Raw genomic sequence first — 56976 nt, 5'->3', positions numbered from 1 at the left:
CTGGCCTGGGGGGCCGCTGCGTGGTACGGCGCAGGTGCCCGCTTCTAAAAGTGAAAGCAACCGCGCCCTCATTATTCAGGCCCTGGCCGAGGGCGGCCAGCTTGCTAACCTGTCTGATGCCAACGACACCCAACTGATGCAGCGCCTGCTGCAGGAAAAGGGCGCCGCTACGTTTGACGCCGAGGATGCGGGCACGGTCATGCGCTTTCTGACGGCCTACCTGGCCATGACGGGCCGGCAGACCGAACTGCGCGGCACGGCCCGCATGCACGAGCGGCCTATTGCGGTGCTGGTGGATGCTCTCCGGCAGCTGGGCGCCCGCATAGAGTATCTGGGGGAGGAAGGCTATCCGCCGCTACGTCTGCAGGGCCGCACGCCTCAACCTGCCACTGAGGAAGCGGACTTTACGGAGCTGACGGTACGCGGCGACATTAGCAGCCAATATATTTCGGCATTGCTGATGGTGGGGCCCACGCTGCCGCACGGCCTGCGCATCTGGCTCACGGGCAAAGTGGGCTCCCGACCCTATATCCGCATGACGCTGGCGCTGATGCGGCATTTCGGAGCCCAATGCCGCGACTTGGGCGAGGTGCTGGAGGTACGACCGGAGCCCTATCAGCCCACCGACTACACCGTGGAGGGCGACTGGTCGGCGGCCAGCTACTGGTATGCTATGGTGGCCCTGGCACCGGCCGGCTCTCACCTCACGCTGCCCACGTTGCGCCGCTATTCCTGGCAGGGTGACCAAGCTATTGTGGGCATTATGGAAAAGCTGGGTGTGCAGACGGAGTTTCTGGCTGATGAAACCGTCCGGCTCACCCAGATTGCTCCGGCTGCTAGCCTCACTCAGGACTTTACCGACTGCCCCGACCTGGCCCAGACCGTGGCCGTAGTAGCTGCCGCGCTCGGTGTGCCCGCTGAAATGACAGGTTTGGAAAGCCTGCGCATCAAGGAAACCGACCGGATTGCGGCCCTGCAAAACGAGTTGGCCAAATTTGGCGGGGCACTAACTGATGCGGGCGAAGGCGTGTTCTGGGTATCGGCGGAAAACTTCCGCGTGGCTGGGCAAACTGTAGCCACCTACCACGACCACCGCATGGCTATGGCATTTGCCCCTCTGGCCCTGCGCGGCCCGCTCACCATCGAAGCGCCACAGGTGGTGCGCAAGTCTTACCCGCAGTTCTGGCGCGAACTCGAAAAAACCGGCTTCGCCACGGACTCTGCACCGACTCCGATATTTTAGGTAAAGGTAGGTGTCTTCCGAGAGCGTCTAATTCCGAGCGTAGCTGAGAAATAGTAGATTACAAACACCCTTATCTGGCCCGCAACTGGCGGAAATAGCCGGCTGAATGCTGCAGCCGACTGCCATACCAGCTGAACAGTTCCCCGTCTACAATGCGGATTTCAGCCTCGGGGCAGATGGCTTGAAACTCGGCCACATGCTTTTCACCGAAAGGGTAGGGCTCAGAGGACAGCAGAATCTGACGGGGTGCGGCGGCCTGCAGCCGTTCCGGCGTAATTTCGGGGTAGCGGGTGAGGCCACCGAACACGTTCTGGTAGCCCGCCCGCGTCAGCATGTCATCAATGAACGTACCGGCGGCGGCCACCATGTAGGGCTTGCGCCAGATGAAATACGCGGCTGATAGTGGCTCCTTCGGCAGTGGCAGGGCGTCGAAAGAGGTCTGAATACTGGCGGCCAGTGTAGCCGCGGCCTCCTCGCGCTCCACCAGTTGGCCAATGCGCCGAATCATGTCCAACGCATCAGGCAGGGAGTTGATGTCGCTCATCCACACGGGGTATTGCGCAGCCAGCTCTTCGATACCGGTCTGGTAGTTCTCTTCCTTGTTGCCAATAATCAAATCGGGCTTAAGGACAGCAATGGCTTCAAAGTGGAAGTTCTTGGTGCCGCCAATGACTTTGGCCTGCTTGCGGGCCTCGGCGGGGTGGAGGCAAAACTTCGTCACGCCAACTATCCGGTTGCCCAGGCCCAGGTCAAACAATAGCTCGGTCTGAGATGGGACCAAGGATACTATCCGCTGCGGAGGAAAAGGCAACTCCACGCGCCGGTTCATCTGGTCAACGACGGAACCACGAATTCGCCCGGATTGATCGGATTTTTTAGCCGGCTCGGCTCTGTTCGTCTCCATAGAAAAAATAGTTGCCAAACGAAAAGCCCCGCACCGGGCGAGGCTCTTCGTTTAAAAGGATTGGCGTGAAAACGTCTACGAAATCCGTGAAATCTACTGAATCCGTGGTTTAGCTGAAGTAGCGGAAATCGTGCTTGTCCTCAATGCGCAGGAGCGTCTCGTAAATAAGCTGGGTTACGCTCTCCACGTCGTCCTTGTGTACGGTCTCGACGGTGGTGTGCATGTACTTGAGGGGTAGCGAAATGAGGGCCGAGGCCACGCCGGCGCCGGAGTAAGCAAAAGCGTCGGTATCGGTGCCAGTGGCGCGGGTAGCGGCGGCGCGCTGGAAAGGAATTTCAGCCTTTTGGGCAGTTTCAATGATGAGGTCCCGCAGGTTGTTCTGGACGGCGGGGCCATAGGTAATTACCGGGCCTTTGCCGCAGAAAATGTCGCCGGAGGTCTTCTTCTCGTACATCGGCGACTGGGTATCGTGGGTCACGTCGGTTATAATAGCCACGTCGGGGTTGATGCGGTGGGCAATCATCTCGGCCCCACGCAGGCCAATTTCCTCCTGCACCGCATTCACGATGTAGAGGCCGAAGGGCAGTTTTTTGCCGTTTTCCTTGAGCATGCGGGCTACTTCGGCAATCATGAAGCCGCCTACGCGGTTGTCCAGCGCCCGGCCCACGTAGAATTTGTCGTTGAGCACCATGAATTCGTCCTCGAACGTGACGACGGAGCCCACATGAATGCCCATCTGCTCTACTTCCTCCTTGCTGGAAGCGCCGCAGTCCAGGAATACGGTTTCGATGGTAGGGGCTTTATCCTGCTCCGTTTTGCGCACGTGAATGGCCGGCCAGCCGAACACCGCCTTCACAATGCCCTTGTTGGTGTGGATGTTTACCCGCTTGCTGGGGGCCACCAGCGGGTCAGATCCGCCATTTCGCCGCAGATACAAAAAGCCGGACTCCGTAATGAAGTTCACAAAGTAGCTGATTTCGTCGGCGTGAGCCTCAATCACTACTTTGTACTCGGCCTCGGGATTGATAACGCCCACCACCGTGCCGTAAGTATCCACGAAGTAGTCGTCGATGTAGGGCTTGAGGTAATCGAGCCAGATTTTCTGGCCTTCTTTCTCGAAGCCGGTAGGAGAGGAGTTGTTCAGATATTTTTGAAGAAAATCGAAGCTTTCTGGACGCATATGACCTGCAAAAAATTAGGAAATCAGGGTTTTCATAAGCCTAACAGCAAAGAACACTGCCAAAACATTTACGGCAACTACTACTACCCAGAGTGCTACTTGCCAATCCCAGAAGCTGATAAATACTCCCAGTGCATTGATGCAAGCCGTAGAAAAAGCGAAGGCATAGCCGACTTTTCCTATTGAATAAGAACGTTCATCGGAAAACCCTATTATCCCAAGGATGGCAGGAATAAGTCGGGTATACCTAAAGAAAAGTCCTATTGCTAAGGTAAGAAGGACGCCAACTACAAAAATCAGGCTTGGGTTTATTTGCATACAGGCCTCCCTACAACGGAATGTTGCCGTGCTTCTTACGGGGCAGGGTGGCCACTTTGTTTTCCAGCATCTTAAACGCCCGGATCAGCTTCTGGCGTGTCTCGGAAGGCAGAATTACTTCGTCTATAAACCCGTGATGAGCGGCACGGTAAGGTGTAGCAAACTTTTGCTGGTAGTCGTCCACCTTCTCCTGCAGCTTGGCTTCGGGGTCTTCGGCCTGGGCAATTTCCCGTTTGAAGATGATTTCGGCCGCGCCTTTGGCTCCCATTACGGCAATTTCAGCCGTGGGCCAGGCATAGTTCATATCCGCCCCGATGTGCTTGCTGTTCATTACGGCATAGGCGCCGCCGTAGGCTTTGCGGGTAATGACGGTGATGCGCGGCACGGTAGCTTCGCAGAAGGCATACAGCAGCTTGGCGCCGTTGGTGATAATGCCGCGCCATTCCTGCTCAGTACCGGGCAGGAAGCCGGGCACGTCTTCCAGCACTAGCAGCGGAATGTTGAAGGAGTCGCAAAAGCGCACGAAACGTGCGGCTTTGGTGGAGGCATTGATATCGAGCACCCCGGCCAGTACCGCGGGCTGGTTGCCCACGATGCCGATGCTACGCCCACCCAGCCGGGCAAACCCAACGACAATATTCTCGGCAAAGTTTTCGTGCACTTCTAAAAAGGAGTCAGCGTCGATGATGCCCGCAATTACTTCGCGCATATCGTAGGGCTGATTGGGGTTTTCGGGCACGATGCTGTCCAGCAGAGGGCGCAGTTCATCCGCCGGCTCGTAGGGGAGGGCCGGGGCCGTTTCTTCGCAGTTCTGAGGCATATAGCTCAGTAGCTGCTTGAGCCGGGTAATGCAGGCAATTTCGTTGGCGCAGGCAAAGTGCGTAACGCCGCTACGGCTTGAGTGCGTGTTGGCCCCACCCAGCTCCTCGCTGGTAACGCTTTCGTGGGTTACCGTTTTCACTACGTTTGGCCCGGTCACGAACATATAGCTCGTATTTTCGACCATCAGGATAAAGTCGGTAATGGCAGGGGAGTAGGCCGCGCCGCCCGCGCACGGCCCCATAATGGCCGACAGCTGCGGTATCACACCCGAGGCCAGGGTATTCTTGTAGAATATGTCGGAATAACCCGCCAAACTTAGCACGCCTTCCTGGATACGTGCTCCACCAGAGTCGTTGAAGCCAAGGAGCGGCGCGCCGTTCTGGAGGGCCAGATCCATGATTTTAACAATCTTGTTGGCGTAGGTTTCGCTTAGTGAGCCGCCGAACACCGTGAAATCCTGCGAAAAAACGTATACCAGCCGGCCATTGACGGTGCCGTATCCCGTCACGACCCCGTCGCCCAAATAGTATTCCTTATCGAGGCCAAAGTCCTTGGTGCGATGCATTACGAATTTGCCAATTTCTTCAAAGGAGCCTTCATCCAGCAGCAAATCAATCCGCTCCCGGGCCGTGAGCTTGCCTCTTTTGTGCTGAGCATCAATGCGGTCCTGGCCGCCACCAAGCAGGGCTTCAGCGTTTTTACGGGCGAGAATTTCGGTTTTGCTTAGTTGGGCTTCAGCGTGTAGATCGGACATACGAGGTGGGGCAGATGTATTGAAAAGGGCAATTTAGTCAGGCACCAAAGGTAATGCCCGGCCATAGAAAAGCCGCACCTAAATTTGGGTGCGGCGGCTTTCTTCTCTGGCTGCTGAGCACGGCCCGTTAGCTAGGATCTGTTCCCGTAATCACCACTTTTCCCGTTTTACGATCTAGCTCAGCGTATGTCCGCTGGCCGACGAAAATGAACAGCATACCGGAGCTAAAAACAAGACGCCTAATAACCGGCGGGCCAGCTGCTCTGTTGCAGGCCTTTACTACATTGGTAGTCCACAATACCTGTTGCTCGTGATAGGCTGTAATAGACTCTTTGTCCGCCGACACCCAGTACACTACGCCATCTAGGCCTCGCACACCCTGTAGCCGGGCAGATGGCTCAAAAGCCGGGGCAACTCCGGTTGCTACTGCGGGCTCTTGCCACAACAAGCCAGGGTTATAAGGCAGAGAGCTGGAAATTGCCTGGCCGGCACATGCGCCAGCCAGTAGCATTGCGGTTACGAATAACAGGCATCCACGAAACGGTATCATAGCAGCGTAAAAATTTGAACAGCGGGATTAGCTCCAGCAAGTAAACAAAAACGGCCGGCTCCCTCGCGGAAACCGGCCGTTTTTACTTAACTCAATATTAACTTATTTCTTCGCGTCCGCATCGTCGCCCGACTCGGGCTTCTCGGCGGGCCGCTCGTCGCTGGCCAGATTAGGCGCCTCGCCACTCTTGCTGACAGAGAAGTTCAACTCATCCTTGCCGGCTTCGTAGTCGGCCGTGATAACGTCGCCCTGCACCACCTGGGCTTTGAGGATTTCCTCCGCAATCGGGTCTTCGATGTACTTCTGGATGGCCCGGTTGAGCGGACGCGCACCGTACTTGGGGTCGAAGCCTTTTTCGGCTACGAAGTCCTTGGCAGCTTCGGTCAGCTCTACACGGTAGCCCAGCGTCTGCACCCGCGAGAGGAGCTTGCTGAGGCTGATGTCGATGATCTTGTGAATATCCGACTTCTCCAGGGAGTTGAAGACGATAACATCATCCAAGCGGTTCAGGAACTCGGGCGAGAAGGTTTTGCGCAGGGCGTTGGTGATAGTGCCCTTCGTCAGCTCGTCCATGTTTTCCTGTCGCGCCTTGGTGCCGAAGCCGATGCCCGCGCCGAAGTCCGCCAGATCACGCGCCCCGATGTTGGAGGTCATGATGATGATGGTGTTGCGGAAGTCCACCTTGCGGCCCAGGCCGTCGGTCAGGATACCGTCGTCAAGCACCTGCAGCAGCAGGTTGTACACATCCGGGTGCGCCTTCTCGATTTCGTCGAGCAGAATAACCGAGTAAGGCTTGCGGCGGATTTTCTCCGTCAGCTGGCCGCCTTCTTCGTAACCCACGTAGCCGGGAGGTGCGCCCACCAGGCGCGAGACACTGAATTTCTCCATGTACTCCGACATGTCAATCCGCACCAGCGAATCTTCCTTGTCGAAGAGGTAGGTAGCCAGCACCTTGGCCAGCTCCGTTTTGCCTACGCCGGTCGGGCCCAGGAATACGAACGAGCCGATGGGCTTCTTGGGGTCTTTCAAGCCCACGCGGGTGCGCTGGATGGCTTTCACCAGTTGCTTGATGGCCTTGTCCTGCCCGATTACCTTGCCCTGCAGCTCTTCGCCCATTTTCAGGAGCTTGGAGCTTTCGTTCTGGGCTACGCGGCTCACGGGAATTCCGGTCATCATGGCAATAACCTCGGCCACGTTTTCCTCCTTCACGGTGTAGCGTTTCTTCTTGGTCTCCTCTTCCCAGTCCTTTTTGGCCTGGTCGAGCTGATCAATCAGCTTCTTCTCCGTGTCGCGCAGCTTGGCGGCTTCCTCGTATTTCTGCGACTTCACCACGCGGTTCTTCTCCACCTTGATGTTCTCAATCTGCTCTTCGAGCTTGAGAATATCCTCGGGCACCACAATGTTGTTGATGTGCACGCGGGCGCCGGCTTCATCGAGAATGTCGATGGCCTTGTCGGGCAGGAACCGGTCCGACATGTAGCGGTCCGACAGCTTCACGCAGGCCTCAATGGCCTTGTCGGTGTACACTACGTGGTGGTGGTCCTGGTACTTGTCCTTGATGTTGTGCAGGATTTCGATGGTTTCCTCGGGCGTGGTGGGGTCCACCATCACCATCTGGAAACGACGAGCCAGGGCGCCGTCCTTCTCGATATACTGCCGGTACTCGTCCAGCGTGGTAGCTCCGATGCATTGAATTTCGCCGCGGGCCAGGGCCGGCTTGAACATGTTCGAAGCATCGAGCGAGCCGCTGGCACCGCCGGCGCCCACGATGGTGTGCAGCTCGTCAATGAACAGAATCACGTCGGGCGACTTTTCCAGCTCGTTCATCACGGCCTTCATGCGCTCCTCAAACTGACCGCGGTACTTGGTGCCGGCTACCAGCGAGGCCAGATCCAGCGTAACGACGCGCTTGTTGAAGAGCACGCGCGACACTTTCTTCTGAATGATACGCAGGGCGAGGCCTTCGGCAATGGCCGTTTTACCTACGCCGGGCTCACCAATGAGGATGGGGTTGTTTTTCTTGCGGCGGCTCAGAATCTGGGCTACGCGCTCAATTTCCTTTTCGCGGCCCACAATGGGGTCGAGCTTGTCGTCTTCGGCCAGCTTGGTCAGGTCGCGGCCAAAGTTGTCGAGCACCGGAGTGCGCGACTTCTCGCCGGGCTTCTTGGCGGCCGCGCTGCTGCCCGACTTCGAAGAAGAACCAAAGAGTTTGTCGTTGTCGTCGTCGTCGGTGTCAGAAGGACCGGCGGAGGGACCGGCGGCGTTGCCGCGGTAGTCGAGGGAGTCGCGCACTGCTTCGTAGTTAACGTTGAACTTGGCCAGAATCTGGGAAGAGATGTTGTCCTCATCGCGCAGGATGGAAAGCAGCAAGTGCTCCGTGCCGATGATTTCGCTCTTAAAGATTTTGGCTTCCAGGTAAGTAATCTTGAGAACCTTCTCGGTCTGCTTTGTGAGCGGGATAGAGCCGGTGATGCTGGTGCCCTGGGTGGCCGTGTTGCGGGTAGCCTGCTCCAGCGCATACTTCAGCTCGTCCACGGAAATGCCCAGCTTTTTAAGCAAGCCGATGGCAGTGCCTTCGCCTTCGCGAATCATGCCCAGCAATAGGTGTTCGGTGCCAATATAGTCATGCCCGAGCCGGATGGCTTCCTCCCGGCTCAAGGATATAACCTCCTTGACTCGATTTGAGAATTTAGCTTCCATGCAGATAAGTAGTGAAGAAAAAGGGAAACCCGCAAGTGATACGCCGCGGCGGACGAAAAGCGGGCCGGGCCGCCGCTACCTGAAAACAGGCAAATACGGGCCAGGGTTCGGAAGGGGAAAAAGAGAACGGCAAAAACCCTACACGAGAAAACTGCCGGCGGCCGGACCCTGCATAAACAGCAGGTCCAGGATGCTCAGGCCAGATACAAACGGTGCGCCAAACGTTTGGGGATAGGGGCGTACCGACGTCCTGTCAGGTTCCGGGGAAATAGGAGCTTTGGGTGTCAGCCAGTCGCGCCGGTCGCGCACGGCAGTGGGGGAGTAGGTGGGGTGATAAGCGGCGGTGAATTCCACGGGAATCCGAAGCCGCAGGCAACGCAGATGCAGGTGCAGCAGCGCCAGGTTCAGGTCGAAAAGTAACGGTATTTTCTGTACGTAAATATCGTGCAGATAGTCGGCGTAGTAGGCAAAATACGGGCTACTGCCGTAGGCGGTTTGCAAGGTGCGCCAGTGGCGGTGCACCCAGTTCTGCCGATAGTCGATTTCCAGCGCGCTAATAAGGACTTTTTCGCTACGGTTGCCATCAACAACGGGCACGGTGAGCGGCTGCACGCCCTGGGCCGTGAGAATCAGGCAGCGGTTGCGGTAGGTTTGCTTGTGGTAGTGCTCGTGGCGTTCCAGCAGGAGCATATCATTGCCAGGCAGCTCGGCAAAAAATGCCGCGGGCGGATTATATTGGAGTTCAAACAAAACGGGCATGATGCTGGCTTGGCAGGCGGCAGATATTGGGGCCCGCACGCGGGAACCCAGGCCAAAGTACGGGCGTTAGCCGCATTGCCTACCGTAAAATTTCCTGACTCGTTTCCGCCATCCTGACATGAAGCATTATATACTTGTATTGCTGGCCCTGGTTCTGGCAGTTGTTGCCCAGGCGGCTCCTCCCAAACTGCAGCTGGACGTGGCCGCGTTCCGCAATCTGGACATCGGCCGGAAGGGCGGCGTGCTGGAGCTGTACGCCACCGTCGACGGCAACTCGCTTACGTACCAGCGCCGCGCACCCAAAGCATTTCAGGCTTCGGCCGTGCTTACGCTGGAAGTGCTGAAGGCCGATGGGCAGATTGTTTACAGCGAAGTTATCAAGCTGAAGCCGCCGGTGCTGAAGGACACCACGCAGGCCATCAAAAACCCGATGAGCTTTCAGAAGCGCGTGGTGCTGCCCGATGGCACCTATACCGTGCGCGGGCAGGTGCGCGACCAGTACAAAGCCGGTGGCAACCGCATTGTGGATGTTCCGCTGCTCATGCAGTTCGACCAGCCTGGGCTGCGCCTGAGCGACGTAGCGGTGCTGGCCAAAGCGCCCAGCCGTTCCCCCGCCGATACCAACTTCAACCGGGGCGGCTACCTGCTTATCCGCACGCCCGGCGGCCTCTACGGGCGCGGTGCCGACCAGCTTTTTGCCTATGCCGAGCTATACAACGCCCCCACTGAGCAGACGCTAACGACGAAATACCGGCTGCGCCTAGTAGGCGGCACCAAGGACGCGGCAGCGGGCACCGGCACGGCAAAAGGCGTGTCAGGTTCTCCGCATCTTATCCTCGTTGATATGGACATTGCGAAGTTGCCCGCTGGGGAATACGATTTAATTGTGGAAGTTCGCGGGGCCAAAAACAAGCTGTTGGCCAGCAAAACCACCCGGGTGCTGCGGCAGCCCGATACGTACGCCCCGGCTGCGGCCTCCCTTCGCTTATGAGTTCACCCGTTGCTGCGGCAACTTACCCGTGGTATTTCCGGCCCCTCGACTGGCTGTTACGCGCTACAGCTGCTCTGCCGCTGCCGCTGTTGTACGGCCTGGCCGAAGTGCTTTATTTTCTGATGGCTTACGTGCTGCGCTACCGGCAGCGGGTGGTACTGGAGAACCTGCGCAATTCTTTCCCGGAAAAAACTGAGGCGGAGCACCGGCAGCTGGCCCGGCGGTTTTACCGGCACTTTGCCCAGCTGATGGTGGAAATACTGTGGCTGCGCCAGGCTACCCCCGCCCAGCTTAACCGCCGGGTGGAGTATCCCAACAAGCACGTTATTACGGACCGGCTCAAGGAAGGCAAGTCACTGCTGGCCCTGGGCTCCCATGCCGGCAACTGGGAGTGGATTCTGACTTCCGGGCAGTTGCAGCTGGATGTACCGGCCGTGGGCGTGTACCAGCCGCTGAACAACGCGTTTTTCGACGAGTTCATGTACAAGCTGCGCACCCGCACCGGGGCCGAGCTGGTGACCATGCGCGAAACCATCCGCTACATGGCCGCTACCCGCAACCGGCAGAAGGTGCTCAGCATGCTCTCCGACCAGAGCCCCAGCAACCCCACCAACCGCTACTGGACAGAGCTGCTGCACCAGGATACGGCTTTCTACACTGGTGCCGACCGGCTAGCAGCGCATTTCCAGATGCCGGTGGTGTACGTGAGCATCCAGCGGGTGCGGCGCGGCTACTACCGCATTGTGCTGGAAGAGCTGTTCGATGGACAGTCCCCGCTAAACCCGGATCAGCACCAGATAACCGAAGCCTTTGCCCGCGCCCTGGAGCGCGACATCCAGCGCGCCCCAGCCGACTACCTCTGGTCGCACCGCCGCTGGAAACACAAGCGGTAAAATGGTGAAAGGTGAAGTTGCGAATAGACCAAGCTATCATTCACAACTTCACCTTTCACCATTTCACTACTTGCTACAGATACTGCTCAATGTCGCCGGCGCCCTGGCGGATGATGCTGAAGTCCTCGTCGGTACAGTCGATGACGGTGCTGGCTATGTTGTTGCCAAAGCCGCCGTCAATAACAAGGTCTACCAGGGGGCGGTATTTCTCGAAAATGAGGTCGGGGTCGGTGCTGTACTCCAGAATTTCGTCGTCGTCGTGCACGGAGGTGCTTACGATGGGGTTGCCCAACTCCCGCACCAAGGCCAGACAGATGTTGTGGTCGGGCACGCGGATGCCCACGGTTTTGCGCTTCACTCCGCCGTACTTGGGAGCTTTGGTGCTGGCCTCAAAAATAAACGTGAACGGGCCCGGCAGGGCTTTTTTCAGCACTTTATATACCGGCGTGGTAATGCCGTTGGCGTAGTCCGTGATGTGCGAAAGGTCGGAGCAGATAAACGACAGGTTGGCTTTGTCGGGCTTCACGCCTTTGATGCGGCAGAGCTTCTCCACGGCCCGGGCATTATGAATGTCGCACCCTAGCCCGTAAATAGTATCGGTGGGGTAGATGATGACGCCGCCATTGCGCAGCACCTCTACGGCTTGCTGAATGCGGTTCTGGGGTGGGTTATCGGGGTGAATGCGGAGCAGCGTGGCAGACATAAGCAGAAAGCGTAGGAGGGTAAAACCAATTCGGAATACGGTCGGCCTCAGGGGTAGGCGGAGCGAAGCAAGGTAGCAGCGGCCGCATAAACCTGCTATCCAGGCCGGAATTTTTTCGATGGTGGCGGCCCGACAGAAAGCAAAAAGGCCCCGGCAAGCGCCGGGGCCTTTCTTACGCGAAAGAAACCCAGATGGGTTATTGCTTCACGAAACGACGCGTTACTGAGCCTTCGTTGGTGGTGATGCGCACCAGGTAAGTGCCGCGCTGCAGGGCAGCCACGTTCAGCTCAGCCTGGTTGCCGGTGGCCGTGGTGCGGCTGATGCGCTGGCCCAGTAGGCTTAGCACTTCTACCGTGGCGCCGCGACCAACTGTGCCCAGCTTCAGGGTCAGCTGGTTGGCGGCAGGGTTGGGGTAGAGCTGCACCGCACGGCCAAAGGCTGGCTCCCGGTTGGCCGTTTCGATGGAAACGATATCGGCCAAGCGACGAGGTACGATCTGGTAGCCTTCCGTATAAGGCGACGTGGCATCGAACTGCGTAGCAACGCCCATCAGGGTGAAAGCACCAGTAGGGGCCGCTGTGTTATATAGCGTTGTGCCTTTGTTGATGCGTACGGAATACACATTGTCAGCCGCATCCTTTACATCAACCGAGTAACCTGAAGCGGTTGAGTTAGTTACCCATTTAGCGGCATCTACTACCATTACTGGTCCTACTTTCACCAAATCCGACTCGTCAGCTTCCGTCAAGGGGCCGGTGATAGTACGAGCTTCTGCCAACGTAGCCCCTTTGCTGATGACTTTAATGGCAGCGTTTGGTACTTCGGCAGCTGGGGTGCCAGCCGTGAGAGCAATCTGGCTCAAGCCATTGAACTGCGTCAGCAGGCCGGTTACTTCTACCTCGTCACCTTCTTCCAGCATGGCTACCTCGTCAACATTCAGCGAAGAGAACAGGCCGATTGTACCGGTTTCGTCCTTGAGAACAACGTTCTGATAACCCGTAGTGCGGGTATTGGTACCGTAAACCACACCCCGTACGGATACAGTTTTGCCAGTCTGAACGGGCACGCCGGCAGCATCATTCACCGTCAGGGAAGCAATGGTGGATAACGTAATAACCGTTGGCTCATCGTTAGCCGAAATGGTGATGGTGCTGGTGCCGGAGGCAATGGTAGCGCCTTCAGCGGGCATAGCATTTTCCAGGCCGAGGATGATGGTTTCGGCGGCCTCCTGCACGTTGTCGTCCACGATGGTTACTTCCACGGTCTTCTCAGCGGTGGAGTTGGCGGGGAACGTAACGGTGGTCTTGGTGAAGGTAAAGTCGTCGGGAGACGTGGCCGTGCCGGCGGGCGTGGCAATTACCACGTCCACGGTAATTTCCTGGGTGCTGGCAGCGCTCAGCTTCACCGGAATATTCACCTTGCCCACGTTTTCCTCCACCGTCACGGCGGCCGTACCGAAGGAAATTACCGGAGCGGTGGGGGTTACCACGCCGCCGCCAGTTACTGTGCCGTCTACCTTGATGTTATCAAGGCGCCAGGTGCCCGCGTCTGCTTCAGCTTTGTAACCGTAGAAGCGGAACTCCACGGCGGAAGTCAGGCCCATAAATGCGGCCGGCAGATCAATTTTCTTGTTCCGAATAGTATTCTCATCCGGTACGGTTACTTTGACAAGGTCAGCCGTGAAATTATCCAGGCTGGAGCGTAGTACCCACTCCCCAATGCCAGTACCGGAACGACGCTCGTCCAGCGTGATGCTGGTCAGATCCAGCTTATGATCAGCGGCGGGCGTAACAGAAAAGGAGAAATAGTCAGCGGCATCGGGGGTGGCTCCCAGCGTCCAGCCGAGAGCTGAGAACGTGCCGCCCGCGCCTGAAGGCGTTACACCGGCTCCGCGGGAAATAGGCGAGAAGGTAGCATTCGTGGGCTGAGCATCTACAGCATAAGTAGCCTCATCACCCGTAGAAGGCGTGGTCGTGCCAAAAGAGTAAGTACCAAGCTGCGCCTGAGCTGCCGTAGCAAACGTGAGACCGAGCATGCCGAGGGCAAAACGCCGTGCGACCATGCCGAGAGAGTAAGGGTGCAACATAAACAAAGAAAGAAGGTGAAAGAAGAAGCTGTAATTTCGAGCCCTAAAGTTACCCGCTTCGTCCGGTTACGCAACCGGAAATAGCATTGTCTTTGGATTACTTCATTTTTCCGTGCTGCCGCCGTATGGCCAAACCCCGCATCGACTACAAAGCCCAGGCCCTGCGCCGTCGCAACCGCTTCGCCTACATCGTGGGCGTGCTGGGCATCCTGCTCATTACCTTTTCCTACTACTTCTACCAGGTTTTCTTCACGCCCAACGTCGAAACCAAGGGCCGCCCCACCTACGTGCTGGTGCGCCGGGGGCAGACGGCCAAAGCCGTGCTCGACTCCATTGAGGCCACCGGCGCCATCGTGGATAAGCTCAGCCTGCACTTCGTGGCCCGCCTCATGAAATATGACAAGCTGGTGAAACCCGGCCGCTACGAGCTGAAGGAGGGCTACACCAACCGCCAGCTCATCAACGATCTGCGCACCGGGCGCCAGTCCCCGCTCAAGCTCACGTTTCAGAACATCCGGCTGCGCCAGGATCTGGCCCGCAAGCTCAGCACCGCCATCGACTCGCGCCCCGGACAGTTCGACTCCCTGCTTCGCTCGCCCACCTACACCAAGGCCCTGGGCTTCGACACCACGAGCATCCTCACGATGTTCATTCCGAACACCTACGAGCTGTACTGGAACTCGACGCCCGACAACCTCATGCAGCGCCTGAAAAAGGAGTACGATAAGTTCTGGACGCCTGCCCGCGACGCCAAGCGCCAAAAACTGGGCCTTAGCCGGGCCGAGGTAAGCACGCTGGCCAGCATTGTGGAGGCTGAGCAGCAGCAGCACGCCGACGAGCGGCCCCGCGTGGCCGGGGTGTACCTCAACCGCCTCCGGCGCGGCATGAAGCTGCAGGCCGACCCCACGGTGGTGTACGCCAACCAGGATTTCAGTATCCGCCGCGTGCTGAACGTACATCTGCAGAAAGACTCGCCTTACAACACGTACAAGTACGCGGGTTTGCCGCCCGGCCCCATCAACCTGCCCAGCATTGCCAGCATCGACGCCGTGCTGAACCCCGAAAGCCACCAGTACCTGTACTTCTGCGCCAAGGAGGATTTCAGCGGCTACCATGCCTTTGCCCGTAATGAGCAGGAGCACCTTGTAAACGCCCGCCGCTATCAGGCCGCCCTGAGCCGTAAGGGAATTATGAAGTAGTGGGTGATGGTGGTCAATAAGCTAAGCAAAGAGGCGTTTCTGCAGACTTTTCAGGCACCTATGCAAGATGTAACTGAAACGGCCGAGCCTTTGCTCGACATATGGCCTTATGTGGAAGCTATATCACCAGCTGATCTGGAAGGCTACGAAGCTCAGTTTGAGTTTGTCGAACACGTATATAGAGACGCCAGTAGTCGGTTTGATCAGGTGCTTGTCCCGACAAATAAAGCAGAGGTATTTTTGGTGATAGTAGTAGATCTGAAAGCTGTCAAGGTGTACGGTCATCATTTATTAAACCTGCCGGAACTATATAACATAGCCTAACCCAAAAACCAATGTACAGTCACGACACTCAGATCCGCGTGCGGTACGCTGAAACCGACCAGATGGGCTACGTGTACCACGGCAACTACGCCGCGTACTTTGAGGTAGCCCGCACCGAAGCGTTTCGCCAGTTGGGCATCCGCTACAAGGATATGGAAGCCGACGGCGTAGGTATGCCGGTAGGGGAGCTGCGCACCCGCTTCCGCCGCCCGGCCCGCTACGACGACCTGCTCACGGTGCGCCTGCTGCTCAAGCAGCCCGCCGAAGGCTCCCGGGTGCTGTTCGAGTATGAAATCTACAACGAAGCCCAAGAGCTGCTCACCGAGGGCCACACGCTGATGGTGTTCGTGAATGCTGCCACCGGCCGCCCCGTACCCATGCCCGCCGATATCCAGGCCAAGCTGGCGCCCTACTTCACCGAAGACGACCTGGGCAGCCCGATCACGCCGCCCGCCAACCCCTCAGATGCCCCGGCCCCGGCGGCTTTCCTGAAGGGATAAATGGTCGTCTGCTTAAATGGTTGACTTGTTGGATAGTAGGAAGGTGAAATAAGCGCTTCTGTCTATACAGCTTTCTGTCAACGATTCAACAAGCCAGCCATTCAGCCATCAACCAAGAAAACCTGTTAACCCGAGAGCCATGCTCATGCGAATGCCCCGCCGCTACCGCGTGTCCGATGTTCGTCGGGGGCGCTCCTACCGCCGCCTGATCGTGTGGCTCAAGCGGCTGCGCTTCAACGATGGGCAGGCCTCGGTGTACGACGTGGTGGACCGTATGATACTGGAGCTGAAGCTGGACAGCGTGACGAAGCGTGCCTCCTACATGGCCTTCAACTTCACCATTGCCATCTTCCCCACCATCATCTTCCTGTTCACGCTCATCCCCTACATCCCGGTTCCCAATCTGAACCTAGACATCCTGCAGTTTCTCTCCGACCTGATTCCGCAGGGCATGTACGTGGTCATTGCCGATACCATTGAGGACATCGTGAACATTCCGCACGGGGGGCTGCTCTCGTTTGGTTTCGGCACGGCGCTGGTGCTCAGCTCCAACGGCATCATGGCCCTGCTCGACGCCTTCGACAAGAAGTACCACACCTTCAAGCGCCGCACGTACCTGCGCAAGCGCGTCATTGCCACACTGCTCACCATTGTGCTGGCTACGGTGCTGATTGTGGCTATTGCGGGTATCTTCTTCGGGACGTATATTATTGATACGCTGGTATTTTATGAGATTGTGCCCGAGCGGCTTACGGCGCTGCTCATTGCCTTGCTGCGCTACGGCTCGGTGGTGGGGCTGTTTTTGTTTATCACCTGCCTGATTTACTACTACGTGCCGGCCGTGCAGGACCGGTGGCCGTTTCTCTCGGCTGGGGCGGTGGTGGCCACACTGCTCATCTTTCTGGTGTCCGCGCTGTTCATCCTCTACATCAAGATCTTCGACTCCTACAACCACTTCTACGGCTCCATCGGGGCGCTGGTAGGCTTCATGGTCTGGCTCGACTTCGTGTGTATGACGCTCATTGTGGGCTTCGAGGTGAACGTGAGCATCGATGCCGTGACGGGCCGCCTGAAGCGCTATGTGGTTAAAGGTGAGGCTGTAGCTTCGGGAGCGGAGCAAAAATCAGCCTAGGGCCGAAAAAAAACGACCAGCCGGCTTGCGCTAAGCAGCGGCGCCGACTACTTTTGTCGTCCCAATCACTCAATCGGGACCTTTAGAGAGGTGGCAGAGTGGTCGAATGCGACGGATTCGAAATCCGTTATACCTGCAAGGGTATCGGGGGTTCGAATCCCCCCCTCTCTGCAACAGTGAAAGAGTGAAATGGTGAATGCGTGAGAAATCATTGTATCGCCATTTTGCTTGTTTGCTGTCTTTAGAGAAGTGGCAGAGTGGTCGATTGCGGCGGTCTTGAAAACCGTTGAGGGTTAAACCTCCGGGGGTTCGAATCCCTCCTTCTCTGCAGAAAGCCCCGTTTCCGACTTGGAAGCGGGGCTTTTCTTTGCCGGCTACGGTCTATAAGTGACTGCGTAGCCGGGCCGACGTCGAACAGTGCTACTCTGAAGATCGTAAGCAGATAAGCCAGCCGCGGGGGCTGGGTTCCTATTTCTCCTGCTTTATGTGCGGCCGCTACACGCTCACTGTTCCCCCTTCCCTCCTGGAAAAACGTTTTGAGGCTTCCGTGCCGCTGGATGTGGCGCCTACCTACAACGCCGCGCCGTCGCAGCGCCTGCCCATCATCACGAACACGGAGCCGGGCAAGGTGCAGCTGTTTCAGTGGGGGTTGCTGCCAGCCTGGGTGAAGGACGTGAAAGCAGCGCCTAAGCCCATCAATGCCCGCGCCGAGACGCTACCCGAAAAACCCTCGTTCCGGCAGCTGTTGCAGCGTCGGCGCTGCCTGGTGCTGGCCGACAGCTTCTACGAGTGGCAGCGGCCCGCTACTGGCAGCAAAGGCCCCAAAGTGCCGCACCGCATCCTGCTGCGCACCGAGCAGCCGTTTGCGCTGGCGGGCCTCTGGGACGAATGGGTGAACCGCGAAACCGGGGAAGTGCAGCCTACTTTCACCATCATCACCACCGAGCCCAACACGCTGATGACCGGCATCCACGACCGGATGCCGGTAATTCTGCCCGGCCGCGAAGCGGAGCTGGCCTGGCTCGACGACCACGTCGGTGCCCAGGAACACCTGCAGCTGCTGCGCCCCCACGCCGCCGAGCTGATGCACGAATACACGGTAGGCGCGCAGGTGAACTCACCCGGCAACAACGACGCAACCTGCGCGGCTTCGTTTACCTGGGAATAGCCCTGCGGCGGGTAGGGGCGGGGCTTGCCCCCGCCCAGACGCGTGTCCACTGAAGTTATTTCAAGCAACGCCGAAAGCACTGGATTAACTGGCGAACCAAGGTTTGGATTCGGGTGACACTGCCATGATGCGCTTGCCGGCAGCTGAATTATGCAGGATTTACGCCGGATTCAGTACCTACTGGGAGGCAAAGCGGCTGTTACTTTGTTTAGTGCTTTGGTGCCTGGGGCTGGTTGGCCTCCGCGCCCTATGCTAATCAAACTATCAAGCCTTTATGTCTGCCTCGCCCGAAACTGAAATTACCACCCTCGATATCGAAGGCATGACGTGCGCCTCGTGTGCATCGTTCGTGGAAAAGTCCTTGAGCCGCACGCCGGGCGTGCAAAGCGCCATCGTCAATTTCGCCACCGAAAAAGCCACCATCCAGTACCTGCCCGATCAGGCCAGTCCCGCTACCCTGCGCGAGGCCGTGGTGCAGGCCGGCTATGGCGTGACCGAGCGCGCCCCCGATACCAGCGCCGCCGAGCGTAGTGCCGAGCTGGACCGCCAAAAAGCCGCCGCCTACCAGCAGCTCAAGCGCCGGTTCTGGGTGGCCGCCGGGCTGGCTTTGCTCATCATGCCCCTGAGTATGCTCATGCTCTGGCCTGCGCTGATGCATCGCCTGAACATGCAGTGGCTGAACTACTCGCTGCTCCTGCTCACGCTGCCCGTGCTGGCCTACAGTGGGCGGGAGTTCTACAACTCTGCTTGGAACGGGCTGCGCCACCGCACGGCCAACATGGACACGCTTATTGCCGTGGGCACCGGGGCCGCTTTTCTCTATAGCCTGGCCGCTACGGTAGCCCCCGGCTTTTTCATGCGGCGGGGCCTCATGCCCGAGGTGTACTACGATACCACGGCTACCATCATTGCCCTGATTTTGCTTGGCAAGGTGCTGGAGCTGCGGGCCAAAACCCAAACCTCCGCCGCTATTCGCACGCTGATGGGGCTGCAGCCCAAAACCGCCCGCGTGGTTCGCCCCGGCGGCCAGGAAATAGATGTGCCTATTGAGCTGGTGCAGCGGGGCGACGTGGTGCTGGTGCGCCCCGGCGAAAAAGTAGCCACCGACGGCATCATCGAAGAAGGCCACTCGGCCGTGGACGAAGCCATGCTCACGGGCGAAAGTCTGCCGGTAGAAAAGAACGTGGGCGACCTGGTATTTGGGGCCACGCTCAACAAAACCGGCGCCTTCCGCTTCCGCGTGACGAAAACCGGCACCGATACCATGCTCGCCCGGATTGTGCAGCTGGTGGAAGACGCCCAGGGCAGCCGCGCGCCCATCCAGCGCCTGGCCGATAAAGTCAGCGCCGTTTTTGTGCCTACGGTGGTGGGCATTGCCTTGCTTACCTTTGCCCTCTGGTTTGCGCTGGCCCCGGCCGAAACGCGCCTGCCGCTGGCGTTGGTCAATTTCGTGGCGGTGCTCATCATTGCCTGCCCGTGCGCGCTGGGGCTGGCTACACCCACTGCTATTATGGTGGGCACGGGCAAAGGAGCCGAGTACGGGGTGCTGGTACGCAATGCGGAGGCGCTGGAAAAGGCCCACCAGGTGAATACCGTGCTGCTGGATAAAACCGGTACCATCACCCGCGGCGAGCCGGCCGTAACGGACTACGTGACGGCTCCTGATCAGGATATGGGTCAGCTACTGGCCTTGATAGCCGCAGTGGAGCGGCAGAGCGAGCATCCGTTGGCGGAGGCCGTGGTGCGCTACGCCGATGCCCGGCAGGTTGTGAAACTGCCTGCTACCAGTTTCCGGGCGGTAGAAGGTCAGGGCGCTTCAGCTACCGTGGATGGCCGGGACGTGCTTATCGGCAACCAGCGGCTGCTCTCCGAAGCCGGCATAGGTCTTTCTGCCGAACTCTCCACCCAGGCCGAAACGCTGCTGACTCAGGCCAAAACGGTGCTGTACGTAGCGGTAGCGGGCCAGGTAACTGGGTTGTTGGGCGTGGCTGATACCGTGCGCCCTACCTCGGCGGCGGCTATCCGGCGCCTGCAAAGCATGGGGCTGGAAGTGGTGATGATGACCGGCGACAACCCGCAAACGGCCGGCCAGATGGCCCGGCAGGTGGGCATTACCCGCTACTTTGCCGAGGTGCTGCCCCAGGATAAAGCCGGCAAGGTGCAGGAGCTGCAGGCCGAAGGCCGAATTGTGGCCATGGTGGGTGACGGCATAAACGATGCGCCCGCGCTGGCCCAGGCCGACGTAGGACTGGCTATGGGCAGCGGCACCGACGTAGCTATGGAAGCGGCCGGCATCACCCTTATGCGCTCCGACTTAGGCGGCGTGGTCACGGCCCTGGAACTGAGCCGCCAAACCATTGGCATCATCCGCCAGAACCTGTTTTTCGCCTTTATCTACAACGCGCTGGGCATTCCGGTGGCAGCGGGGCTGCTGTATCCAATGTTTGGAATCCTACTTTCGCCCATGCTGGCCGCCGCTGCTATGGCTTTGAGCTCCGTGTCGGTACTGACCAACTCCCTGCGCCTACGCGGCTTTCGCCCGCCACAGTTGGATGGCTCATTGGCGGATGAGTCAGGCCGGGGCGGGTTGCGGTAAGCGGCGTTTGCGTACCTTCGACGGGCCCCTGCAGTAAGTCAAACAGCGCAAGCCTGTCATGCTATCTATCCGCTATTACCTGTTGTGGCTCCTGCTGGCCGCTGGAGGATTGAGTGCCCCGGCGTCGGCCCAGACCACGAAAAGCCTGAAGCGCGGCCTGGCCTACGGCCAGCATACCGCCGCCGATTTGCGGGTTCTGGCCCCGGGCATCAGCTGGTGGTACAACTGGGCGCCCACGCCCGAAAATGCCGTGAAGGACCTGTACCGCAGCGCCGGCGTGGAGTTTGTGCCCATGGTATGGGGTGGAACGCCCAAGGCCGATGACCTGATTTTTACGCTGCCTTACGACGTCAAAACGCTATTAGGCTTCAACGAGCCGAATTTCCTGACGCAGGCCAATATGCCGCCCAGCGTAGCGGCCGCCCGCTGGAAGGAGCTGGAGCAAACGGCCCGGCAGCGGGGGCTCAAGCTGGCCTCACCCGCTGTGAACTACTGCGGGGACTGCGTGACCGAAAACGGCCAGAAGTTTACGGACCCCGTCGACTACCTCGATGCGTTTTTCGCGGCCTGTCCTACCTGCAAGGTCGATTACATTGCCGTGCACTGGTACGCCTGCGACTTAGGGGCGCTGCAGTGGTATATCGGCCGCTTTAAGAAGTACGGTAGGCCCCTCTGGCTTACTGAGTTTGCCTGCGGCGACCTGCCCCACGCGCAAATCACGCTGGCCAAGCAGAAGGAATACATGAAGGCGGCGGTGAGCTACCTGGAAAATGAGCCGAGCGTGGCCCGCTACGCCTGGTTTTCGGGCCGCAACGGCGAAATCCCCAACATCAATCTGCTCGGCGACTACGGGCAGCTCACCGAGTTGGGGCAGTTATACGTGAGTTTGCCGGCCGGGCCGGGCCGCGTAACGGCCACCGAAGCGCCAGCCGCCCCAAAGCCGCACCTAGAGGTGTCCGAGGCTACGGCCAACCGATTTACCATCCGCGTTGGGGCGGCGCAGATGGAGGGTGTGGTGCAGCTGACGGACATGCTGGGACGAGTGTGCGCCCAGATTACCGCTACCAGTCAGCAGCTGCGGCAGGGCTACACCTGGATTCTGCAACGCCCTCTGCCTGCGGGGGTTTACATTATCCGGGTACGAAACCCTGAACTTTTTGCAGCCCGTCGGGTTTTGATTCCTTGAATTTGCTGAAGCGGGAGCGGTTGAGCTTCTGAAAAGCGCCTCTATACTTTCGTGGGAACCGCAGGTCGGCACACCACCTATCTGCCTTATATGACTGATTTGCTTTTCGACGTCAACCTGCAACAGCTGCCGGAGGAATACCTCAACGGGGATTGGCGCGTGGCGGATCGGGTGCTGAATCGTACGGACCCCACCAGTACGCTGGCCCAGGCCACGCGCGTGCGCCTGCTGCAGGGTGAGCTGCAGCTCGAAGCCACCCAGCACACGGAGGCCGGCTCCTGGTCGGTACAGCGCGACGACCTGATGCAGCGCCCCTACCTGGAAATTGAAGTAGCCCAGGAAACCACCCGCGCCCTCATTACCCGCCTGCGGCGCTCCGCCGATGGCCTCTACAGTCAGCTTAACCTGTACTTCCTCTCGGGCATGGAAGTCCAGCTCACCCAGCCCTAAGCCCGCCTGCTCTCTGCCTTTGCGCTATGTCTGATTTACTTGCTTCCACCAACTTCGAACGCCTGCAAACCGCCGTGGAAGCGGCCGGCGTGGGCACCTGGGACTTCAACCCCCTGACCGGCGACCTGCAATGGTCGGCGCGGTGCAAGGAGCTGTTTGGGCTGCCCGCCGACGCGCCCATCGACTATAACCGGTTTCTGGCCGGCCTCCATCCCAACGACCGTGCCGCCACCGATGCCGTGGTGCAGCAGGCGTTGGACCCCGCCGGCCGTGGTCAGTACGATATTGAGTACCGCACGGTAGGATTGGAAGATGGTGGCCAGCTGCGCTGGCTTCGGGCTACCGGCCAGGCCATTTTTGATGAGGCCCGCACCAAAGCCGTGCGCTTTGTAGGTACTATTACTGATATCACCCACATCCGCCAGCAGGCCCAGCAGTACCAGACGGTCATCGAGTTTATTCCGCAGATGGTGTGGCTGACGGACCCGGCGGGCTTTCACACGTTTTTCAACCAGCGCTGGATCGACTACACGGGCTACACCGTGGAGCAAAGCCAGGGCACGGAAATGTGGAACAACTTGCTGCACCCCGACGACCAGGACCGCGCCCGGCAAGTATGGAGCCATTGCCTGGCCACAGGCGAAGACTATGAAATTGAGTACCGCTTCAAAGGCCTGAATGGGCAGTATAGATGGTTTCTGGGGCTGGCCAAGCCCATCCGCAACGAGCAGGGCCAGATAACCCAGTGGTTTGGGACCTGCACCGATGTGAACGAGCAAAAACAGCTACAGGAACAGTTGGAACGTTCGTACAGCGACCTGGAAGCCAAAATAACCTTCCGCACGCTTGACCTGGAGCATCAGATCCGCGAGCTGAAGCGCCGTCTTGGTGAGTAATGGGTTGATAGTGTAACCAAAAAGGCTCCATAGCAGGAGCCTTTTTGGTTTTTAGGTGAAGCGGCAGCAACTTGAAATAAGGCAGATTACTGACTTACTGCAGGCATCTTCAGCTATTCAAGCGTCCGAGACCAATACCTGTTCAACGACGTAGCGGCGTGTGGTGGGGGAGAGGCCCGGCGGGGCGGGGGCGGCCATCGTCAGGCTTTTGGGCGGCTTGCGGGTTGCGGCGCTTGTCCCAGAATACGTAGCCTGCAAAGAGTAGCAGACTGATGCCCGAAACCCACAGCAGCCCCGACTTTAGGCGTTTGGTGTCTTCGCCCAGGTAAGCCAGCAGCCCGATAAGCGGCAGGATACCTACTGCGGTGGCTGAAATGAACTTCAGGTAGCCCAGCCGGCCCAGCCCCGCCACGAAGCTGATGGCGTCGTTGGAAATAACCGGGGTGAGCCGGGCAATGAACACGGCCCCAATGCCGTAGCGGCCAACCTGATCTTCTACCTTCTGCGCGTTTTTGCGGCCCAGGATTTTCGCCACGAAGGCCCCACCCAGCCCCCGGCCCAGAAAGTAGCCCACCGTGGAAGCTGTGAGCACCGACACCCAGGCCAGCAAGGACCCCCACCACGGCCCGTAGGCCAGAATAGCCACCAGGATCAGCAGTACGTTGTTGATGACGACCAGGAACATCTGCGCTACCATAGCCAGCACGACCAGCACCGGCCCCCAGAACCCGAACTGCTTTACCCAGGCTGCAATGCGGGGCTTGTCGCCGCTGGTGAGGATGGTGAAGGCCTCCCGCACGGCATCGTGGAAAGCGGGCCACAGAAAGTAGCAGCCCACCAGCGCGGCCACCAAACCCAGGGAAACATACAGTGGCAGGCGGCTGGAAGAAGCTTCCGGCTGCAGAGAAACCGGCGCCGATTCGGTAGCAGACATACGCAACGCTAAAATGAAAAGCCAACGCCTGTCCGGTGCAGACAGGCGTTGGCTTTAAACGCGGTTTCTTGCCGAAGGATAACGTCCGGCTTACAGCCGCACCCCGATGCCCGGCCCCAACAGGAAGAAGGGCTTGCCACGCGAGAGCAGCCACCCCCCGCCCAGATACAGCGGAAAAGAGAGCTTGGCTTCCCGCCGCGTAGGGTATACCGAGCCCAGAATTACAATGCCCAGGTCGCGCTCCACGGAGGTGTCGCTGCTGTTGAGGTTGAAGGCGTTAAGGGCCACGAAGCCGGCCCCTACCTTGTACGGCCGCAGGCGGTTGATTTTCTCGGGATGATAGAAACTCAGCTGCCCCAGCATGGCCAGGGAAATGCCCCCAAATGAGCCGAAACCCGTGTCACCGGGCTTGCGCGTGAGCAGGCCGCCGGGAAAGCTCACGTCAATATCGAACTTCATCTTGCGCTTGAGCACCAGCTCCAGCTTCTGAGTAAAACCTGGCTCAGTGTACTGGCTCTGGGTGTGGCGTACCGTAATGATAATAGTGCTCCAGTCGTCCAGATCGTGGGTTTTGCGGGCGGAAAGCAGGTTGTTCAGGCTGATATTGCCCACCTGGCACTGCTTGTCCTGGTAAAACGCGGCCCGCACCGAAGTGCCATCCGGGCACACCACTATGTTGTCGATGGTGCGCATTTCAATCAGCTCGCCCTTGCTGTTCTGGGTGCGGATATCGAAAGTAAGGTACTGCTTGCCGTAGAGCTGCTGCTCGGTATCGATGCCTGCGGCGTTGAAGCCAAACACCACGTCCGAAATGGTGCGGTCGTATAGGATGGGCCCGTTGAAGCGCGTGACGGGCCGGGGCGACTCGCCAAACGTGATGCTCACGAAATCGAGCGGGTGAGGGCGCTGAAACTCGCGCACCGCCAGCGCAAAGCCCGTCGGCTGCCCGGCGTTGAAGATGTTGATGCGCTTTTTGTCGCTGGTGAGTGGAATCTGCACGCGGTACACCACGGAGGCATCGGAGCGGATACTGGAATCGGAGGGCACCACCTGCACGTCCTCGAAGTGAAACCGGGCCCGCTGCAACGACTCCCCATCCAGGCGCACGTCCACGGTTTCGCCGGGGTTTACGTTGTTGTTGCTGGTCCAGTCGCCGCCGCGGTGCCGCACGCTCAGGCCGCTGATGGTGGTTTTGGGCGAGATATTGAAGTTGGTGACGTACTTGGCCTGGTCGTTTTCCTTGATGTAGAGGTAGCTGTCGGTTTGGCGGTGGGTGTTATACACGCGCAGCCAGCACAGTACCCGGTCGTTGGTCAGGTACTGGCGGATGTAGAGCTCGGCAATCAGCTCCCCGCCGGGCTCCTCCTGGTCTTCGATGCGGTAGGTGCGGCGCAGGTCGAAGGTGCGGCCATTGTCCAGAATCAGCTCTACGCCCTGGCGACGGGTGGCCTCCACCAGCGTAATTTCCTTTTTATCGACGCTCAGAAACCGCAGGCGTGAGGCTTTCACCGTGAAATCCTGCCGGATGGGCGGCAACGCGTAGCTCAGGCGGCGGTTGTTGTCGGTAAGAAACGGCTTTTCCGTTTGGGGGCGCACGGTGAGGATGCGCGTGCCTACGTTGTTGGGCAGCACGTGCAGGCGCAGCTGGCCTTTTTCCTGGGTGAGACGGTAGTCGATGTCCTGGCCGCGCGTCCACTCCCCGGTGGTGCGCACGTTTTTGGGGTTGTTGCTGCCGATGTCGAACACCTTTTCCTCACCCACGAACAGCTCCGTATCGGTGGGCCGGAACTCCAGCGTGGTGCGCGTGACGGGCAGCAGATCCACCGTCTGCGACAGGGGCGGGCGGCCCGCCGAATCGGCGGGGGCCGTAAAGGTGAGGCGCAGAAACTGGGCCGCCGTCAGGTCGCGGAAGCGCAGCTTGGCCCGGTAGTGCGTGCCGTCGGCGGCCAGGGTGAGCGAGTCGAGCAGCTGAAAGTCGGCCGAGCGCACGAGGCGTAGCGGCTTGCGCACATCGGGCTGCGGATACACCAGCAGATCGGCCGTTTCGTCGTCGCGGCGGTAGGTAAAGTACAGGTGCGGCTCACCCTTCATGGCCAGCACGTGGCGGCTAAGGTGGTAGCTGACGGTATCGGTGCGCAGCGCCAGCTCCCGCAGCAGCGGAGCCCCGGCCTGGGCCCGGGCACACGAAGGCCGCAGCCCGCCGGCCACAAGCAGCAGCCCTAAAAAATCCAACGAAAACCTACGCAGCGAAACAGCAATTCCCAGTGCTTTTACTTGCCCGGCCCCACGCCCGGCGGCGCAAAAATAGGCCAGCCCGCCGGCTTCTGGTGCATCGGTGGGGCGGTTTTCTGGTTTAACCCGGCCGAAGCCCGACAACGGAAAGTACACTTTACACGTTGCGGGCGTACCATTTCCCCATTTTCTATGCTGCGTTTTCTGCTCGTTGGCTGGCTGCTGCTCGGCTCGGCTGTTTCGGTTTCTGCCTACTCCGTCCTCACTCACCAGGCCAACATCGACTCCACCTGGCAGCGCTGCCTGCTGCCCACGCTGCAAAAGCGCTTCCCGGGCGGCACGGCCGAAGAACTGCAGGACGCCAAGGCCTACGCCTACGGGGGAGCCATCATTCAGGACATGGGGTTTTATCCGTTCGGCTCGAAGCTCTTCACCAACCTCACCCACTACGTGCGCTCCGGCGACTTCGTGACTAATCTGCTAACCGAAGCGCATGACCGCAACGAGTATGCGTTTGCTCTTGGCGCCCTGGCCCATTACGCTGCCGACATCAGCGGCCACCCCGAGGGTACCAACAAGGCTATGCCCTCGGTATATCCAGAGCTGCAGGCGAAATTTGGGAATACCATCACGTACGAGGAGGCGCCCGCCCAGCACACCCAGCTGGAGTTTGCCTTCGATGTGGTACAGGTGGCAGCCGGCCGCTACCGCTCCGACGACTACCACAATTATATAGGCTTCAAAGTAAGCAAGGAGGTACTGGAGCGGGGCTTCGAGAAAACCTACGGCCTGAAGCTGGGCCAGGTCATTGCCAACGTGGACCTGAGCATCAGCTCCTACCGCTTTGCCGTGAAAGAGCTGATTCCGCTGGCTACCCGCGCCGCCTGGCAAAGCAAGCGCGAAGATATCCGCAAGCTCAGCCCCAACGCCCGCCGCCGCGACTACGTGTATCACCTCAGCCGGCGCCAGTACCGCAAGGAGTTCGGGGGTAGCTACCAGCGGCCGGGCCTGGGTGCCCGTATGCTTTCGGGCATCGTGCGGCTGCTGCCCAAAATCGGCCCGCTGAAGCCTTTTGCCTTTAAGCTGCCCACGCCCGAAGCCCAGGCCCTGTTTCGCAGCTCGTTTCGCACGGTCATTGGCAAGTACTGCGGGCTGCTGGAAAAGCAGGGTGCCGCCACCGCGGCCGCCCTGCCCAACGCCGATTTCGACACCGGCCATCAGACGAAAGTCGGCGAGTACGCCCTGGCCGATGAAACCTACGGGGAGTGGCTACGCAAGCTCGACGCGTAGAAGTTTGAGGGCCTGACGCAGCCGCAAAAGCAACACCTACTGGCTTTTTTCGCCACGCCCGCCGCACCCAATGCCGAGGCCGAAGAAGAAAAGGAAGCCAGCACCCAGCGCAAAACCCAGGAAGCGCTAACTAACCTGAAAGCTGCGCCGGCAATGGCAGAGTAAAAGGGCTGCTGTCTCTGTTTGCGAAAAGCAACAGCCGGCATAACATTGCGCGCCAACCCTGGCTATCTTGGTAGCCCGTTTATCGCGGTTTATCATGCGCCGCCCCGACCTGGCGTTTCATGTAGCGTATAAATCTGACTCGGGAAAATTGCTCATGTAGGCGCTGCTTCGCTAGCGCCACCCAGCCGGAACGAAATCGTTAGGCTCACCCTCTCCATGGAATAGGGGCCGGGAGTGAGAGGCCTCTACGGCTGCTCCTGCACCAGGCCGCTGCTAAGGCGGCGCAGCACGGTTTCGGCCTGCTTGGCCTGGAAGCGAATGTCGAGGAGGCGGTTTTCGGCGTCAAGCTGGGTGCGCTGGGCCTCGCGCAAAGCCAGCGGCGTGAGCAAGCCCAGGCGGTAGCGCTCCAGGGCAATAGCCACGTTCTGGCGGGCCAGCAGGATGTTGTCTTCCTCCAGCTGCAGCAGCTGCAGGCGGTTCTGGTACTGGGCGTAGGCCTGCTCGGCCTCGGCTTCCAGCTGCAGCTGGGTTTGCTCCAGCTGCAGCCGACTCTGGTCTTCCGCAATGCGGGCGTTCTGCTCCAAGCGGTTGCGGTTGAAGCCGTCGAAAATAGGAATGGAGGCCACCACGCCGTAGTTAAAGCCCAACTGGCGGCCGGTGTTGGTGGTCAGCTCCGTGCCGAAGAAGGCTTCCCCGTTCACGTTGCGGTTGTAGCCGTAGCCGCCCGTCAGGCCGATCTGCGGAAAGCGGGAGGCGCGCACCAGCTTACGGTCGTAGGCGGCCACCTGAGTGTTGATGCGGGCCTGCTGCAGGCGGGGGTTGTTCTGGCGGATAGCCTGCGTAACGGTTTCCCGGCCCAGGTCGCGGCTGACCACGATGGAGTCGGCGGGCAGGAAGTCGAGGGCAGGGGAGCGGCCGAGCAGGTTGTTGAGGTTCACCTTGGCGGTTTTCAGGGCTTCCTGCTGCTGAATCAGGGCCGAGCGGTCGGCGTTGAAGTCCACGCGGGCCGTCAGCACTTCCACTTTGGCGCCCACACCCACATCGGCCCGGGCCTGGGTCAGGTCGATGCGCTGCTGGCCGATTCGCAAAGCCTCCTCAAAGCTCTGAATCTTGCCGGCCTCGCGCACCACCGTAAAGTAGGCCGTGGTGATGTCGGCTACGGTTTCCTCGGCCGTGGCGCGGGTGAGCTGCTGCTGGCTCTGGGCCACGGTGCGCAGCCGGTCGTAGGCAATGAACATCCCGAAGCCGTCGAAAATCGTCCAGGTACCGGCAAGGTTGCTGTTCAGGCGGTTGGACTTGGCCCCGCTGGCCTCGCTGGCAGTAGTGCGCGCAGCCGACTCCTGCCGTACGTCGTTGCGGGTGAAGGAACGGGTGACGTTGCCATCTATTGTGGGCAGCTGGCCGGCGTTGCCGCGGGTTACGTTGTTTTCAGCCAGGCGCACATCCTGCCGCGACAGGCGAATGCCATAGTTGTTTTCCAGCCCGATGCGGATGGCCTCGGCCAGCGTGAGGGCGGGGGCGGGCGCCACGGTTTCGGGCTTTTCCGTCTGGGGCTTGGCCTGGGGCGTGGTGGCCGGCGTGCGGGCCGGCAGTACCGGCTGCTGGGCCAGCAGGGGCAGGGGAGCGGCGAGCAGCAGGGCAAAAAGAAAGAAACGAGGCATGGAATAAATCAACAGCTGAAAAGGGCGCGGCGACGAAAGCAGACAGCGGCGCGGCACTAGGCGGCTACGGCTTTTTCTTCGGCTTCGGCGGGCTTGTGCTTTTTGGCCGTGGCGAAATACGAATACATAACGGGCACTACGTAGAGCGTGAGGGCCGTGGCAAAAAACAGCCCGCCCACCACGCCAATGCCCATGGCTCGCCGGCTGAGCGCACCCGCGCCGGTGGCAATGGCGATGGGCAGAATGCCCAGAATGGCGCACAAACTCGTCATCAGGATGGGGCGGAAGCGGGCGGTGGCGCCTTCAATCAGCCCAGTCATGTAGTCCTTGCCGTTTTCCACCTGCTGGTTGGCAAATTCCACGATGAGGATACCGTTCTTGGTCACCAGCCCTACCAGCATGATGATGCCGATCTGGGAGAATAGGTTGAGCGTCTGGTTGAAGTACCACAAGCTCAGCAGCGCCCCGGAAAGGGCCAGCGGCACCGTCACCATGATAATGACCGGGTCACGGAAGCTTTCAAACTGAGCCGCCAGCACCAGGTAAATCAGCACCAGGGCCAGCCCGAAGGCGAAGATGAGGCTGCTGGAGCTTTCCTGGAAGTCGCGGGAGGCGCCGGCCAGCTCCGTGCTGAAGGTGTCGTCGAGGTTTTTGTCGGCAATGGCCTGCATGGCCGCAATACCGTCACCAAGGGTGCGGCCCGGCGCCAGGGAAGCCGAGAAGGTGGCCGAGTTGTAGCGGTTGAAACGGTAGAGCTGGGGCGGCGTGCTGCTTTCCACCAGCCGAATCACGTTGTCCAGCTGAATCAGCTCGCCCTTGTCGTTTTTCACTGAGAGCAGGCGCACGTCCAAAGGCTGGCTGCGGTCTTCACGCGCCACCTGCCCGATGATCTGGTACTGCTTGCCTTCCCGGATAAAGTAGCCGTAGCGCTGCCCGCTGAGGCCCGACTGCAGGGTCTGCGAAATGCTCTGTACCGACACGCCCAGGCTCTGGGCCTTTTCCCGGTCAATGGTCACGCGCAGCTCGGGCTTGTTGAACTTCAGGTTCACGTCCACAAACTGGAAGGTGGGGTCCTGCCGGGCGGCATCAAGGAACTTGGGCACGGCCGTGCGCAGCTTGTCGAAGTCCTGGGTCTGGATAACGAACTGCACTGGCAGGCCGCCCCCGCCGCCCCCGATGCTCTGGTCCTGGCTGACGGAGGTGCGGGCCGCCGACAGTTGCTTCACGCCCGTACTGAGCTTATCGGCCAAAAGCTGCTGGCTTTGGGGGCGGGCATCGGCATCGAGCAGCAGCACCCGGGCGTTGCCGGAGTTGGAGCCGCCGCCGAAGCCGGGTGAGGTCACGGCAAACACGCTGCTCAGGTTCTGCTCCCCGGCCGAGTCGATGGCCAGCTGCGTGAGCTGGGTCATGTAGGCATCCATAAACTCAAACGAAGCACCTTCCGGGCCGGTGGCATTGATGTTCACCCGGCTGCGGTCTTCCACCGGGGCCAGCTCCGAAGGAATAGCGCCCATGAAAAACCAGATGCCCACGCCCGTGCCGGCCACCACCAGCCAGGCCAGCCAACGCTTGCGCAGGAAGGTTTCGAGGCTGCTCTGGTAGCCGCCAATCATCCGCTCGAAGAACGGCTCGGTTTTGCGGTAAAACCAGTTGTGCTTTTCCTCACGCTTGAGCAGCACCGAGCACATCATGGGCGTGAGCGTGAGCGACACAAAGGCCGAAATCAGCACCGAGCCCGCTACCACAATGCCGAACTCCCGGAACAGGCGGCCCGTGATGCCCGTGAGAAACACCACCGGCAGAAACACCGCCGCCAGCACAATAGTGGTGCTGACCACGGCCATAAGGATTTCCTCGGAGCCCTTGATGGCGGCCGTTTTCGGGTCTTCGCCCTCCTCAATACGGGAGTAGATGTTCTCCAGCACCACAATGGCGTCGTCGACTACTAGGCCAATAGCCAGCACCACGGCCAGCAGCGTGAGTACGTTGATGGAGAAGTCCATTAGGTACATCACGAAGAAGATACCGATGAGCGACACCGGAATGGCCACCACCGGAATGATGGTGGAGCGCCAGTCGCGCAGAAACAGGAAGATGATAATTACCACCAGCACGAAGGCCTCGATGATGGTGTGCTCTACCTCCTCAATGGATTTGCGGATAAAAACGGAGTTATCGAAGCCCGGCTTGAGTTCCAGATCCTTGGGGAGGTCCTTGCCGTACTGCTCCAGGCGCTTGTTGAACTCTTCGGCAATGTCAATCTGGTTGGAGCCCGGCTGCGGAATTACGGCCAGACCCACCATCGGCACGCCGTTCACCTTGAAGATGGTCTGGTCGTTTTCGGGGTACAGCTCGGCGTAGCCAATGTCAGACAGGCGCACCAGCGAGGAAGCATCTTTGCGGATGATTAGGTTGTTGAAGTCCTCCACTGAACTCAGGCGGCCCATGGTGCGCAGGGTGAGCTGGGTGGCCTGGCCCTGCACCGAGCCGCTGGGCAGCTCCACGTTTTCGCGGGTGAGGGCCTGCTGCACGTCCACGGGGCTCACGCTCAGGGCCGAAAGCTTCACCGGGTCCAGCCACAGGCGCATGGAGTACTTCCGCTCCCCGTACACGCGCACCTCCGATACCCCCGGAATAGTTTGCAGGCGTTCCTTGAGCGTGTTGTTGGCGTAGTCGGTGAGTTCCAGCAGCGTCCGTTTGGTGGAGCTGAGGTAGGTCATGACAATGGGCTGGGAGTCGGCGTTGGCCTTGCTCACCACGGGCGGGTCGATGTCGCGCGGAAGGCGGCCCTGCGCGCCGGATACCTTGTCGCGCACGTCGTTGGCGGCGGTTTCCAGGTCGGCATCGAGGTCAAACTCCACCGTAATCTGGGTGCGGCCGTCGCGGGAGTTGGAGGTCAGGTTCTTGATGCCCTGGATGCCGTTGAGGGCTTCTTCCAAAGGCTCCGTCACCTGGCCCTGCATCACGTCGGCGGAGGCGCCGGTGTAGCTGGCCGACACGGTAATGATGGGCGGGTCCACGCTCGGGTATTCGCGCACGCTCAGGTACCGAAAGCCAATGACCCCGAAAATCACAATCACCAGGCTCATCACAATGGCGAGAACCGGGCGGTTGATACTGGTTGATGAAAGACTCATTCTTTTTTAATTAGTAATTGGGAATTAGTAATTAATAATTGGTGGAAGTTTCCCGGGATGAGCGAATAATAGCCGTAATTATTTTCAGAATTTCCTCACAGTCGTTGAGCAGAGAAGCTGCCTGCGGAGGGGCTATATAGTCGGTGTCGCGCAGGAGCCGGAGCCAATAATGGGTTTCTCGGGCCTCCTTGTAAGCAATACCTGCTTTCATTATAAAATCCTTGCGGGAAAGGCCCCCTACAGCTTCTTCCATATTAGCTCCGATGGAAGTGCCGCTGCGTCGAATTTGGTCAGCCAGCTGAAAGGCCTGCTTTTCTTTGCTTAAATACTGGCTGAGCCTGACAATGCGAACAGCAAAAGCGTAGGTCTTTTGCAGAATAATATTTTCCTCTTTCACAGTCGAATGCTCAATTAGTAATTACTAATTATCAATTACTAATTGATACTCTGTCGCCCGGCTTCACCTGCAGAATGCCCGTGCGAATGATGGAGTCGCCTACAGCCAGGCCGTCGGTAATCTGAATAAGGCGGTCGGAGCGCACGCCTATTTTTACTTTCTTCGGCACCATCTTCCCTTTCTGCACGGTGTACACGCTGTAGCCGCTGGCTTCAGGAATGACGGCTTCGGTGGGAACCTGCAGGGCGTCGGCGGTCTGGCTGAGCTGCAGATTCACTTTCACGAAAGCGCCGGGGCGCAGCTCATTCTGGGTGTTGGCGTAGCGGGCGCGCACGGTTTGGGTACGGCTCACGGGGTCAATTTGCGGATCGAGAGCGTAGACTTTGGCTTCGTACTTCTTGTTGGAGGCCTCATCGGTGATGGTGATTGGGTCGCCGGTGCGCACCAGGCTGGAAAAGCGGCTGGGTACGGTAAAGTCGATTTTCACGGGCTTTACCTTGGACAGCGTGGTTATTTCGGCGCCCGGACTCACGTAGGTGCCCACCGTGGCGGTGGTCAAGCCCAGCACGCCGGCAAACGGCGCACGCACGTAGGCCTTGGCCAGGGAAGCGCGCAGTGTCTGCAAGTCGGCCTGGGCCGTGAGCAGCTGGTTGTTGACTTGCTCATACTCCTGGGCGCTGATGTATTCCTTGTCCAGCAGAATGCGCTGGCGCTTTTCCTGGTCGCGGAACAGCTTGATGTTGTACTCCTGCTTGCGCAGGCCCGACTGAATTTCATCGGCATTGATGCTGAACAGCAGCTGGCCTTTGCTTACCGGCTGGCCTTCCCTGATGTTGAGGCTGGTAATCTTGCCCGAAATTTCGCTTTTGATAACCACCGATTCCTCGGCCAGAATAGAGCCGGTAGCCGCTACCTCATCGGCCAGGCTGGTAGCCTTCACCACGTAGACCTGCACGGGCTGCTTCTGGCCGCCGCCTTTGCCACCAGCTCCGCCCGGGCCGCCCTTGCCACCCCCAGCGGCTCCTCTGCCGCCACCCTTGCCCGCCTCCGCCGACTGCGAGGGAAAGAACTTTATCTTGATGAAGGCCAGGGCCGCCACCGTTATCAGGGCCAGCAGCCACCAGCGCCAGGCGCCGCCTTTCCGCGCTTCTTCGTGTACTATCTCTTCCTGTTCCTGCGTCTGCATGTATCGTTTACAAAGGCCTACAAATACTACTGGCTTGGGGCCGGTCTACCACAACACCGCCGGCGGCCGGAAAGTTGACCAAGCCGCAAATCACTACCTGCCAGACACCAAAAAAGCCTGCTCGTTGCAGGCTTTTAAGGAAAAAGGCCGGGCCGGTTACATGGCCCGCTGGTTGATATAGCTCTTAGCCAGGTCGTTGAGCTTGGTGTCGGTGAGCTGCTCTTCCTGCAGCGTCTGGCGCAGCAGCGAGGCAGCTTCGGTGTGGCCCAGGCGCTCGGCGTAGTGAGCGGCCGTGCCGTAGCCCGATATTTCGTAGTGCTCTACGCGTTGCGCCGCGGCAATAAGGGCAGCATCCTTTACCTCGTCGGTAGCGTCTTCCGCAATGGTTTCTTTGCCTTCAGCCACCAAGCCCTGCATAGCTTTGCAGGTGTGGCCCGTGAGGTCGAGGTTCAGGCCGCGGCCAATCTGCTCGAGGCGGCTCACTTGGTTGATGGTTTCCTGCAGGTGGGTTTCGAAGCCCTGGCGCAGGCGGGCGTCGCGGGCTTCGCTGGCCATATCGGGCAGGGCTTTCACCAGCTGGGTTTCGGCGCTGTACAGGTCTTTCAGCTGTTCAGCAAACAGGTCGTCGAGGCTTTTGAGTTTATCGAACATGGGGTAAGCAAATATGAAGTGGAATGGTGCCGGCCCGTATAGCAGCCGGCTTTCTTTCCTCGTATTACGGGCTTGTCCGGTGCCCGTTGTTACGTTATTTTGGCCTTTTACCCGCTAGCTCCACCATATGCTCAGCTCCACCGCCGCCGATAAGCACCGCAATTTCTTTCAGGATGTACACGAGGTAGTGCGCCTGGTGCCGCCCGGCCGCGTGACAACCTACGGGGCCATTGCTCACTACCTCGGCGCCCGGCACGGGGCCCGCCTGGTGGGCTGGGCCATGATGGCCGCCCACACCGCCGATGCCTACGTGCCGGCGCACCGCGTCATCAACCGCCAGGGCCTGCTCACGGGGCGCCAGCACTACGCCACGCCCAAGGCCATGCAGGAAGCCCTGGAAGCCGAAGGTGTGCGCGTGGTAGACGACCAGGTGCAGGATTTCGACCAGCTCTTCTGGGACCCTAGTACCGAGCTTGGCTAGGCAGATCTACCGGACGGGCTGCATTTTCTTGGTGTAAAAAATGCCTTCCTTGGCGGGTACTATTACCAGGGTAGGCTTGTCGGCGGCGGTTTTCTGCTTTATCTCCACGTAAGTAGTAGCCGTGAAATCCGGCACAAATGAAAGGCAGGCTGCTCCCGTTTCGGGCAGGCACAGCTGCAGCTCCTGGGTTTTGCTCGTCCACGGAATACGCACAAACCCATTACCCGGCAATTGAGTTAGCATTTGCCCGGTGAGTTGCACCACCATAGCGGGCCCTTTGCCGCGCCGGAAGAGCACCACCTGGGCCGTATCACCTTGTGAAACAGCTGGCTGAACCTGGTTGTCGAGCACACGACCAGTGCGCATGCTTAGGGAGTAGGGGTGGGGAGAGCCGCCGGTGGCAGCACTGGCAATGGCCGCGCCGGCCAGGCCACCCACCACGGCGCCCACGGCTACCGCTTCGGCATCGGCCGTGCCCGGCCCGGTAAACTCAAATGTGTGCCCGGCGCGCTCCAGCAGGTACAAGTGGTTTCGATACCGTATATAGGCTTGCTGGCCATCCGAAAATCCCCAGGCTTTGTTTAGCTGCTTCTGCAGCGCCTGGTTGGATGAAGTGGCCTTTACTTCCTCCGTACCCTGCCACCCGGCCGCCGTGCGGGGCTGGCGCACTAGCGTGAAGGGTACCCGGGTGTCGGGCTGGTTGCTGCGAAAATCCTCGAACGTGGCGAACATACCCTGACTTGGAGCAGCCGTCAGCAGAATAGGGTAGGCGCGCAACATGGCTTGATAATCGGTGGCGGCCAGGTAGTCGGCCGCTGGTAATGGCTTGGCTGCGGCTATAGCTTCAGGCCAGTTGAGGTTCTGCAAGCGAATGATGGCCTGGCGGAATCCAGCTGCCAGATTATCATCGTGCAAGCCGGTGGTTTCCAGACCGCCTTTCCGGATGGTTTCGAGGTGTTGCACCACCACAATGTACGAGCTGTCGTGCTGCTGCACGGCAAAATCAATATCAAGCGTAGCCAGCGCGTGCTCGGAGGTGGGCCCAATTTCTTCTTCGATGCTGAGCTCATGTACGCGCACTATCACTGGCCGGGTACCCGCACGGGCAGGCAGTTGGGTGCTTAGCCACTGTGTAAGGCCCGCCGCTACGCCGCCCATCAGGTTGGCTGGCACCGGCTGGTTTATCAGCCCCTGGTGCACCCAGCCAATGCGGCTGCGGTCAGGGCGCAGATCCAGCACGCGGGCAATGTGAAATGTAGTGGAAGGCAGTCCCAGCTGCTGGTCGTTGAGGCGCACCAGAAACGGATTGGTCTGGGCCTGGGTGCTTAGGGCAGCCATAAGCAGCGCTGCTGCCAGAAGAAATTTCATAATCAAGCTATGCATCTGCGGCCCTGGCCCCAGCCCGAGCAGGGGTGAATAAGAGAGAAATAAGGAGACTAGCCGCCGCAACGGGGTTCTTGCGGGCAGTCAAAAATACGCGTCCGTCGGATGAATTTTCGTCTGATCGACCGGCATAGTGCAAAAACATCGGCCTGGCAGTACTAGGGGCTTCTCCTCAATCCCTTACCTTTGCAGCGCGCATAGCTGCTACCCTTCCGCTTTTTGCATGAAACACACCGTACTCTCCTTTTTACTGAGCCTGCTGACCTTGCTGACGGCTGCGGCTCAGACGTATTCCATCAAGGGCCGGGTGCTCGACCGGCTCACCGGCGAGTCGCTGCCCGGCGCTACCGTGCAGGTAACCGGCAACGGAGTCAACACCGGCGCCGGCGCCGACCCCGAGGGCAACTATCAGGTACCGGGCCTCAAGCCGGGTACGTACGTGGTCCGCGCTTCCTTTATCGGCTATAAGCTGCTGGAGCAGCGCGTGACGGTAGGCAACCAGAACGCCGTGGCCACGTTCCGGCTGGCTTCTGATAATGCAACCCTGAACGAAGTGCAGGTAATTGCCTCGGTAGCCGTAGAGCGCGAAACCCCGGTGGCCTACGCGGCCGTGAACGAGGTGAAGCTCCGCGAAACCCTGGCCGCCCGCGACCTGCCTATGATTCTGAACGAAACGCCCGGCGTGTACGCCACCCAGGGTGGCGGCGGCACCGGAGACTCACGCATCAACGTGCGCGGCTTCGACCAGCGCAACGTGGCCGTGATGGTCAATGGGGTGCCCGTAAACGACATGGAAACCGGCCAGGTTTACTGGTCGAACTGGGATTTGGGCGACGTAACCAAGAGCCTGCAGGTGCAGCGGGGCTTGTCGGCGGCCAAAATTGCCGTGCCCTCGGTAGGAGGTACCATCAACGTACTAACCAAGGGCTTCGATGACAAGCGCAGTGCCCTGGCCCGCCTCGAAACCGGCTCCAACAACTACCGCAAGGCTTCCTTGATGCTAAGCAGCGGCAACCTGCCGGGCGACTGGGCTTTTACCTTCTATGGTTCGCGCCGCACCTCCGATGGCTGGGTTCAGCAGGCCTTCGACGATGCGTGGACATACTTCGGCAACGCCAGCAAGCGCATTGGCAGCCACCGTCTCTCGCTCACGGCCCTGGGCTCGCCCCAAAAGCATGGCACCCGCTCGTTTCAGTCGTTGGTGGGCCTGTACTCCGATAAAAAAGCGCAGGAAATTGGGGCTAAACCCATTATCGGCGGCAATAGAGGCTTCGACTACAATCCCTACTGGGGAACCCTGCGTCGCTACGACCGGGACCCGGAAACTCGCACCGTCAGCAATATGGGTAAGCAGGAGGAGCTGAACGAGCGCAGCAATTACTACCATAAGCCCCAGATCAACTTCAACGACTTCTGGCAGGTAAACGACCGGCTGTTTGTGACTGGGGTGGTATATGCCTCCTTCGGCAATGGCGGCGGAGTAACCGGCCTGACGAGCAGCAACTCCAGCACTATTAATGCGCGGGACTACCAAACGGATTTTCAGGGTATCTATGACTTTAACGTCCGTAACCGCGACGTTGCGTCGATTTTGGTTGAGCCGGTTGACCCTAATAACCCGAATGGTCCTCAAAGACGGGACACGACGTTTAGCGCCGAAAGCCGGTCTACGCAGTTTCTGGTCAACAACGTGAACAGCCACCGCTGGTACGGCTTCGTGCTGGGCGGAGACTACACCCTGCGCGAAAACCTCACCTTGTCGGCTGGCGTGGATGGTCGCCTGTACCGCGGTCTGCACTACCGCCAGGTGCGCGACCTGCTGGGTGGCGACTATGTTCTGAACATCAACAACCGCAACGAGGACCCCGCAACCCGCCTGCGGGAAGGCGACAAACTCAGCTACAACTACGACGGCAAAACCCAGTGGCTCGGCGGCTACACGCAGCTGGAGTACAAAACCCCGGCTTTGTCGGCGGTGGTAAGCGGCACCCTCTCGCGCATCCGCTACAAGCGCATCGACTACTTTAAGGCGCGGCAGGTGACGGTGAACGGGCAGCAGTACGATGTGGGCTTCAACCAGACCCAGACCATTGACGGGCAGACCTACACGGCCGCCGATGGTCAGGTGGCCGAAACCGACTGGGCTTCTTACCTGGGCTACAGCGTGAAGGCCGGCGCCAACTACAATCTCACGGAGCACAACAACCTGTTTGCCAACGTCGGCTACAACAGTAAGGTCCCGTTCTTCAACCTGGTGTACACCAACCAGGGCCGCCTCTACAGCAATGTGAAGCCCGAAGGAATTACCAGCGTCGAACTGGGCTACGGCATCAGTTACCCCAGCATGAAGGCCACGCTGAACGCCTACTACACGCTGTGGGCCAATAAAACCACGAACTCGGTTTCTACATCCACCGGCGAAGTTATTTATAACACGGTGCGCAACGTAAATGCCCAGCATATGGGCATTGAAATGAGCGTGGCCCAGGAAATCAGCCGGAGCCTGCAACTGAATGCGGCCATTGCCCTGGGCGACTGGCGCTGGACGGGCAAGGGCGTGCTGAATCAAACCAACGAAGCCGGCGACCCCATCAACCCCAACGACCCCGAACTGCCCGTGTACCTCGACGGCGTGCACGTGGGCGACGCGGCGCAGAACCAGTTTCAGCTAGGCCTGCGCTACGAGCCACTGAAGCGGTTGTACGTGCGCCCATCGTTCCTGCTGTTCTCCAAGTACTTTGCCTCCTTCAACCCGGAAACCATTGTGAGCGAAAGCTCCCGCACCGACTCCTACCGCCTGCCAACCTCGTACAACCTGGATTTTCATATGGGCTACGACCTGCAGCCCCTGCACCAGGGGAAAGTAAAGGTTGGGTTTAAGGCATCGGTGCTGAACGTGCTAAATCAGTTTTATTTTACGGACGTCTCCAACCGCTCCAGCACCAACGTGGTAGACCCCAACCTAACGCAAGCGTTCTTCAACCGCGGCCGCACCTTCACGGTGGGCATGTTCGTGGAACTGTAAGCTTTGATAAAGACAAGTATGAAAAGGGCCGGCTTCCTCAGAAGCCGGCCCTTTTCTGTGGTAAAAATGGCTACTGAGTTTTAGCCGAGCTGTACATAATGTGGTTCGCCGGAGTGGGCGGCCTCTATGGCGCAGCGCACTTCATCGGGGTTGGCATTTTTGAGCAGGTAGCCATGGGCACCTTCCAAGCGGAGCTGCTCCATCAGCTCGGGCTCATCGTGCATGGAGATGATGACGATGCGCACCTGCGGGTACTGGACGCGGAGCAGTCGCGTGGTTTGCAGTCCGTCGAGCACGGGCATCTGCAGATCCATCAGCACCACGTTGGGAGGATTTGACAGCGCGTCCAGGCTTTCCAGCAGCTCCTGCCCGTCGTTGGCTTCCACGACCACTTCCATGGTGTCAAATCCGTCGAGCAATGCCCGCAGCCCCTTGCGAAACAGCAGGTGGTCATCGGCCAGGGCCAGACGAATACGAGAGCCGGTCGAAGTCATAGTAACAGAAGAAATAAACAGACTGACAATATACCCATCCGGCCCTTAGGCAGGCCAGCCCGAGGGGTTGAAATATAGGGCGCTGGAAAAGGAGTCCGTCCCGCGCTGTTACTCAAACAGGCGGGGGCTTTGGCCGGGGCGCGGAGGAGCCGGTGCTTTGCGGGCCACAGCCGGGGCTTCTTCTTCGTCCTCTTCCGGCTGCTCGTCCTCAGTCCAGTCGGTTTCCTCGTCCAGCTCATCAAACACCCGGTCGATGGCGGCTTCGGCGGCGCGCAGCTTCTGCTTGCACAGCCGGATCAGCTCGGAGGAGCGCTGCACTTTGGCCGTGAGCTCGTCTACATCAACGGTATCGGTTTCGAGGGCGCGCAAAATGGTTTCCAGCTCGGCAATAGCTTGGCGGTACGTAGCGTCGGAAGTCATACTGAAAGGAGAATCGAAGAGAAAAGCCGGCAAAAACAACGGCTGGCAATCAACAACAAGAAGAAGGCTAGGCTTGCTCCTGGACGGGCGGCAGCACCTGCACGGGCAGCACAGTGCCCGCCTGGTGCAGCCGCAGTTCGGTGCCGGGAAGCGGGGCGGGGTGCAGGGCCACGGCACTTCCATTAGGTTGGCGTACGTGCACCGACGCGGCCGCAAAATACTGGCGCTGCTCGGCCAGGGCCAGTTGCTGGACGAGCAAAAGCAGAACCCGTTGCTGCCGTAGCTGCAGCCGGTAGCGGCTCCGGAGCAGCAGCTCACGGCGGCGGCGGTGCACGTGCCGAAACCGGCGGGCCAGTGCCCGGCCCAGCTGCCGCAGTTGCTGCTGCTGCTGCCGGGCTACTTTGTGGGCTGCCCGGCGCAGGGCCCGCTGCCGTTGCGCCAGCTGGGCGGCCTGCCGCTGCACACCCTGCTGCGCGGCCTGCGTGGTTTGGCGCTGCACACCTTCCAGCAACGTTTGCTGCTGGCGGTAGCGGCCCTTGGCGGCGTGGCGCAGCTCGTGGGCCAGCGTCAGGAGGCGGTCGGCGTGGCCTTGCCGCTGCGCCTGGGCCAGCTCCCGGATGCGGCTGCCGTAGCCTTCCAGCACGGCATCCAGCCGGGCCAGGCGCTCCGTAAGAAACACGGCCACCGCAGTCGGCGTTTTCAAAGCCAGATGCGCGGCCAGGTCCACCACGGCTTCGTCCCGCTCGTGCCCGATGCCGGTGAGCACGGGCAGCGGAAAGGACCCTACGGCCGCTGCCAGCCCGTAATCGTCGAAGGCCAGCAGGTCGGTTTTAGAGCCGCCGCCCCGAATCAGCACCACGGCATCAAACTGACCGCGCCGGCGCCGGATCATATCCAGCGCGGCCCGGATGCTGGCGGGGGACTCCTGGCCCTGCATGGTGGCCGGGAACAGGGTTACATTGAAATCGTAGACCGTTTCGCCAAGCTGCTGCAGAAAATCCTGCCAGCCGGCAGCCGTGGGAGAGGAAATGACGGCCAGCCGCTGTGGAGCCAGCGCCAGTGCCAGCTGCTTCTGGCGCTCCAGCAGCCCTTGTGCTTCTAGCTTGGCAATGGCTTCGAGGCGCTGCCGGGCCAGGTCGCCCACGGTATAGCTGGGGTCGATGGCCAGTACATCGAGGCTGAGGCCGTACTGCTCGTGGAACTTCACGCTCACACGCACCAGCACCCGCAGGCCGGGCCGCAAGGTCTGGCCGGTCTGGCGCTCAAACTGCGGCCCCAGCTGCTCGAAGCGCGCGCCCCAGATGGTAGCGCGGGCCTGGGCCTTGAGCTGGGCGCCGCGGGTGGTCTGGGCCTGGTCGGTGAGCGTGAGGTAGCAGTGGCCGCTGCCGAAGCGCGGCAGGGTGAGGTCGGAAATTTCGCCCGCCACCCAGTAGGCATCCGGAAACGAGAGCGTGAGTGAGTCGCGCACCCGGCGCATCAGCTCGGCCAGCCCCAGCGGGGCCGGGGCCTGCGGCGGCAAGCCACCTTCCACTCTGCGGTTATATAACGGAGCCATACGGGGCCGAAGGTACGCATTTGCCGGCGGGCCGAGAAGGCACTAAGAGGTCGAAAATTTGCTTTAGCTACTTACTATCGGCTGGTCGGCTAGCCCCAACGAACCGTTGGTACAGCAATTTTCACGTTATCTTTCTCCCGTTTTTCCACCCTCAGTACTTTTTATTTTCCTTGTATGCGTAAACGCAATAGCCTGGCGCTGGCTGCCCTGACGGCCACTGGTCTGGCGCTGGCCGGCTGTGCCACCAGCACCAAAGCCCCCACGGCCGCCACCACGCCGGCCCCGGCAACCACCACGGCCCCAGCCGCCGAAACCTTCCCGCAGGGCGTGGGCCTGAACGTGGCCAACCTCGACCCGTCGGTGGCCGCCTGCGACAATTTCTTCCAGTATGCCTCGGGCACCTGGCTGAAAAACAACCCCATCCCGGCCGCCGAAACCCGTTGGGGCTCGTTTCAGGAGCTGGCCAACAAGAACAACGCCGTGATGCGGCAGATTCTGGACGAAGCTGCCGCCAACCGCTCGGCCGCCAAAGGCACCAATGCCCAGAAAGTGGGCGACTATTTTGCCTCGGCTATGGACTCAGCCGCCATCAACGCGGCGGGGCTGAAGTACCTGCAGCCCGAGTTGGCCAAGATTGCCGCCATTAAAACACCCAACCAGCTCCAGACTTCGCTGGCCCGACAGCAGGTGCTTTCGACGGGGGCTTTGTTTGGCGCCTACGTGGGGCAGGACGATAAAATCAGCTCCCAGTACGCGGTGAACTTGTACCAGGGCGGCCTGTCCATGCCCGACCGTGACTACTACCTGAAGGACGACGCCCGCTCCCGCACCGTGCGCGCCGCCTACCAGAAGTACCTGGTGAATACCTTCCAGCTGCTGGGCGACAACGAGGCTACGGCCCGTAAAAATGCTGCTACCGTGCAGCGCCTGGAAACGCGCCTGGCCAAAGCCAGCAAAAGCCGCGTGGAGCTGCGCGACCCCTACGCCAACTACAACAAGATGACGGTAGCGCAGCTGCAGAAAGCCTACCCTAACCTGAACCTGCAGCACATCCTCTCCGACGCCGGCATGGGCTCGGTGAAAGAGGTAATTGTGGGCCAGCCGGCTTTCTTCAAGGAAGTGAATACGATGGTGAAGTCGGAGCCGCTGGCTGACCTAAAAACCTACCTGCGCTGGCACCTGGCTACGTCGTTTACTTCGGCGCTGCCCCAGCAGTTTGGGGAAGAGGGCTTCCGCTTTCAGCAGGTGCTAAGCGGGGCCAAGCAGCAGCAGCCCCGCTGGAAGCGCATGTTGCGCGCCACCGACGACGCCCTGGGCGAAGCTTTCGGCCAGCTGTACGTGGACAAGGCCTTCCCGCCCGCGGCCAAGCAGAAGGCCCTGGAGATGGTGAACAACATCAAGGCCTCGATGGGCGAGCATATCCAGCAGCTGAGCTGGATGAGCGACGCCACCAAGAAGGAAGCCCTGCACAAGCTGAGCACCTTCACCGTCAAGATCGGCTACCCCGATAAGTGGAAGGACTACTCGGCTCTCACCATCTCCCGCGACTCCTACCTGCAGAATGTGGTGGCCGCCCGCCAGTGGGCCTACAAGGACATGACCAGCAAGCTGGGTAAACCCGTGGACCGCACCGAGTGGGGCATGACGCCGCCCACGGTGAATGCCTACTACAACCCGGCCATGAACGAAATTGTGTTTCCAGCCGGCATCATGCAGCCCCCGTTCTTCGACCCCAACGCCGATGATGCAGTAAACTACGGCGGTATGGGCGCCGTGATTGGCCACGAAATCACCCACGGCTTCGATGACCAGGGCCGCCAGTACGACGCCGAGGGCAACCTGAAAGACTGGTGGACCAAGGAAGACGCTGCCAACTTCACCCAGCGGGCCGATATGGTGGGCAAGCAGTACTCGGCCTTCTCGCCGCTGGACTCAGTGTATGTGAACGGCCAGCTGACGATGGGCGAAAACCTGGCCGACTTAGGCGGGCTGAGCATTGCCTACTCGGCGCTGCAGAAGCAGCTTCAGCAGCAGTACGGCAACGGCCCGCGGCCTAAGTTCGACGGACTCACGCCCGAGCAGCGCTTTTTCCTGAGCTGGGCGCAGGTGTGGCGCACCAATGCCCGCCCCGAGTTCCTGCGCCAGCAGGTGCTGACGGACCCACACTCGCCCGCACAGTTCCGCACCAATGGCCCGCTCATGAACATGCCCGAGTTCTACGAGGCCTTCGGCTGCAAGGAAGACGCCAAGATGATGCGCGCCCAGCAGGAGCGCGCCAAAGTGTGGTAAGACGTTGAATAGCTAAAATGACTGAATGGTTGACTATTCAACCGCCAAAAAGGCCGGCTCCGCAAGGAACCGGCCTTTTTGTTGTTCGTTGGAGGACCGCAAACCAGGCCGCTAGTCTGCCTGTTATTGCACGACCTTCAGCTTCATGCCTACGTCCTTTAGGGGCCATTTGTAGGCGTCCACGGGCTCGGCGGCTATTTTGTCCAGCACGTCCAGGCCCTCAATGATTTCGCCGAAGACCGTGTACTTACCGTCCAGGGAAGGCACGCCGCCGGTGGTTTCGTAGGCGCGGAGCTGCTCGGGCGTGAGCTTGCGGCCAGCCATGGCCTGGGCCTGGTAGGGCGTGAGCTTTTCGCCCTGTACCATGTAGAAATCAATGCTGGAAGAAAGCTTGCCGGGGTTCTGGTCGTCGTCGTAGCGGGCCATGCCCAGAGCCCCGCGCCGGTGAAAGTGCTGCCCGGTAATTTCGGGTGGTAGGTGGTAGCGCCCCAGCCGGATGGTGCGGTTTTCGGTGCGGCCACCCTGCACGGCAAAACCCTTCACCACGCGGTTGAATACGGTTTCGTTGAACACGCCCTTGCGGACCAGCAGCAGGAAGTTGGCCTTGTGAATAGGGGTGTCATCAAACAAACGCAGGCGAATAGTGCCCAGGCGCGTTTCCAGCAGTACTTCCGAGCCAGGGTACTGCTGGCCGTAGGCACGCAGCTCGGCCACGGCGTTGGAGTCGCCCAGAGTGGCCAGATTAGGGCCGGGCACGGGTGGTGGGGTAGGGGCCGCCGGGGTGGCCTGCTCCTGCACGGGTGCCTGCTGCTGACAGCTGCCCAGGCTCAGGGCGGCAAGGCCAAACGTCCAAAACAAACGGTTCATAGCATCGGGTAAAAAAAGCCCCCGGCAGCGGGGCGCTCCGGGGGACAAACATACCTATTCAGAGGAATCCAGCGCCTACCAGCCGTCGTCGGCCTTTTTCTCGGCTTTCTTGGCGGGCTTTTTCTCTTTTTCCTTGCGCTTGGTACTGCCTTCGTCGGTCTTGGTCTTCACTTTTACTTTCTCGGCCTCAGCCGGAGCGGCGGGCGTTTTGGCAGCAGGCTGGGGAGTGGCGGGCGGCGGCGGGGCCATGTCGGCGGCCGGCCGGATCAGGTCGGGGGCTTCTACCGCTTTTTCCTTGAGTTGCGCCAGCAGCAGGTTCTGGGGCACCAGTTGGTTGTCTTTCCAGGCCGCGAGGTGCTCATCGAGCTTGTCTTTTTCTTCCTTTTCGATAGGCTTTTTCAACATTTTATCGAGGTTGGGGGAGCCGGCGTCTTTCCAGGCTGTCAGCCACATAGAGCCCACGAAGCTGGAAGCCAGCTGGATCCGGAACATCACCATGCCGCCTATCTGCGCCTTGTCGTAGGCGTCGGCAAATTCATCGGAGTAGGCGCGGCGCGTCTGGCCAAAGCGGTGGGAGAAGACGTATTTCTGCTCAGGCGTGAAGTTGCGCCCGATCTGCTCCTCAATATCGAAGGTGGCGCCCAGGAATCCGTACGACTCCTGTAAGGCCTGCCAGGTGTCGGCCAGGGGCGTTTTGGTGTATTTGGCCGGCTTGTTCTGCAGCTTGAAGTCAGCAATATGACGCTCCGGTACCTTGTTTTCCCAGAGCGGCTGAATGCCTTCCTGGTTGGAGAGCTGCCCGTTGTGGTTCACGGTGGTGCGCAGCGGCGCGTAGGCATCGGCCACATAATGGCTCAGGTCGGCCGAGAGGCGCACAATCTGGGCCGTATCGCCGGCGCGGAAGGCCTGGGTGAGCTTCTGGCGCACTTCATCTATCACCCAGGGCAGGGTACCATACTTGCGCAGCGTGTCGGCTTTGTACTTCGCCGTGGCCTTCTCCCACTCCTTGGGTACCGAGCCAAACGGGTTTTCGCCGTAGTGGTCCATGTAGATGAAGTGGCGGCTGGCTTCCATCGAATCGTTTTCGGCCCGCTGCTCGGCGGCGTTGGAAAACTGTACCAGTTGGTTCAGATGCCGGAAATAGAAGCCCTGCATGCTCCCGGGCAGCGAGTACACGGCCAGCTGCGTTATGACTTTGTGGCTGAAACCGCCCCAGCCCGGCGCGAAAAACGGGCAAAGCAGTACCAGTAGCGTAAGGCAGATTTTCTTCATAGCAACTCCGGAATAGGATGGACGGCCCGCTTGGGCAACGCTCAAAGTTCGGTATTTTTCCGGGGTAGCAAAAAACGCGCCGCCCGTCCTGCTACCGCTCTTTCCCGTAACGTTACGGACTGCTCCCCGTTTTTTGTTTCCGTGACTACCATCTCCAGAAAGAAAATTTCTTACCCCATCAGCGAGCGGCTGCGCCTGTACCTGCAGCACTACGACCGGGAAGCGCCATTGCCCATCACCTACGCCGATCTGCTGCGCAGTGGTGGGGCCTACCCGCTGCTCGACCGCCAGGGCCGCGACACGCTCTGGGAAACCCTGTTCTACGAGCCCCAGACGCTGCAGGAGCTTAGCCACGGCCTGACGGAAGTGTATGCCCTGCTGAAAACCGGCGGCGACCTGTCGTTTACGGAGCACCTGCTGGCCGACCGCATCGACTACTGCCGGTTTGGCAACAGCAACCCCTTCCGGGTGCGCATCGTCAACCAGTTCAACGACAACTACGACTACTTCTACGTGAAGCGGGCCGATGCCTCCCGCGTGTACGGCCTGGAGCTGGAGCATCTGCTGGCACCTAACTCCATCAACTACCTCGTCAGCGGGGCCACGCTCATCGAGGAGCACATTGCCGGCATTCCCGGCGACGACTTCATCCGCGACCGGCTGCAGCGGCCCCACCTTAATCAGGTGCGTATTGCCAAGGAGTTTGTGAAGTTCAACGAGCGGTGCTTTGCCCGGCTGCTGGGCGATATGCGCGCCTACAACTACGTGGTGGACGTGACGGCCGACTTCGAGGACGAGCAGTACCGCCTGCGCGCCATCGACTTCGACCAGCAAAGCTATGAGGGCCGCAAAACCATGTACCTGCCCCAGTTTTTCAAGGATAACCGCTCCCTGGTGCAGCTCTGCGCCCGCCTGCTTTCCCCGGAAAGCATCCGCCAGTACCAGACCGAGGAGCGCACCCTGATGCTGCGCCGGGCCCGGGCCGAGCGCTACCGTCTCAAGGATCTGCTGGACTGTATGCGGCAGGAAACGCTGGCCCCGCCTGCCAAGGTTGCCCAGCTGCGCCAGGAGCTCAACGAGCACCATCACACCACCCGCTTCGACCGCTGCGACTCCATGGGCGACATCGTGCGCCTGCACCTAAAGATGATGGTAGTGCGCATGCGCCTAACTACGTAGCGGCTGGTCGTGCCTAAATACGCGCAAGAGGACCGCCTCAGGACCCTAGCGCTGTAAGCAAGCAGGAGGTGTTGCCCGACGAAAAACTACCACTGAGGCTGCCCCAGATTGATGACCAGGCCCAGGGAAACTTCCACGCCACCGGGGCTGATAACATCTACCAGGTCGCGCAGGCGCTGCGAGGGGGTGCTATACCCATTCTGGTACGTTACAGGGTCGCCGGTGAAGCGGGCGCCGTAGCCTAGCGTGCCCAGCAAACCCAGCCGGCCCGGCTGCCAGCGCAAGCCGCCGCGCAAATGCAACACGCCACTGGGGGCCATGCTGTAGATAGCCTGCTCCTGGTCCACGGTAATTTCTACGTTGTCGATGCGGCCGGTACGCGCCAGGTTCACCCCGAAGTAGGGGCTAAGCTCACCCTGAGGCCGCAGAAAATACCGTGCGCCCACCCCGATTTTACCGCCTACACCAATACCTACACCTGCATTTATGTCCAGGTTAGGCATTACCAGATACGCGTACGAAACGCCCCAGCCATAGGGCGCACCCCAGCCGGCTTCAATGCTGAGGCTGGACTGGTGGTAGCGCGAAGGCTGTTCGCTCAGCAGCGGAACTGGTATCCGCGGCTGGTCCACTGCTGGAACCGGTGGGTTGGCGGCGTTGGGCTGGGTTTGTAGTTCGGTCTGAGCCTGCGCATAGCTCACCGTCGATAAGGCCACCGCAGTGGTCAGAATAACGAGTTGTTTCATAGCACCCCAAAGATGCGCGGAATCTGAGAGGAGGGAAACAACAAGTGTTAAAAAATTAGGAAGTGAGCGGCTTTTCTTAGCTGCCGTGTACTTCGCCTACCGGAGACTCCTGGCGCCGGCTGAGCAGCTCACCGAGCTTGGTGTAAATAAACTCGGCTGCCTGGTCGCGGAGCTTGTCGGTGGGGCCGGGTAGCAGCTCGCGGTATTCCTGAGCCCGGCCTTCTACCAGCATCGTCACAAATACGGTGCCCGAGGGCTTGTCGGGGGTTTCGGAGGCGCCGGGTCCGAACAGGCCCGTTATGGCCACGCACACATCGGCCGTAGGCAGTTGCTGCTGCAGGCCCTGCGCCATTTCGTTGGTTGTCTGCTGACTTTCGGCCGAGTAGGTATCGAGGGTTTTCTTTTTCACGCCCAGCAGGCGTTGCTTGGCTTCGCCGTGGTACGTGACTACGGAGCCCAGCAGTACCTCACTGATGCCCTGGGCCGGGGCCAGCTGGGCCGCAACCCAGCCACAGGTGCAGCTTTCGGCAAGGGCCAGCGTGAGCTTGTGCTGAAGAAACTGCTTTACCAGATTATCAACCGAGGAGGATTTCATAGGGGCAGAGAAGAAGTGCGCAGCCTCCATACGCCACCATGCCTGCTACAAGTTGCAAGTGTTGAGCTTGGCAGCAGCCGGCAAAACCGACGTCAACAGCTGTTCTATGCCCTGTTGTAGCCTAAAGCGCACCCGCTGCCGGAAAAGAAATCAGCCTGGCCGGAAGGCGAGAAAAAGCGGGATTGTGGGAAAACAATGCGGCATGCCTACTATTCTGTGGGCAATGCGTACCTTTTGGCGGACCCGCCCGGTTGGGTGGCGCCAATAGGTTTCTTTTCATTTTTCAACCACCTACTACATGGCCACTCCCGAAGACTTTGAAGCCGCTGCCGCCCGCAGCAAAGAGCTACCCGCCAAGCCCGACAATACCACCCTGCTTAAACTCTACAGCCTCTACAAGCAAGGCAGCGAAGGCGACGTTTCCGGCAACCGGCCCGGTGGCTTCGATTTCAAAGCCATAGCCAAGTACGATGCCTGGGCAAGCCAGCGCGGCAAATCCCAGGAAGAAGCACGCCAGGAGTACATCGACTTCGTGAACTCCCTGTTTTAAGAGGCTAAATAGTTAAATGGCAGAACGGTTACCGGATTGGCTGACAAGCTGTACAACCCAATCCGGTAACCGTTCTGCCATTTAACTATAAAACCATTTGCTACACCTTGGGTGCGGGCAGGTCGAAGGCTTCGGCGTTGTGCTCGAAATGGCCTTTGTGCGACCCGTCGCAGAAAGGCTTGTTTTTGGAGAGGCCGCAGCGGCAGATGCTGATTCGCTCCCGGCCCGCCAGGCCGTAGGCGTTGCCCTGGGCATCTACGAGTTCGAAGTCGGGGCCCTCTACGCGGAGGGAGCCATTGCTGAGGACGGTGATTTTGGTAGCCATAAGAAGGAAGAAGGAAAAGAAACCCCAGCCGGAGCCCGGGCAGAAAAGAACACGCGGCCGTTGTTGCCAAATGGCCGCAAGCCGCAAGTAACGCTATTTGAGAAGATGCCGGGCTACCAGCCCGAACCAGCGGCAGGAGCGGCGGAGCTAGTAATCTGGCGTGGAAGCACCTAGCGCAGCTCTTTGCGCATCACGTAGTCGTTCATCCAGTAGGGGCCAATGGGAATGTCCTCCTCGTGGTGGCGCAGAAAGCCCTGCCGCTCGTAGAAGGCCAGCGCGGGGTTGTGGCGGTTCACGTTCAGCTCCAACGCCCGGCCCCCGGCCTGGCGGGCGGCCTGCTCCACGGCGCCAATCAGCTGCTGGCCCAGCCCCTGGCCCTGGTGAGAAGGCAGCAGATACAGCTTATGCAGCTTAAATATGGCCTCGTCAGCAGGCAGCAGGCGGGAAAACGACGCGAAGCCGGCCGCGTGTCCGTCGGTACGCAGTAGCAGAAACGTGTGGCCATCCTCGTTTATCTGCCGGTGCAAAGAGGCCGGCGTGTAGATGACGCGGTACATATACTCCAGCTGCTCCCGCGAGATAATGAAGCGGTAGGTAGGCTCCCAGGTAGCTTCGGCCAGGCCGATAATGGTCGGAATGTCGGCCAGGGTGGCGGGCTGAATGCTGATGGCAGCGGCGGCAGAAGTCGTCATACGCTGCAAAAACGGCATTATTTAAACCAAAACCGAACCCTGGCGGGCCAATTCCTCGTTTTTGGGCCGGAAATTGCCGCTTGCGGCCTGCCACAGCCTACGGGAGGCTCGTTGCCTTACCTTCCCGCTCTTCTGCCTATGAAACGTTGCCTGCTTTCCTTTTCCGTTTTTGCCGCCGCACTGGCCGGGGCGCCGCTGTCGGCCTCGGCCCAGCAAACCACCGACGCTTCTACCACTACGACGCCTACGCCCGCTTCCTCGGCCGTGGAGCGCGACCTGCGCACCTTTACCGATTGGGTAAGCCAGACGATGACCAAAGCGGAGGCGGGAGCCCGCCGGGAGTGGCCCCGCCTGATGTCGGACTTCGACCGCCAGAGCCAGCGTCTCGACCGCGCCGCCGACAGCCTTTCCGTGCAGTCGAGGCGCGAGTATGCCGCCGAAAAAGCCCGCTACAAGGAATGGGCGGCCGAGCAGCGCCGCCTGGAAGCTCAGGCCCGTCAGCCCGAAACCACCCAGCAAACTCAGGACCGCCTGCTCAATGAGAAAGTGCAGGTGAGCCGCGCCCGGGCTACCGAGCTGCCCGACCTGTACGAGCGGTTACTAATAACAACCCGCGAGCAGAAGCGCCAGTGGACGCAGCGCGACTGGGCCGCAGCCAGCGAAGTGCTTAGCCGCCTGAATGCCCGCTACGAGCTGGTGCGCCAGCAGCTGAGCCTGGAAGAGCGCCTGCGCATCCGCACGCTCCAGGGCGAGTTTCGTACCCTGGAAGGCGCCCGCGCCACCAAAGAATACCTCAGCGAAAAGTAGTCGGTGATGCTAGGAGGCGGCCCGGTGCTGGTGTAGCAGCCAGCGCCGGGCCGCCGCGGCATCGTAGAACAGCTGGGCCGGCAGCAGGTGAGACACGTGCTCGACGAACTCCTGACTGATGTACAGATTGCGCAGATCGGGGGAGAATATGTAGGCAAAAGCCCGCAGCCCTGCTTCCATAGCCAGTGGTAGCCACTCAAACTCCAGCCACGACATAGCCTCGGTCCAGTCGCCGGTTGCTTCGGTCTTGTCGTTAAGAATCAGGGATATGCGGTGTTCTTTGTGCGCGGCAAGCTCGGCTTTGGCAGCTAGAATAACGGCTTCAGCCGTGAGGTTGCCGTACCACTGAATGTACAGCAGCTCATCCTGCGGGTAGTACCGAAAGGCGGCTACCGGCATGCCATACCGGTCAGGGATGATGCCCAGGTCTTCGAAATGCGCGGGAGACGTCATAAAGCCGAGCGTAAGATAGGAACTGCTAAACATACGTGTTTCTCTGCTTCGGGTGCTACTGGCTAGGTGCAAGTATTTCGGGGTTGCCTGCTAAGCATTTAGGGGTTACTATTCCGGGACCGGGGCTGGCGGTGGGTGTTGTGGGGCTGGTTGTTGGATGATGACCAGCCGAAATAGGAAGCTGGCAGGAAGATGCTGCTTAGGAGTTGGCTGCCAGCTTTTCCGGCTGGTTTGGGTGCAGCGTGGGGCCGGAGTTTCCGCTACTTTTGTGGCTCACGTTCCGCTCACGCCTGCCTTTCTCATGCATATTGCCATCGTCGGTAACATAGGTGCCGGCAAAACCACCTTGGCCAATAAGTTGGCCCACCACTTCAACTGGGAAGTGTTTCTGGAAGACGTCGACCACAATCCGTACCTGAAGGATTTCTACGACGACATGCCGCGCTGGGCCTTTCACCTGCAGGTGTACTTTCTCAACAGCCGCTTCCGCCAGACGCAGCGCATCAAGCAGCTGCAGCAGGCCAGCAAGGGCGTGATTCAGGACCGCACGATTTACGAGGACGCGCACATCTTCGCGGCCAACCTGCATGAGTCGGGTTTGATGACGGAGCGGGACCACCAGAACTATCTGAACCTGTTTGACTCGATGATCAGCATGGTGAATCCGCCGGATCTGCTGCTGTACCTGAAAGCCGACCTGCCCAAGCTGATTTCGCAGATCGAAAAGCGTAACCGCGACTACGAGAACAACATCAAAATCGAGTACCTCAAAAACCTGAACGAGCACTACGAGCGGTGGATCAGCAGCTATAAGTATGGCAAGCTGCTGATCGTAGACGTGAACCACCTCGACTACGTGAACAACCCCGAAGACCTGGGCATCATCGTCGATAAGATCAATAGCACCCTGTTCGGGCTTTTTTAAGTTGAATGGCTTTCTGGCTGAATAGCTATCATGGCCGGAAAGCACGAAGAAGCTCTTCGTCCTGGCCACTGTTGGACGCTCTGAAGTTTAAAAGGCCCTGACGTGTGGACATCAGGGCCTTTTTTTGTAGAAGACATGGCCTGGGTTTGTGCGGGAAGGATGGCGTTGCGTCGCTCGTCGGGTCATATGCAGCCGGAAAGCCATTCAATTCAATCTTCCATCATGGCCTCGTTGAGGAAGCGGACGAAGGGCTGGGCCGCTTGCCAAGCGGCCAGTACGCGGGCCGGAAAGTCGGGCCGCAACACGTCGGTGTCGGGTACGGCCTGCCACACAAAGAAGCTTTTCAGCCGCAGCCACTCGATGTCGGGGTCTTCGCGGTCGTAGCCCTTAGGAGCAGTTTTTAGGGCCTGGGACTGGTCGAGGCCCTTGGGGAAGTGGTGCAGCAGTTCCGGGGCCTGGCGCAGGGCGTGGAATTCGGTGGGGTTGTAGTGAATTTCCTGCCGGACGCGGGTCAGTTGGGCCGGCTCAGGCATCCAGCGCCCGGCGCCTATGTAGGTTTCGCCGCCGGGCTCCAGCGCAATAAAGTAGCCTGCCCATGGGCTGTGGCGGCCGCCGCGCTTGATGCCCGCGCCCATGTGGCGCTTGTAGGGCTCGTCGCTCTGCTGAAACCGGTCGTTTTTGTTGATGCGGTACATCACGTCCGAGGGCGCGAGCGGGGCCAGGCCGGGCTCGAAGGTGGCGGCGCCGCGCAACAGCTCGGCTATCAGCTGGGTGTAGGCGACGCGCGCGCGCTGGTAGTCGGCGCGGTGCTCATCCATCCAGGCTTTGTGGTTGTTGGCGCGCAGCTGGCGCAAAAACTCCAGGACAAGGGCATTGTTCATGCCTGCTTGAACTCTCACGGCCGGCCGGAAGTTGGCTCAACCAGCGAAAAAACTTAGGGCTTCTTCAGGGCCTGCGAGTCGCTGAGGGGGAGCCGGTCATTGAGGTGCCAGTCGAAGGGCAGGAAGCTGAACGTGGTGCCGGCGGCCAGCGGCGCATGGGCGTAGCGGTTCACAAATGCCAGCAGGGCCGGCTGACTGGTGCCAAAATCGGCCCCATACCAGTCAAACAAACTCGAAAGTTGCGGCTGTGGCTTGGTAAGCTGGTTGTAAGTGGGGTCGTTGAGGAAGCGGCGCGTCTGGGCTTCCAGCTGCTGCTCCAGGCGGGCACCCTCATAGGCCTCGTTCAGCAGCGGGGGCGAGGATACGGCGGCCTGCACCAGGGCAAAGTGCACCCGCGCGTCGCGGAAAGCGGCCTGCAGAAACTGCTTTTCCACCTGATTCAGGGAATACGTCTGCCCGCCCGCGTACACAACTGGGGCTTCCCAGGGCGAAAAGCTACCCGTGGCCTTGGACTTGATGCGCGTATCGGTGAGGCTGCTCAGCGGGTAGTACTGCAGCACCAGGCTCACCACGTTGGCGTTGTAAGCATTTATCCAGTAGGCTTTGATGTCGTTGGGCGACCAGGCGGCCGGGTCGGGAGCCGTTTCATCCAGCTGTTCCAGGTACTCGGCCAGGGCGTCCTCATCGGCCCGAAAGCCCCGGTAGTCCACGCGGCCATCGGCCAGCACGTGGCGGGAAAGCAGCGCCGTCCAGGCGGCATGGGAAGGCGCTGGCCTGGCCGCAGCCGTAGCCAGCGTAAGCAGCCAGCACAGCACCACAATGCCGAGCAGCCTGCTCGCAACGCGAAAAGCCGGGGTCAGAAGCAACACAATAAAGCGCAACAGGTGTGTAGAAGGGCAGGTAGCTGCCTGCAAGCTAGTCGTGTTCTATCCGCTCAATCTTGGGAGGCCACACGTGCCCGGCTTGCAGGCAGATACCTCAAAAGTACTAGCTTACCGCTTGTTATCCAACTGCCTGCGTGCCTATGTCCCGGCTAGCAGCGCTGGGCTATTTCCAGCTCAGTACCTGTACTGTGTCGCCCACGCGTAGGGTGCCGTGGCCAGGACCGGTAACGTTCTGCCCAAACATGACTTTGCTGCCCTGGGTGCGGTAAGAGGCAAGGGTGCGCAGGGGCTCAGCGCCTTTCTTAGCGGTTTGCTGGTCGATGGTCGTCATCACGCAGCGGCCGCAGGCCCGCACGGCCCGGAAGGGCAACTCGCCTACCCGGAACTCGTGCCAGGAGTCTTCTTCCCAGGCCGTGCCGCCCTCGAACACGAGGTTGGGCCGGAAGCGGTTCATGGGCACGGGCTCCGGCAGCCGGGAGTTCAGCTCGGCCAGCGCTTCGGTGCCAGCCAGCAGGAAGGGGTAGCCATCAGCGAAGCTTACCACGGCATCGGCGGGGTTGAGCTCGGGCTCCACGGAGCGCACCACCATATCCGACATATACACCAGGCGGCACTCCCGGCCCAGGGCCGTGCTCAGCCACTCGTCGGCCTCGCGGGAGCCGCGCCAGGCAAATACCATATCGTCCCAGATGGTTACGAACAAAGTGCGCTCGGGCGTAGCCTCGAAGGGCACGTACAGCGGCAGCAGCTCGGGGCGTTGGCGGTGGGAAAGCAGGAAGCCATTGTAAGCCGGCGAAACCTGCAGCAAGGCCATATCCGCGTGCTGACGCTGGGTCATGAACTGGTTGCGGTGGTCCACAATCAGCCAGCGCCGGTCGTGGCGCAGGCCCCGGGACGTCACCTCCGCCTCCGTCACACGGATGCCGCCCAGGGACTTCACAGGGTAGATATACAGATCGGAGAGGAGGAGAGGTGCAGCCATGCCGCAAAGGTAGCGGAAGGCCGCCAGCCACCGAACCGCCGGTGGCTGGCTTACGCTGAAAAAACCGCATACCAGGGTATAAGCGTTGTGCCAAAGCGGCAACCACACAGGATGCTCTACTTAGCCCTTTTAACGCTTACTTCGTAGCGGCGGCTTCCTGCTGCTGGGCCAGGAGTACGGCCTGGTACAGATTCACGAGGCCGCCGGTGCTGGAAAGCGTGCCGAAATCCACCAGCTTATCCGTGCCAGGCTGGCGCACCTGCACCTTGCTGGGTACCGCCGATTGCAGGATAATGCGCTTGAGGTCCTGGGCCGTGAGGCGCGGGAAGTACGATTTTAGTACAGCAGCTATGCCAGCTACCACGGGCGCGGCCATGCTGGTGCCACTTAGGTTGCCGTATTCGCTGCCGGGCAAGGTGGAGTAGATTTGCACGCCGGGCGCAAACACGTCTACCTGCTGAGGGCTGTAGTTGGAGAAATCGGCCACAAGGTGCTCATTGGCCGTGCGGGCAGCAGCGCCAATGGTCAATAGGTTGGGGAAGGGCTGCCCGGCTAGGGTGCGGGCCGCCGGGTACTGGGCCACCTGGTCGAGGTTGTTGGCTTCGTTGCCGGCCGAGTGTACCAGCAGCACGCCCTTGCTGCCAGCGTACTTGATGGCGTCTTCCACGGCCTGGCGCTGGGGCGAGAAGTACTTGCCGAAGCTCATATTGATGATCTGCGCCCCGTTGTCCACGGCGTAGCGGATGGCGTTGGCCACGTCCTTATCGCGCTCATCCCCGTTGGGCACGGCCCGCACGGCCATGATGCGCACCGGCCCGCCGGCCACGCCCAGCACGCCCAGGTTGTTCTGGCGGTCGGCGGCAATGATGCCCGCCACGTGCGTGCCGTGCATGGGGTCGGGGCCCATCACGTCGCGGTTGCCGTAGCTGCGGTCCTTGGTGTCGTCCGGGTTGTCGCCCACGATGGGGCGCGGGTTGAAGGCCGGGTCGAGGGAAAACTCTACCAGGTTCTTGTTTTGCTCATAGGCCTCCTTCATCTCCTTCAGCACCGATTCCAGGTCGGGCTGGTCGTACTGACGCAGGTTCAGGTAGTACATCAAAGCCACTCGCGCAGCTGCTCATCGGGCGTAGTAGGGTTGCGCAGAGTAGCGGTATCGAGGCGCGA

At 60.0% G+C, this 56976-nt stretch carries 50 protein-coding genes and 2 tRNA genes (2 of these 52 running past the window's edge); 22 read left to right on the top strand and 30 right to left on the bottom strand.

Annotation, left to right across the window (positions count from 1 at the left end):
- On the top strand, positions 1 to 1243 hold the 3' portion of the coding sequence (gene aroA, locus LRS06_RS04150) for a 3-phosphoshikimate 1-carboxyvinyltransferase (RefSeq protein ID WP_257870320.1). The gene continues 32 nt to the left of window position 1, outside the view; only the last 1243 of its 1275 coding nucleotides appear in the window; its start codon lies beyond the left edge, outside the window; its stop codon occupies positions 1241 to 1243.
- A gap of 70 nt (positions 1244 to 1313) precedes the next feature.
- Here aroA and LRS06_RS04145 read toward each other — a convergent pair whose 3' ends face one another.
- The 5 genes from LRS06_RS04145 to LRS06_RS04125 form a co-directional block, all read right to left on the bottom strand.
- Positions 1314 to 2147 carry an ABC transporter substrate-binding protein gene (locus LRS06_RS04145; protein WP_257870319.1) on the bottom strand — a complete coding sequence of 278 codons (834 nt, stop codon included), beginning with the start codon at positions 2145 to 2147 and terminating at the stop codon, positions 1314 to 1316.
- A gap of 109 nt (positions 2148 to 2256) precedes the next feature.
- A complete protein-coding gene (locus LRS06_RS04140; RefSeq protein WP_257870318.1) occupies positions 2257 to 3327 on the bottom strand; it encodes a M42 family metallopeptidase in 1071 nt (356 codons plus the stop codon).
- A gap of 328 nt (positions 3328 to 3655) precedes the next feature.
- Entirely contained in the window at positions 3656 to 5221 is a 1566-nt protein-coding gene (locus LRS06_RS04135; RefSeq protein ID WP_257870317.1) for an acyl-CoA carboxylase subunit beta, read from the bottom strand.
- Positions 5222 to 5873: 652 nt separating this feature from the next.
- On the bottom strand, positions 5874 to 8471 hold the full coding sequence (locus tag LRS06_RS04130; RefSeq protein ID WP_257870316.1) for an ATP-dependent Clp protease ATP-binding subunit: 2598 nt from the start codon (positions 8469 to 8471) through the stop codon (positions 5874 to 5876).
- 138 nt (positions 8472 to 8609) lie between these two features.
- Positions 8610 to 9230 (bottom strand): WbqC family protein, encoded by a 621-nt coding sequence (locus LRS06_RS04125; protein ID WP_257870315.1) that lies wholly within the window; start codon positions 9228 to 9230, stop codon positions 8610 to 8612.
- A gap of 118 nt (positions 9231 to 9348) precedes the next feature.
- Here LRS06_RS04125 and LRS06_RS04120 point away from each other — a divergent pair, with 118 nt between their 5' ends.
- Together LRS06_RS04120 and LRS06_RS04115 are read left to right on the top strand one after the other, a co-directional pair.
- Positions 9349 to 10221: a hypothetical protein gene (locus tag LRS06_RS04120; RefSeq protein WP_257870314.1), complete on the top strand. Its 873-nt coding sequence runs from the start codon at positions 9349 to 9351 to the stop codon at positions 10219 to 10221.
- Entirely contained in the window at positions 10218 to 11114 is an 897-nt protein-coding gene (locus LRS06_RS04115) for a lysophospholipid acyltransferase family protein (protein WP_257870313.1), read from the top strand. The genes LRS06_RS04120 and LRS06_RS04115 overlap by 4 nt, the downstream gene beginning before the upstream one ends.
- 73 nt (positions 11115 to 11187) lie before the next feature.
- Here the strand turns inward: LRS06_RS04115 and LRS06_RS04110 are convergent, their stop codons facing one another.
- Together LRS06_RS04110 and LRS06_RS04105 are read right to left on the bottom strand one after the other, a co-directional pair.
- Positions 11188 to 11817, bottom strand: coding sequence for an L-threonylcarbamoyladenylate synthase (locus LRS06_RS04110; protein WP_257870312.1), 630 nt, complete (start codon positions 11815 to 11817; stop codon positions 11188 to 11190).
- A gap of 196 nt (positions 11818 to 12013) precedes the next feature.
- Positions 12014 to 13879 (bottom strand): T9SS type A sorting domain-containing protein, encoded by a 1866-nt coding sequence (locus LRS06_RS04105; protein WP_257870311.1) that lies wholly within the window; start codon positions 13877 to 13879, stop codon positions 12014 to 12016.
- 149 nt (positions 13880 to 14028) lie between these two features.
- Here LRS06_RS04105 and mltG point away from each other — a divergent pair, with 149 nt between their 5' ends.
- From mltG to LRS06_RS04050, 11 genes are all read left to right on the top strand, one after another.
- Positions 14029 to 15102: an endolytic transglycosylase MltG gene (gene mltG, locus LRS06_RS04100; protein ID WP_257870310.1), complete on the top strand. Its 1074-nt coding sequence runs from the start codon at positions 14029 to 14031 to the stop codon at positions 15100 to 15102.
- Between the two features lie 60 nt (positions 15103 to 15162).
- Positions 15163 to 15426, top strand: coding sequence for a hypothetical protein (locus LRS06_RS04095; protein ID WP_257870309.1), 264 nt, complete (start codon positions 15163 to 15165; stop codon positions 15424 to 15426).
- Between the two features lie 11 nt (positions 15427 to 15437).
- Positions 15438 to 15926: a thioesterase family protein gene (locus LRS06_RS04090; RefSeq protein ID WP_257870308.1), complete on the top strand. Its 489-nt coding sequence runs from the start codon at positions 15438 to 15440 to the stop codon at positions 15924 to 15926.
- A 151-nt stretch (positions 15927 to 16077) separates the two neighbouring features.
- Positions 16078 to 17058, top strand: a complete 981-nt coding sequence (locus LRS06_RS04085) for a YihY/virulence factor BrkB family protein (RefSeq protein ID WP_257870307.1) — start codon at positions 16078 to 16080, stop codon at positions 17056 to 17058.
- Between the two features lie 84 nt (positions 17059 to 17142).
- Positions 17143 to 17229, top strand: a tRNA-Ser gene (locus tag LRS06_RS04080).
- A 72-nt stretch (positions 17230 to 17301) separates the two neighbouring features.
- A tRNA-Ser gene (locus LRS06_RS04075) sits at positions 17302 to 17386 on the top strand.
- A 156-nt stretch (positions 17387 to 17542) separates the two neighbouring features.
- Complete coding sequence (locus LRS06_RS04070; protein ID WP_257870306.1) at positions 17543 to 18226, top strand: SOS response-associated peptidase; 684 nt, start codon at positions 17543 to 17545, stop codon at positions 18224 to 18226.
- A 274-nt stretch (positions 18227 to 18500) separates the two neighbouring features.
- Positions 18501 to 20822, top strand: a complete 2322-nt coding sequence (locus LRS06_RS04065) for a cation-translocating P-type ATPase (RefSeq protein ID WP_257870305.1) — start codon at positions 18501 to 18503, stop codon at positions 20820 to 20822.
- A gap of 58 nt (positions 20823 to 20880) precedes the next feature.
- Positions 20881 to 22008 (top strand): glycosyl hydrolase, encoded by a 1128-nt coding sequence (locus LRS06_RS04060; protein ID WP_257870304.1) that lies wholly within the window; start codon positions 20881 to 20883, stop codon positions 22006 to 22008.
- A 90-nt stretch (positions 22009 to 22098) separates the two neighbouring features.
- Positions 22099 to 22458 carry a hypothetical protein gene (locus tag LRS06_RS04055; protein WP_257870303.1) on the top strand — a complete coding sequence of 120 codons (360 nt, stop codon included), beginning with the start codon at positions 22099 to 22101 and terminating at the stop codon, positions 22456 to 22458.
- 26 nt (positions 22459 to 22484) lie between these two features.
- Positions 22485 to 23354: a PAS domain-containing protein gene (locus tag LRS06_RS04050; protein WP_257870302.1), complete on the top strand. Its 870-nt coding sequence runs from the start codon at positions 22485 to 22487 to the stop codon at positions 23352 to 23354.
- Between the two features lie 142 nt (positions 23355 to 23496).
- On the opposite strand, the gene LRS06_RS04045 is transcribed toward LRS06_RS04050, so the two are convergent.
- Positions 23497 to 24288: a TVP38/TMEM64 family protein gene (locus tag LRS06_RS04045; protein WP_257870301.1), complete on the bottom strand. Its 792-nt coding sequence runs from the start codon at positions 24286 to 24288 to the stop codon at positions 23497 to 23499.
- 90 nt (positions 24289 to 24378) lie between these two features.
- A complete protein-coding gene (locus LRS06_RS04040; RefSeq protein ID WP_257870300.1) occupies positions 24379 to 26676 on the bottom strand; it encodes a hypothetical protein in 2298 nt (765 codons plus the stop codon).
- 36 nt (positions 26677 to 26712) lie between these two features.
- Here LRS06_RS04040 and LRS06_RS04035 point away from each other — a divergent pair, with 36 nt between their 5' ends.
- Positions 26713 to 27810 carry a zinc dependent phospholipase C family protein gene (locus LRS06_RS04035; protein ID WP_257870299.1) on the top strand — a complete coding sequence of 366 codons (1098 nt, stop codon included), beginning with the start codon at positions 26713 to 26715 and terminating at the stop codon, positions 27808 to 27810.
- Between the two features lie 410 nt (positions 27811 to 28220).
- Here the strand turns inward: LRS06_RS04035 and LRS06_RS04030 are convergent, their stop codons facing one another.
- The 5 genes from LRS06_RS04030 to LRS06_RS04010 form a co-directional block, all read right to left on the bottom strand.
- The gene (locus LRS06_RS04030) at positions 28221 to 29636 is read right to left on the bottom strand and encodes a TolC family protein (RefSeq protein WP_257870298.1); all 1416 of its coding nucleotides are present in this window, start codon (positions 29634 to 29636) and stop codon (positions 28221 to 28223) included.
- A 56-nt stretch (positions 29637 to 29692) separates the two neighbouring features.
- Positions 29693 to 32773 carry an efflux RND transporter permease subunit gene (locus tag LRS06_RS04025; protein WP_257870297.1) on the bottom strand — a complete coding sequence of 1027 codons (3081 nt, stop codon included), beginning with the start codon at positions 32771 to 32773 and terminating at the stop codon, positions 29693 to 29695.
- A gap of 31 nt (positions 32774 to 32804) precedes the next feature.
- Positions 32805 to 33170 carry a four helix bundle protein gene (locus LRS06_RS04020; protein ID WP_257870296.1) on the bottom strand — a complete coding sequence of 122 codons (366 nt, stop codon included), beginning with the start codon at positions 33168 to 33170 and terminating at the stop codon, positions 32805 to 32807.
- A gap of 31 nt (positions 33171 to 33201) precedes the next feature.
- Positions 33202 to 34356: an efflux RND transporter periplasmic adaptor subunit gene (locus LRS06_RS04015; protein WP_257870295.1), complete on the bottom strand. Its 1155-nt coding sequence runs from the start codon at positions 34354 to 34356 to the stop codon at positions 33202 to 33204.
- A gap of 156 nt (positions 34357 to 34512) precedes the next feature.
- Positions 34513 to 35007, bottom strand: coding sequence for a ferritin-like domain-containing protein (locus tag LRS06_RS04010; protein ID WP_257870294.1), 495 nt, complete (start codon positions 35005 to 35007; stop codon positions 34513 to 34515).
- A 127-nt stretch (positions 35008 to 35134) separates the two neighbouring features.
- Here LRS06_RS04010 and LRS06_RS04005 point away from each other — a divergent pair, with 127 nt between their 5' ends.
- Positions 35135 to 35488, top strand: a complete 354-nt coding sequence (locus LRS06_RS04005; RefSeq protein ID WP_257870293.1) for an MGMT family protein — start codon at positions 35135 to 35137, stop codon at positions 35486 to 35488.
- Between the two features lie 6 nt (positions 35489 to 35494).
- Here the strand turns inward: LRS06_RS04005 and LRS06_RS04000 are convergent, their stop codons facing one another.
- On the bottom strand, positions 35495 to 36856 hold the full coding sequence (locus tag LRS06_RS04000; protein ID WP_257870292.1) for a hypothetical protein: 1362 nt from the start codon (positions 36854 to 36856) through the stop codon (positions 35495 to 35497).
- A 238-nt stretch (positions 36857 to 37094) separates the two neighbouring features.
- Here LRS06_RS04000 and LRS06_RS03995 point away from each other — a divergent pair, with 238 nt between their 5' ends.
- A complete protein-coding gene (locus tag LRS06_RS03995) occupies positions 37095 to 39896 on the top strand; it encodes a TonB-dependent receptor (RefSeq protein WP_257870291.1) in 2802 nt (933 codons plus the stop codon).
- An 80-nt stretch (positions 39897 to 39976) separates the two neighbouring features.
- On the opposite strand, the gene LRS06_RS03990 is transcribed toward LRS06_RS03995, so the two are convergent.
- The 3 genes from LRS06_RS03990 to xseA all read right to left on the bottom strand — a co-directional run bounded on the left by LRS06_RS03990 (position 39977) and on the right by xseA (position 42365).
- Positions 39977 to 40390 (bottom strand): response regulator transcription factor, encoded by a 414-nt coding sequence (locus tag LRS06_RS03990; RefSeq protein ID WP_257870290.1) that lies wholly within the window; start codon positions 40388 to 40390, stop codon positions 39977 to 39979.
- A 108-nt stretch (positions 40391 to 40498) separates the two neighbouring features.
- Positions 40499 to 40810 carry an exodeoxyribonuclease VII small subunit gene (xseB, locus tag LRS06_RS03985; RefSeq protein WP_257870289.1) on the bottom strand — a complete coding sequence of 104 codons (312 nt, stop codon included), beginning with the start codon at positions 40808 to 40810 and terminating at the stop codon, positions 40499 to 40501.
- Between the two features lie 67 nt (positions 40811 to 40877).
- Positions 40878 to 42365 (bottom strand): exodeoxyribonuclease VII large subunit, encoded by a 1488-nt coding sequence (gene xseA / locus LRS06_RS03980; protein WP_257870288.1) that lies wholly within the window; start codon positions 42363 to 42365, stop codon positions 40878 to 40880.
- A gap of 174 nt (positions 42366 to 42539) precedes the next feature.
- Here xseA and LRS06_RS03975 point away from each other — a divergent pair, with 174 nt between their 5' ends.
- Positions 42540 to 44654, top strand: coding sequence for a M13 family metallopeptidase (locus LRS06_RS03975; RefSeq protein ID WP_257870287.1), 2115 nt, complete (start codon positions 42540 to 42542; stop codon positions 44652 to 44654).
- A 123-nt stretch (positions 44655 to 44777) separates the two neighbouring features.
- Here the strand turns inward: LRS06_RS03975 and LRS06_RS03970 are convergent, their stop codons facing one another.
- Positions 44778 to 45521 (bottom strand): peptidylprolyl isomerase, encoded by a 744-nt coding sequence (locus tag LRS06_RS03970; RefSeq protein ID WP_257870286.1) that lies wholly within the window; start codon positions 45519 to 45521, stop codon positions 44778 to 44780.
- Between the two features lie 75 nt (positions 45522 to 45596).
- Positions 45597 to 46793, bottom strand: coding sequence for a zinc dependent phospholipase C family protein (locus LRS06_RS03965; protein WP_257870285.1), 1197 nt, complete (start codon positions 46791 to 46793; stop codon positions 45597 to 45599).
- 141 nt (positions 46794 to 46934) lie between these two features.
- Between LRS06_RS03965 and LRS06_RS03960 the strand changes: the two genes are divergently transcribed.
- Positions 46935 to 47972 carry a hypothetical protein gene (locus LRS06_RS03960; RefSeq protein ID WP_257870284.1) on the top strand — a complete coding sequence of 346 codons (1038 nt, stop codon included), beginning with the start codon at positions 46935 to 46937 and terminating at the stop codon, positions 47970 to 47972.
- 86 nt (positions 47973 to 48058) lie between these two features.
- Here the strand turns inward: LRS06_RS03960 and LRS06_RS03955 are convergent, their stop codons facing one another.
- Both LRS06_RS03955 and LRS06_RS03950 read right to left on the bottom strand, forming a co-directional pair.
- Complete coding sequence (locus LRS06_RS03955; protein WP_257870283.1) at positions 48059 to 48718, bottom strand: hypothetical protein; 660 nt, start codon at positions 48716 to 48718, stop codon at positions 48059 to 48061.
- A gap of 76 nt (positions 48719 to 48794) precedes the next feature.
- Positions 48795 to 49313, bottom strand: a complete 519-nt coding sequence (locus tag LRS06_RS03950) for a CinA family protein (RefSeq protein ID WP_257870282.1) — start codon at positions 49311 to 49313, stop codon at positions 48795 to 48797.
- Between the two features lie 298 nt (positions 49314 to 49611).
- Here LRS06_RS03950 and LRS06_RS03945 point away from each other — a divergent pair, with 298 nt between their 5' ends.
- Complete coding sequence (locus LRS06_RS03945) at positions 49612 to 49863, top strand: acyl-CoA-binding protein (RefSeq protein ID WP_257870281.1); 252 nt, start codon at positions 49612 to 49614, stop codon at positions 49861 to 49863.
- 100 nt (positions 49864 to 49963) lie between these two features.
- Here LRS06_RS03945 and LRS06_RS03940 read toward each other — a convergent pair whose 3' ends face one another.
- Together LRS06_RS03940 and LRS06_RS03935 are read right to left on the bottom strand one after the other, a co-directional pair.
- Entirely contained in the window at positions 49964 to 50188 is a 225-nt protein-coding gene (locus tag LRS06_RS03940; RefSeq protein WP_196953222.1) for a CDGSH iron-sulfur domain-containing protein, read from the bottom strand.
- Between the two features lie 170 nt (positions 50189 to 50358).
- Entirely contained in the window at positions 50359 to 50880 is a 522-nt protein-coding gene (locus LRS06_RS03935) for a GNAT family N-acetyltransferase (RefSeq protein WP_257870280.1), read from the bottom strand.
- A gap of 138 nt (positions 50881 to 51018) precedes the next feature.
- Here LRS06_RS03935 and LRS06_RS03930 point away from each other — a divergent pair, with 138 nt between their 5' ends.
- Positions 51019 to 51687, top strand: coding sequence for a hypothetical protein (locus tag LRS06_RS03930; protein ID WP_257870279.1), 669 nt, complete (start codon positions 51019 to 51021; stop codon positions 51685 to 51687).
- Between the two features lie 9 nt (positions 51688 to 51696).
- Here the strand turns inward: LRS06_RS03930 and LRS06_RS03925 are convergent, their stop codons facing one another.
- A complete protein-coding gene (locus tag LRS06_RS03925) occupies positions 51697 to 52140 on the bottom strand; it encodes a hypothetical protein (protein WP_257870278.1) in 444 nt (147 codons plus the stop codon).
- A gap of 301 nt (positions 52141 to 52441) precedes the next feature.
- Between LRS06_RS03925 and LRS06_RS03920 the strand changes: the two genes are divergently transcribed.
- Positions 52442 to 53065 (top strand): deoxynucleoside kinase, encoded by a 624-nt coding sequence (locus LRS06_RS03920; protein ID WP_257873377.1) that lies wholly within the window; start codon positions 52442 to 52444, stop codon positions 53063 to 53065.
- Positions 53066 to 53274: 209 nt separating this feature from the next.
- On the opposite strand, the gene LRS06_RS03915 is transcribed toward LRS06_RS03920, so the two are convergent.
- From LRS06_RS03915 to LRS06_RS03895, 5 genes are all read right to left on the bottom strand, one after another.
- On the bottom strand, positions 53275 to 53946 hold the full coding sequence (locus LRS06_RS03915) for a DUF2461 domain-containing protein (RefSeq protein ID WP_257870277.1): 672 nt from the start codon (positions 53944 to 53946) through the stop codon (positions 53275 to 53277).
- A 53-nt stretch (positions 53947 to 53999) separates the two neighbouring features.
- Positions 54000 to 54815, bottom strand: coding sequence for a DUF547 domain-containing protein (locus LRS06_RS03910; protein WP_257870276.1), 816 nt, complete (start codon positions 54813 to 54815; stop codon positions 54000 to 54002).
- Between the two features lie 178 nt (positions 54816 to 54993).
- Entirely contained in the window at positions 54994 to 55812 is an 819-nt protein-coding gene (locus tag LRS06_RS03905; RefSeq protein WP_257870275.1) for an MOSC domain-containing protein, read from the bottom strand.
- Between the two features lie 136 nt (positions 55813 to 55948).
- Positions 55949 to 56908 (bottom strand): S8 family serine peptidase, encoded by a 960-nt coding sequence (locus LRS06_RS03900; protein ID WP_257873376.1) that lies wholly within the window; start codon positions 56906 to 56908, stop codon positions 55949 to 55951.
- A protein-coding gene (locus tag LRS06_RS03895) for a S8 family serine peptidase (protein ID WP_257870274.1) crosses the window boundary here: on the bottom strand, positions 56908 to 56976 show its end. 606 nt of this gene lie beyond the right edge of the window; only the last 69 of its 675 coding nucleotides appear in the window; the start codon falls outside the window, past its right edge; it ends in the stop codon at positions 56908 to 56910. The genes LRS06_RS03900 and LRS06_RS03895 overlap by 1 nt, the downstream gene beginning before the upstream one ends.

This window comes from Hymenobacter sp. J193, assembly GCF_024700075.1.
Taxonomy (GTDB): domain Bacteria; phylum Bacteroidota; class Bacteroidia; order Cytophagales; family Hymenobacteraceae; genus Hymenobacter.
This window is presented reverse-complemented; position numbering and strand designations above follow the sequence as displayed.

Bases quoted from the DNA above. Each gene is read 5' to 3' on its own strand.
- LRS06_RS04145 (WP_257870319.1), bottom strand. From the start codon at position 2,147: ATGGAGACGAACAGAGCCGAGCCGGCTAAAAAATCCGATCAATCCGGG.
- LRS06_RS04140 (WP_257870318.1), bottom strand. From the start codon at position 3,327: ATGCGTCCAGAAAGCTTCGATTTTCTTCAAAAATATCTGAACAACTCC.
- LRS06_RS04135 (WP_257870317.1), bottom strand. From the start codon at position 5,221: ATGTCCGATCTACACGCTGAAGCCCAACTAAGCAAAACCGAAATTCTC.
- LRS06_RS04130 (WP_257870316.1), bottom strand. From the start codon at position 8,471: ATGGAAGCTAAATTCTCAAATCGAGTCAAGGAGGTTATATCCTTGAGC.
- LRS06_RS04125 (WP_257870315.1), bottom strand. From the start codon at position 9,230: ATGCCCGTTTTGTTTGAACTCCAATATAATCCGCCCGCGGCATTTTTT.
- LRS06_RS04120 (WP_257870314.1), top strand. From the start codon at position 9,349: ATGAAGCATTATATACTTGTATTGCTGGCCCTGGTTCTGGCAGTTGTT.
- LRS06_RS04115 (WP_257870313.1), top strand. From the start codon at position 10,218: ATGAGTTCACCCGTTGCTGCGGCAACTTACCCGTGGTATTTCCGGCCC.
- LRS06_RS04110 (WP_257870312.1), bottom strand. From the start codon at position 11,817: ATGTCTGCCACGCTGCTCCGCATTCACCCCGATAACCCACCCCAGAAC.
- LRS06_RS04105 (WP_257870311.1), bottom strand. From the start codon at position 13,879: ATGGTCGCACGGCGTTTTGCCCTCGGCATGCTCGGTCTCACGTTTGCT.
- mltG (WP_257870310.1), top strand. From the start codon at position 14,029: ATGGCCAAACCCCGCATCGACTACAAAGCCCAGGCCCTGCGCCGTCGC.
- LRS06_RS04095 (WP_257870309.1), top strand. From the start codon at position 15,163: ATGCAAGATGTAACTGAAACGGCCGAGCCTTTGCTCGACATATGGCCT.
- LRS06_RS04090 (WP_257870308.1), top strand. From the start codon at position 15,438: ATGTACAGTCACGACACTCAGATCCGCGTGCGGTACGCTGAAACCGAC.
- LRS06_RS04085 (WP_257870307.1), top strand. From the start codon at position 16,078: ATGCCCCGCCGCTACCGCGTGTCCGATGTTCGTCGGGGGCGCTCCTAC.
- LRS06_RS04070 (WP_257870306.1), top strand. From the start codon at position 17,543: ATGTGCGGCCGCTACACGCTCACTGTTCCCCCTTCCCTCCTGGAAAAA.
- LRS06_RS04065 (WP_257870305.1), top strand. From the start codon at position 18,501: ATGTCTGCCTCGCCCGAAACTGAAATTACCACCCTCGATATCGAAGGC.
- LRS06_RS04060 (WP_257870304.1), top strand. From the start codon at position 20,881: ATGCTATCTATCCGCTATTACCTGTTGTGGCTCCTGCTGGCCGCTGGA.
- LRS06_RS04055 (WP_257870303.1), top strand. From the start codon at position 22,099: ATGACTGATTTGCTTTTCGACGTCAACCTGCAACAGCTGCCGGAGGAA.
- LRS06_RS04050 (WP_257870302.1), top strand. From the start codon at position 22,485: ATGTCTGATTTACTTGCTTCCACCAACTTCGAACGCCTGCAAACCGCC.
- LRS06_RS04045 (WP_257870301.1), bottom strand. From the start codon at position 24,288: ATGTCTGCTACCGAATCGGCGCCGGTTTCTCTGCAGCCGGAAGCTTCT.
- LRS06_RS04035 (WP_257870299.1), top strand. From the start codon at position 26,713: ATGCTGCGTTTTCTGCTCGTTGGCTGGCTGCTGCTCGGCTCGGCTGTT.
- LRS06_RS04030 (WP_257870298.1), bottom strand. From the start codon at position 29,636: ATGCCTCGTTTCTTTCTTTTTGCCCTGCTGCTCGCCGCTCCCCTGCCC.
- LRS06_RS04025 (WP_257870297.1), bottom strand. From the start codon at position 32,773: ATGAGTCTTTCATCAACCAGTATCAACCGCCCGGTTCTCGCCATTGTG.
- LRS06_RS04015 (WP_257870295.1), bottom strand. From the start codon at position 34,356: ATGCAGACGCAGGAACAGGAAGAGATAGTACACGAAGAAGCGCGGAAA.
- LRS06_RS04010 (WP_257870294.1), bottom strand. From the start codon at position 35,007: ATGTTCGATAAACTCAAAAGCCTCGACGACCTGTTTGCTGAACAGCTG.
- LRS06_RS04005 (WP_257870293.1), top strand. From the start codon at position 35,135: ATGCTCAGCTCCACCGCCGCCGATAAGCACCGCAATTTCTTTCAGGAT.
- LRS06_RS04000 (WP_257870292.1), bottom strand. From the start codon at position 36,856: ATGAAATTTCTTCTGGCAGCAGCGCTGCTTATGGCTGCCCTAAGCACC.
- LRS06_RS03995 (WP_257870291.1), top strand. From the start codon at position 37,095: ATGAAACACACCGTACTCTCCTTTTTACTGAGCCTGCTGACCTTGCTG.
- LRS06_RS03990 (WP_257870290.1), bottom strand. From the start codon at position 40,390: ATGACTTCGACCGGCTCTCGTATTCGTCTGGCCCTGGCCGATGACCAC.
- xseB (WP_257870289.1), bottom strand. From the start codon at position 40,810: ATGACTTCCGACGCTACGTACCGCCAAGCTATTGCCGAGCTGGAAACC.
- xseA (WP_257870288.1), bottom strand. From the start codon at position 42,365: ATGGCTCCGTTATATAACCGCAGAGTGGAAGGTGGCTTGCCGCCGCAG.
- LRS06_RS03975 (WP_257870287.1), top strand. From the start codon at position 42,540: ATGCGTAAACGCAATAGCCTGGCGCTGGCTGCCCTGACGGCCACTGGT.
- LRS06_RS03970 (WP_257870286.1), bottom strand. From the start codon at position 45,521: ATGAACCGTTTGTTTTGGACGTTTGGCCTTGCCGCCCTGAGCCTGGGC.
- LRS06_RS03965 (WP_257870285.1), bottom strand. From the start codon at position 46,793: ATGAAGAAAATCTGCCTTACGCTACTGGTACTGCTTTGCCCGTTTTTC.
- LRS06_RS03955 (WP_257870283.1), bottom strand. From the start codon at position 48,718: ATGAAACAACTCGTTATTCTGACCACTGCGGTGGCCTTATCGACGGTG.
- LRS06_RS03950 (WP_257870282.1), bottom strand. From the start codon at position 49,313: ATGAAATCCTCCTCGGTTGATAATCTGGTAAAGCAGTTTCTTCAGCAC.
- LRS06_RS03945 (WP_257870281.1), top strand. From the start codon at position 49,612: ATGGCCACTCCCGAAGACTTTGAAGCCGCTGCCGCCCGCAGCAAAGAG.
- LRS06_RS03940 (WP_196953222.1), bottom strand. From the start codon at position 50,188: ATGGCTACCAAAATCACCGTCCTCAGCAATGGCTCCCTCCGCGTAGAG.
- LRS06_RS03935 (WP_257870280.1), bottom strand. From the start codon at position 50,880: ATGACGACTTCTGCCGCCGCTGCCATCAGCATTCAGCCCGCCACCCTG.
- LRS06_RS03930 (WP_257870279.1), top strand. From the start codon at position 51,019: ATGAAACGTTGCCTGCTTTCCTTTTCCGTTTTTGCCGCCGCACTGGCC.
- LRS06_RS03925 (WP_257870278.1), bottom strand. From the start codon at position 52,140: ATGACGTCTCCCGCGCATTTCGAAGACCTGGGCATCATCCCTGACCGG.
- LRS06_RS03920 (WP_257873377.1), top strand. From the start codon at position 52,442: ATGCATATTGCCATCGTCGGTAACATAGGTGCCGGCAAAACCACCTTG.
- LRS06_RS03915 (WP_257870277.1), bottom strand. From the start codon at position 53,946: ATGAACAATGCCCTTGTCCTGGAGTTTTTGCGCCAGCTGCGCGCCAAC.
- LRS06_RS03905 (WP_257870275.1), bottom strand. From the start codon at position 55,812: ATGGCTGCACCTCTCCTCCTCTCCGATCTGTATATCTACCCTGTGAAG.
- LRS06_RS03900 (WP_257873376.1), bottom strand. From the start codon at position 56,908: ATGTACTACCTGAACCTGCGTCAGTACGACCAGCCCGACCTGGAATCG.